This is a genomic window from Bradyrhizobium sp. USDA 326, assembly GCF_049739485.1.
Classification (GTDB): Bacteria; Pseudomonadota; Alphaproteobacteria; order Rhizobiales; family Xanthobacteraceae; genus Bradyrhizobium.
Window position 1 is genome coordinate 5359156 of sequence record NZ_JBMGQA010000001.1, and the last position, 56848, is coordinate 5416003.

The 56848-nt window shown below is 63.9% G+C and carries 51 protein-coding genes and 1 pseudogene (2 of these 52 running past the window's edge); 28 read left to right on the top strand and 24 right to left on the bottom strand.

Annotated features, from left to right (window positions below; all coding sequences use genetic code 11):
• From ABIG06_RS25140 to ABIG06_RS25155, 4 genes are all read left to right on the top strand, one after another.
• Positions 1–1002, top strand: partial view of an arylsulfatase gene (locus ABIG06_RS25140; RefSeq protein WP_370138986.1) — the final stretch only. Its footprint begins 1683 nt before the window's first position; only the last 1002 of its 2685 coding nucleotides appear in the window; its start codon lies beyond the left edge, outside the window; the stop codon is at positions 1000–1002.
• Between the two features lie 72 nt (positions 1003–1074).
• On the top strand, positions 1075–1353 hold the full coding sequence (locus ABIG06_RS25145; protein WP_370138987.1) for a hypothetical protein: 279 nt from the start codon (positions 1075–1077) through the stop codon (positions 1351–1353).
• A gap of 30 nt (positions 1354–1383) precedes the next feature.
• Positions 1384–1836, top strand: coding sequence for a DUF2721 domain-containing protein (locus ABIG06_RS25150; RefSeq protein ID WP_124161468.1), 453 nt, complete (start codon positions 1384–1386; stop codon positions 1834–1836).
• 38 nt (positions 1837–1874) lie between these two features.
• Entirely contained in the window at positions 1875–4280 is a 2406-nt protein-coding gene (locus tag ABIG06_RS25155; protein ID WP_424578404.1) for a tetratricopeptide repeat protein, read from the top strand.
• Positions 4281–4347: 67 nt separating this feature from the next.
• On the opposite strand, the gene ABIG06_RS25160 is transcribed toward ABIG06_RS25155, so the two are convergent.
• A complete protein-coding gene (locus ABIG06_RS25160) occupies positions 4348–5037 on the bottom strand; it encodes a hypothetical protein (RefSeq protein WP_370138989.1) in 690 nt (229 codons plus the stop codon).
• On the opposite strand from ABIG06_RS25160, the gene ABIG06_RS25165 reads away from it, so the two are divergent.
• Positions 4981–6120, top strand: coding sequence for an alpha/beta hydrolase family protein (locus ABIG06_RS25165; protein WP_424578405.1), 1140 nt, complete (start codon positions 4981–4983; stop codon positions 6118–6120). The genes ABIG06_RS25160 and ABIG06_RS25165 overlap by 57 nt on opposite strands.
• A gap of 475 nt (positions 6121–6595) precedes the next feature.
• Here the strand turns inward: ABIG06_RS25165 and ABIG06_RS25170 are convergent, their stop codons facing one another.
• The 5 genes from ABIG06_RS25170 to ABIG06_RS25190 form a co-directional block, all read right to left on the bottom strand.
• Entirely contained in the window at positions 6596–7666 is a 1071-nt protein-coding gene (locus ABIG06_RS25170; RefSeq protein WP_370138991.1) for a TolB family protein, read from the bottom strand.
• 272 nt (positions 7667–7938) lie between these two features.
• Entirely contained in the window at positions 7939–9009 is a 1071-nt protein-coding gene (locus ABIG06_RS25175) for a hypothetical protein (RefSeq protein ID WP_370138992.1), read from the bottom strand.
• Between the two features lie 564 nt (positions 9010–9573).
• On the bottom strand, positions 9574–10851 hold the full coding sequence (frc, locus tag ABIG06_RS25180; protein WP_124161462.1) for a formyl-CoA transferase: 1278 nt from the start codon (positions 10849–10851) through the stop codon (positions 9574–9576).
• A gap of 65 nt (positions 10852–10916) precedes the next feature.
• Positions 10917–12650 (bottom strand): oxalyl-CoA decarboxylase, encoded by a 1734-nt coding sequence (gene oxc / locus ABIG06_RS25185; RefSeq protein ID WP_370138993.1) that lies wholly within the window; start codon positions 12648–12650, stop codon positions 10917–10919.
• Positions 12651–12712: 62 nt separating this feature from the next.
• Entirely contained in the window at positions 12713–13408 is a 696-nt protein-coding gene (locus tag ABIG06_RS25190) for a GntR family transcriptional regulator (protein ID WP_162131044.1), read from the bottom strand.
• Between the two features lie 352 nt (positions 13409–13760).
• On the opposite strand from ABIG06_RS25190, the gene ABIG06_RS25195 reads away from it, so the two are divergent.
• From ABIG06_RS25195 to ABIG06_RS25245, 11 genes are all read left to right on the top strand, one after another.
• Positions 13761–15890, top strand: a complete 2130-nt coding sequence (locus ABIG06_RS25195; protein WP_370138994.1) for an acetate--CoA ligase family protein — start codon at positions 13761–13763, stop codon at positions 15888–15890.
• A 154-nt stretch (positions 15891–16044) separates the two neighbouring features.
• Positions 16045–16887, top strand: a complete 843-nt coding sequence (locus ABIG06_RS25200) for an IclR family transcriptional regulator (protein WP_370138995.1) — start codon at positions 16045–16047, stop codon at positions 16885–16887.
• A gap of 108 nt (positions 16888–16995) precedes the next feature.
• The gene (locus ABIG06_RS25205; RefSeq protein ID WP_370138996.1) at positions 16996–17964 is read left to right on the top strand and encodes a Bug family tripartite tricarboxylate transporter substrate binding protein; all 969 of its coding nucleotides are present in this window, start codon (positions 16996–16998) and stop codon (positions 17962–17964) included.
• The gene (locus ABIG06_RS25210) at positions 17961–18458 is read left to right on the top strand and encodes a tripartite tricarboxylate transporter TctB family protein (protein ID WP_370138997.1); all 498 of its coding nucleotides are present in this window, start codon (positions 17961–17963) and stop codon (positions 18456–18458) included. Before ABIG06_RS25205 ends, ABIG06_RS25210 begins: the two co-directional genes overlap by 4 nt.
• Positions 18458–19957 carry a tripartite tricarboxylate transporter permease gene (locus ABIG06_RS25215; RefSeq protein WP_124161456.1) on the top strand — a complete coding sequence of 500 codons (1500 nt, stop codon included), beginning with the start codon at positions 18458–18460 and terminating at the stop codon, positions 19955–19957. The genes ABIG06_RS25210 and ABIG06_RS25215 overlap by 1 nt, the downstream gene beginning before the upstream one ends.
• A gap of 52 nt (positions 19958–20009) precedes the next feature.
• Positions 20010–20810: an NYN domain-containing protein gene (locus tag ABIG06_RS25220; RefSeq protein WP_370138998.1), complete on the top strand. Its 801-nt coding sequence runs from the start codon at positions 20010–20012 to the stop codon at positions 20808–20810.
• A gap of 85 nt (positions 20811–20895) precedes the next feature.
• On the top strand, positions 20896–22698 hold the full coding sequence (locus tag ABIG06_RS25225; protein ID WP_370138999.1) for an adenine deaminase: 1803 nt from the start codon (positions 20896–20898) through the stop codon (positions 22696–22698).
• A 153-nt stretch (positions 22699–22851) separates the two neighbouring features.
• The gene (gene gcl / locus ABIG06_RS25230; protein WP_370139000.1) at positions 22852–24642 is read left to right on the top strand and encodes a glyoxylate carboligase; all 1791 of its coding nucleotides are present in this window, start codon (positions 22852–22854) and stop codon (positions 24640–24642) included.
• Positions 24643–24656: 14 nt separating this feature from the next.
• A complete protein-coding gene (hyi, locus tag ABIG06_RS25235; protein ID WP_370139001.1) occupies positions 24657–25442 on the top strand; it encodes a hydroxypyruvate isomerase in 786 nt (261 codons plus the stop codon).
• A gap of 220 nt (positions 25443–25662) precedes the next feature.
• Positions 25663–26550, top strand: coding sequence for a 2-hydroxy-3-oxopropionate reductase (locus ABIG06_RS25240; RefSeq protein WP_370139002.1), 888 nt, complete (start codon positions 25663–25665; stop codon positions 26548–26550).
• A 114-nt stretch (positions 26551–26664) separates the two neighbouring features.
• A complete protein-coding gene (locus tag ABIG06_RS25245) occupies positions 26665–27048 on the top strand; it encodes a DUF1236 domain-containing protein (RefSeq protein WP_124161450.1) in 384 nt (127 codons plus the stop codon).
• 41 nt (positions 27049–27089) lie between these two features.
• Here ABIG06_RS25245 and ABIG06_RS25250 read toward each other — a convergent pair whose 3' ends face one another.
• From ABIG06_RS25250 to ABIG06_RS25260, 3 genes are all read right to left on the bottom strand, one after another.
• On the bottom strand, positions 27090–27467 hold the full coding sequence (locus ABIG06_RS25250; protein ID WP_370139003.1) for a VanZ family protein: 378 nt from the start codon (positions 27465–27467) through the stop codon (positions 27090–27092).
• 76 nt (positions 27468–27543) lie between these two features.
• Positions 27544–28140: a thiamine pyrophosphate-dependent enzyme gene (locus tag ABIG06_RS25255; protein ID WP_370139004.1), complete on the bottom strand. Its 597-nt coding sequence runs from the start codon at positions 28138–28140 to the stop codon at positions 27544–27546.
• An 8-nt stretch (positions 28141–28148) separates the two neighbouring features.
• Positions 28149–28715 carry a decarboxylase gene (locus ABIG06_RS25260; protein ID WP_370139005.1) on the bottom strand — a complete coding sequence of 189 codons (567 nt, stop codon included), beginning with the start codon at positions 28713–28715 and terminating at the stop codon, positions 28149–28151.
• A gap of 244 nt (positions 28716–28959) precedes the next feature.
• On the opposite strand from ABIG06_RS25260, the gene ABIG06_RS25265 reads away from it, so the two are divergent.
• Both ABIG06_RS25265 and ABIG06_RS25270 read left to right on the top strand, forming a co-directional pair.
• A complete protein-coding gene (locus tag ABIG06_RS25265; protein ID WP_370139006.1) occupies positions 28960–30009 on the top strand; it encodes a hydroxyacid dehydrogenase in 1050 nt (349 codons plus the stop codon).
• Between the two features lie 115 nt (positions 30010–30124).
• Entirely contained in the window at positions 30125–30565 is a 441-nt protein-coding gene (locus ABIG06_RS25270) for a flagellar basal body rod protein FlgC (RefSeq protein ID WP_124161445.1), read from the top strand.
• 36 nt (positions 30566–30601) lie between these two features.
• On the opposite strand, the gene ABIG06_RS25275 is transcribed toward ABIG06_RS25270, so the two are convergent.
• Positions 30602–31543: an ornithine cyclodeaminase family protein gene (locus tag ABIG06_RS25275; RefSeq protein WP_124161444.1), complete on the bottom strand. Its 942-nt coding sequence runs from the start codon at positions 31541–31543 to the stop codon at positions 30602–30604.
• 164 nt (positions 31544–31707) lie between these two features.
• On the opposite strand from ABIG06_RS25275, the gene ABIG06_RS25280 reads away from it, so the two are divergent.
• Positions 31708–31920 (top strand): hypothetical protein, encoded by a 213-nt coding sequence (locus ABIG06_RS25280; RefSeq protein WP_124161443.1) that lies wholly within the window; start codon positions 31708–31710, stop codon positions 31918–31920.
• A gap of 3 nt (positions 31921–31923) precedes the next feature.
• Here the strand turns inward: ABIG06_RS25280 and ABIG06_RS25285 are convergent, their stop codons facing one another.
• From ABIG06_RS25285 to ABIG06_RS25310, 6 genes are all read right to left on the bottom strand, one after another.
• Positions 31924–32499 carry a GNAT family N-acetyltransferase gene (locus ABIG06_RS25285; RefSeq protein ID WP_370139007.1) on the bottom strand — a complete coding sequence of 192 codons (576 nt, stop codon included), beginning with the start codon at positions 32497–32499 and terminating at the stop codon, positions 31924–31926.
• Positions 32500–32505: 6 nt separating this feature from the next.
• On the bottom strand, positions 32506–34863 hold the full coding sequence (locus ABIG06_RS25290) for an Orn/Lys/Arg decarboxylase N-terminal domain-containing protein (RefSeq protein WP_370139008.1): 2358 nt from the start codon (positions 34861–34863) through the stop codon (positions 32506–32508).
• A gap of 99 nt (positions 34864–34962) precedes the next feature.
• Positions 34963–37161: a xanthine dehydrogenase family protein molybdopterin-binding subunit gene (locus ABIG06_RS25295; protein WP_370139009.1), complete on the bottom strand. Its 2199-nt coding sequence runs from the start codon at positions 37159–37161 to the stop codon at positions 34963–34965.
• A gap of 7 nt (positions 37162–37168) precedes the next feature.
• On the bottom strand, positions 37169–38185 hold the full coding sequence (locus tag ABIG06_RS25300) for an FAD binding domain-containing protein (RefSeq protein ID WP_370139010.1): 1017 nt from the start codon (positions 38183–38185) through the stop codon (positions 37169–37171).
• Positions 38182–38667, bottom strand: a complete 486-nt coding sequence (locus ABIG06_RS25305) for a (2Fe-2S)-binding protein (protein ID WP_370139011.1) — start codon at positions 38665–38667, stop codon at positions 38182–38184. The genes ABIG06_RS25300 and ABIG06_RS25305 overlap by 4 nt, the downstream gene beginning before the upstream one ends.
• Positions 38668–38807: 140 nt before the next feature.
• Positions 38808–39287 carry an Lrp/AsnC family transcriptional regulator gene (locus ABIG06_RS25310; protein ID WP_197965164.1) on the bottom strand — a complete coding sequence of 160 codons (480 nt, stop codon included), beginning with the start codon at positions 39285–39287 and terminating at the stop codon, positions 38808–38810.
• Positions 39288–39431: 144 nt separating this feature from the next.
• Here ABIG06_RS25310 and ald point away from each other — a divergent pair, with 144 nt between their 5' ends.
• Complete coding sequence (gene ald / locus ABIG06_RS25315) at positions 39432–40547, top strand: alanine dehydrogenase (protein ID WP_370140904.1); 1116 nt, start codon at positions 39432–39434, stop codon at positions 40545–40547.
• Between the two features lie 39 nt (positions 40548–40586).
• On the opposite strand, the gene ABIG06_RS25320 is transcribed toward ald, so the two are convergent.
• The 3 genes from ABIG06_RS25320 to ABIG06_RS25330 are packed head-to-tail and all read right to left on the bottom strand — an operon-like array spanning position 40587 to position 44625.
• Positions 40587–42497 (bottom strand): flavin-containing monooxygenase, encoded by a 1911-nt coding sequence (locus ABIG06_RS25320; RefSeq protein WP_370139012.1) that lies wholly within the window; start codon positions 42495–42497, stop codon positions 40587–40589.
• On the bottom strand, positions 42494–43135 hold the full coding sequence (locus tag ABIG06_RS25325) for a TetR/AcrR family transcriptional regulator (protein ID WP_370139013.1): 642 nt from the start codon (positions 43133–43135) through the stop codon (positions 42494–42496). The genes ABIG06_RS25320 and ABIG06_RS25325 overlap by 4 nt, the downstream gene beginning before the upstream one ends.
• A complete protein-coding gene (locus tag ABIG06_RS25330; RefSeq protein WP_370139014.1) occupies positions 43132–44625 on the bottom strand; it encodes an AMP-binding protein in 1494 nt (497 codons plus the stop codon). The genes ABIG06_RS25325 and ABIG06_RS25330 overlap by 4 nt, the downstream gene beginning before the upstream one ends.
• Positions 44626–44798: 173 nt before the next feature.
• Between ABIG06_RS25330 and ABIG06_RS25335 the strand changes: the two genes are divergently transcribed.
• From ABIG06_RS25335 to ABIG06_RS25365, 7 genes and pseudogenes are all read left to right on the top strand, one after another.
• Complete coding sequence (locus tag ABIG06_RS25335) at positions 44799–46058, top strand: ABC transporter substrate-binding protein (protein ID WP_370139015.1); 1260 nt, start codon at positions 44799–44801, stop codon at positions 46056–46058.
• 88 nt (positions 46059–46146) lie between these two features.
• The gene (locus tag ABIG06_RS25340; protein WP_370139016.1) at positions 46147–47049 is read left to right on the top strand and encodes a branched-chain amino acid ABC transporter permease; all 903 of its coding nucleotides are present in this window, start codon (positions 46147–46149) and stop codon (positions 47047–47049) included.
• Positions 47046–48065: a branched-chain amino acid ABC transporter permease gene (locus ABIG06_RS25345; protein WP_370139017.1), complete on the top strand. Its 1020-nt coding sequence runs from the start codon at positions 47046–47048 to the stop codon at positions 48063–48065. Before ABIG06_RS25340 ends, ABIG06_RS25345 begins: the two co-directional genes overlap by 4 nt.
• A 132-nt stretch (positions 48066–48197) precedes the next feature.
• Positions 48198–48951 (top strand): annotated as a pseudogene (locus tag ABIG06_RS25350) (ABC transporter ATP-binding protein).
• The gene (locus ABIG06_RS25355; RefSeq protein ID WP_424578406.1) at positions 48948–49661 is read left to right on the top strand and encodes an ABC transporter ATP-binding protein; all 714 of its coding nucleotides are present in this window, start codon (positions 48948–48950) and stop codon (positions 49659–49661) included. The pseudogene ABIG06_RS25350 and the gene ABIG06_RS25355 overlap by 4 nt, the downstream one beginning before the upstream one ends.
• 206 nt (positions 49662–49867) lie before the next feature.
• The gene (locus ABIG06_RS25360) at positions 49868–50047 is read left to right on the top strand and encodes a hypothetical protein (protein WP_370139019.1); all 180 of its coding nucleotides are present in this window, start codon (positions 49868–49870) and stop codon (positions 50045–50047) included.
• Between the two features lie 111 nt (positions 50048–50158).
• Complete coding sequence (locus ABIG06_RS25365) at positions 50159–51217, top strand: YeiH family protein (protein ID WP_370139020.1); 1059 nt, start codon at positions 50159–50161, stop codon at positions 51215–51217.
• Between the two features lie 232 nt (positions 51218–51449).
• On the opposite strand, the gene ABIG06_RS25370 is transcribed toward ABIG06_RS25365, so the two are convergent.
• From ABIG06_RS25370 to ABIG06_RS25390, 5 genes are all read right to left on the bottom strand, one after another.
• Complete coding sequence (locus ABIG06_RS25370; RefSeq protein WP_370139021.1) at positions 51450–52322, bottom strand: ABC transporter ATP-binding protein; 873 nt, start codon at positions 52320–52322, stop codon at positions 51450–51452.
• On the bottom strand, positions 52319–53227 hold the full coding sequence (locus ABIG06_RS25375) for an ABC transporter permease (protein WP_370139022.1): 909 nt from the start codon (positions 53225–53227) through the stop codon (positions 52319–52321). The genes ABIG06_RS25370 and ABIG06_RS25375 overlap by 4 nt, the downstream gene beginning before the upstream one ends.
• Positions 53224–54645, bottom strand: a complete 1422-nt coding sequence (locus ABIG06_RS25380; protein ID WP_370139023.1) for an ABC transporter substrate-binding protein — start codon at positions 54643–54645, stop codon at positions 53224–53226. Before ABIG06_RS25380 ends, ABIG06_RS25375 begins: the two co-directional genes overlap by 4 nt.
• A 181-nt stretch (positions 54646–54826) precedes the next feature.
• Entirely contained in the window at positions 54827–55600 is a 774-nt protein-coding gene (locus ABIG06_RS25385; protein ID WP_370139024.1) for a Crp/Fnr family transcriptional regulator, read from the bottom strand.
• Between the two features lie 182 nt (positions 55601–55782).
• Positions 55783–56088 (bottom strand): gamma-butyrobetaine hydroxylase-like domain-containing protein, encoded by a 306-nt coding sequence (locus ABIG06_RS25390; protein ID WP_370140905.1) that lies wholly within the window; start codon positions 56086–56088, stop codon positions 55783–55785.
• 201 nt (positions 56089–56289) lie between these two features.
• Between ABIG06_RS25390 and ABIG06_RS25395 the strand changes: the two genes are divergently transcribed.
• Positions 56290–56848: the 5' portion of a ferredoxin--NADP reductase gene (locus ABIG06_RS25395; RefSeq protein ID WP_370139025.1), read on the top strand. Its footprint extends 215 nt past the window's final position; the window shows 559 of its 774 coding nt (coding positions 1–559); its start codon is at positions 56290–56292; the stop codon falls past the right edge of the window.

A 56848-nucleotide genomic window follows, 5' to 3' on the forward strand; every position in this document is an offset into this window, starting at 1 on the left:
GGAGGCGTCAAGCTGCCAAGCCCGGCCGATTACCCCTGGGAGCTTTACGACCTGAACAACGACTGGACGCAGGCCGAGGACGTCGCCGCCAAATATCCTGACAAGCTGAAGGAGCTGCAGGCATTGTTCTGGAAGGAGGCGGAAAAGTATCAGGTGCTCCCACTGGACTCGTCCGTGGTAACGCGCGTCATCACGCCGCGCCCGAGCCTCAGCGCCGGCCGGACAAGCTTCGTCTGGACACGACCGCTCACCGGCACGCCAAACGGCGATGCGCCGAGCCTGCTCAATGCGTCCTACGTCTTCAAGGCGGACGTCGACATACCTCAGGGCGGTGCCGAGGGCACGCTGATCACCCAGGGCGGTCGTTTCGGCGGGTATGGGTTCTATGTCCTCAAGAACAAGCCCGTCTTTACCTGGAACCTCGTTGACCTCAAGCGCGTGCGCTGGGAGGGGACGGAGCTTACGCCCGGCAAGCACGTCATCGAGTTTGCCTTCAGGTATGACGGTCTCGGCGCAGCGACCATGCTGTTTGGCGACTACAGCGGCATCGGAAAGGGCGGCACCGGCACGCTGAAGGTCGACGGCAATGTGGTGGCGACCGAGAAGATGGAGCACACGCTTCCCTTCATCCTGCAATGGGACGAGGCGCTGGACATCGGTTCGGATACCGGCACACCGGTCGACGACAACGACTACCAGGCCCCGTTTGCCTTCACCGGGAAGATCAACAGGATCACCCTGGACATCGACCGACCCAAGCTGAGTCCGGATGATATCAAGCGGATGGAGGAAGCCGCGCGTGCGGCGGGTGACGGCCCGTCTGTGGAGGCCGGAAGAATGGCCTCGGCGGAACCCCAGGTCTCCAGCAATATCGGTCTCAATCTGGTCGAGAAGATCCAGTTGCGGATCGACAAGCGCGAGGGTTGCCGCAAGGACGCCGAGGCAAAGGGACTTGGTATGGTGGACCGGGTCAAGTTCGTTCAGGAATGTGTTCGCCGATAGTTCGGCGACCGACGGGAAGCCGCCAATCGGCTTCCCGTCGGCCAAATGCACGATGCGCAATCGGAGAAGCTCATGACCAACGGTCGTTGGATCTTCCTTTCAGCGCTTGCACTGATCGGCGCCCTGACTGTCGGCCGCGCTGCGGCGCAGGGCGCGGCGGAGACGGTGCAGGACATGCTCGCCGCACAGATCCGTACGCAGGGTTTTACGTGTGACAAGGCGCTTGGCGCGACGAAGGACACCGCGCGCTCAAGGGCCGATCATGCAGTCTGGGTGCTCCGATGCAGCAATGCGAGCTATCGGGTGAGCCGTGCGCCGGACATGGCCGCCAAGGTCGAACCACTGCCGTGACGAGGCGCGCCAGCATCGAACGGCGGTGACATGCAAAGCGTAACCGATCTGATCCCAATCACACCTTCGATCGACGAGCTTGGCCGTATCATTGCCAATGTCGCAGCTCCGGCATTCCTGCTAGGCGCGGTCGCTGCGTTTATCTCGGTCGTGATCTCTCGGGTTAACCGGGTGATCGACCGCTCGCAGTTCATCAACGGCATTCCCGCAGGCGATTCTGCAAGAGACTTCCTGAAAGCCGATCTGCCGCGGCTTCGGGAAAGGGCGCGGCTTCTGAACCGATCGCTGTTCTGCTCCGTCGTCGCAGCAATCCTTACGGCTCTCATCATCTTCGTTGCATTCGTCAGCGCGCTCCTACAGATCGCACACGAATACGGCGTGGCGATCCTGTTCATGGCGGCCATGCTGATGTTCAGCGCCGCACTCGTCGATCTGGCGCGCGAAACCAGGATTGCGCTTCATGACAACGACCTTCACGTGTAGGCCGAGTGGGCGGTGAACGGCTGGAGCGATAAGCAGACGTGGCACGTGGCTCGCGAAAGAACCGCAGGGAACACCAGCTCCGCAAGGCGCCGGCGCCTGAACCGGTGCAGTACGCGCCGCAGCCGCTGCAGGTCTCTCACAGCGCCACGAGGCGCTGGATCGTCGGCGCGAGCGCAGTCGTCGCCGCCATTGCCGTCGGACTGCAGTGGTTTGAACTATCGAAGGCTCCCGTCCAGACGTCAGCCCCTGCCGAATTGGCCTTCGTCGGGAGCGAATCCTGTGCCGGCTGTCATCCGGCAGAGACGAAGCTCTGGCAGATGTCGCAACACCGCGACGCCATGGATCATGCGACCGCGCAATCCGTGCGCGGCGATTTCAACAATGCGACTTTTGACTATGCCGGCACCCGGTCGCGCTTCTTCCGTAGGGAGGGCAAGTTCCTGGTCGAGACCGATGGGTCCGACGGCAAGCCCGCGACCTTCGAGGTGAAATACGCCTTCGGCATCGATCCGCTGCAGCAATATCTGATCGAATTCCCGGACGGCCGCGTCCAGGCTCTATCCATCGCCTGGGACACGCGGCCGAAAGAGCAGGGCGGTCAGCGCTGGTTCCATCTCTACCCGGAGAGCGCCATCACCAGCAGCGATTCCCTGCACTGGACCAAGCTGAATCAGAACTGGAATTTCATGTGTGCGGAGTGCCACTCGACCAACGTGCACAAGGGCTACAATGCCGACAAGGACAGGTTCGCCACCACCTTTTCGGAGATCGGCGTCGGTTGCGAGGCCTGCCACGGTGCGGGCTCGCGCCACGTCGCCTGGGCGCACGGCAAGCCGGCGGCGCGCGAGGCCGATAACGGCCTGCTGGTCCGCTTCGACGAGCGCACCGGCATCACATGGTCCGCCTCCGCCGGCACATTGACGCCGGCACGCAGCGCGCCGGCGCCGGCCCTGCGCAAGGAGGTCGAAACCTGCGGGCGCTGCCACGCGCGCCGCGGGCAGCTTTCGGAAGATTGGACACCGGGCCAACCGCTCTCCGACACCCACCGCGTATCGCTGCTCGACCGCCAGCGCTTTCATGCCGACGGCCAGATGCGCGACGACGAGGAGACCTACAATTACGCGCCGTTCAAGCAGAGCAGGATGTTCGCCAAGGGCGTGACCTGCAGCGATTGCCACGACCCGCACAGCGCAACGTTGAAGGCGCCCGCAGACGGGGTTTGTTCGCAGTGCCATGCGCCCGCCAAATATGAATCCGCGGCGCACCGGCACCACGCCAATGTCTCGCCGCCGCTGGGTTGCCCGTCCTGCCACATGCCCGAGCGACGCTACATGGTCGTCGATCGCCGCCACGACCACGGCTTCCGCATTCCGCGCCCTGACCTCTCGGTGCAGACGGGCGCACCGAATGCGTGCAACGACTGCCATCGCGACAAGCCGGCGGCCTGGGCCGCGGATCAGATCAAGGGCTGGTTCGGGGCGGAGCGGCGCGGCCACCAGACCTATGTGCGTGCGTTTCATGCTGCCTGGAGCGGAGCTGCCGACGCGCAAGCGCAGCTCGCCGCAATCGCCGAATCGGCCGGCGTTCCCGGTATCGTCCGCGCCAGCGCGCTGGCGGAGCTTCCCGAACCAATTCTTGATCTGGTCCGGCATGGGCTTTCCGATCCGGATCCGCTTGTGAGGCTCGGCGCGCTCGATCGGCTCGAAGGAGTGCCCGCCGATCAGCTCTGGCCGCTCGCCTCGCCGCGACTGGACGATGCCGTGCGTGGTGTGCGCATTCGCGCCGCCGAACTTCTGGCCGTGCTGCCTGCAGCGCGCCAGCCAGCGGTCGATCGCGCCAGGTTCACGCGGGCGGCTGCCGAATTCATCGCTGCGCAGAAGCTGAATGCGGATCGGCCGGATTCGCGAACGGCGCTCGGCAACTTCTTCCTGCGTCAGGCCAATCCTGGCGCGGCGGAGGCCGAATACCGCGCTGCACTCAGGCTCGATCCCTCGTTTGCGGCGGCCGCCGTCAACCTGTCCGACTTGTATCGGCAGCTCGGACTCGACAGTGACGGGGAGAAAGTCCTGCGTGAAGCGCTCTCCGCGTCGGCGCAGGACCCATCTCTCCACCACGCGCTTGGTCTGACACTCGTGCGCCTGAAGCGCAGCGAAGAGGCGCTCGACGAGCTGCACCGGGCTGCTTCGCTTGACCCCGGCCAAATACGGTACGCCTACGTCTATGCTGTAGGGCTGAACGGAATGGGTCGGCATGACGATGCGCTTTCTGTGCTGAACCAGAGCCTGCGCGAACATCCGAACAATCCGGAGCTGCTTTCGGCCGCTCTGAACGTCAGCAGGGAGAAGGGAGACATCGCGGCTGCGCTTGGTTATGCAGAGCGACTGGCGCTCCTTCGGCCTGACGATCCACGATTGACGAACCTCATCAGAGAGCTCAAGCGATAGCTGAGCCAGGAAGCGGCCCGCACGTGCTGGCGGTTTTCGCCAGGCCGGACGGCCCTGCTTCGATCGTTCAAATCGCCGCCATGTCCTGCGGCGTCATCGTGAACGCCAGCCCGTAGCGGCCGACCGTCGGATGATTCTGAGCGCCCGCGGCGCAGAGCACCCCGGTTGAGAGCTGGTCGCCAACCGCGCGTTCGACCACGTCGCAATCATAACCGGACAGCAGCACGATCCAGTCGGCGGCACCGTCCTTGCCGCGGATCTGTTGCTCGGTCGTGGGCGCGCTGGTGCGAGGCGTGTCGGTGAGCAGGAGGTGGGCGCCTGTCAGTCCCGGCTGCTGTGCCAATGCGGCGAACGTGTCCGAAAGGTGCGCCTGCAACTCCGCCTCCCGGCCGATGTCCGGCGACAGCCTGATGGTGGCAAGCGAAGTCGCAACGCCACCACCAAAGCTCGCCACGATCCGGCACTGGCTGCGGACCATGCCGAGATGATGCGGCATCATCTTCCTGGACCACGGCGTCGGCGCGTTGAGCCGGTCGAGATATCCCTTCGACGTGAGCACCTCATATTGCTCGAGCTCGTAGAGCACGAAGAAGCTTTCGGCATCCGTCGTGCTGCTCCAGCGCGATCCCCGCCGAAAGCCGGGAATGCTCATCCGTTCCGGAAAATGCTCGTGCGAGTGCCAATCGCCGAACTCCGCGCGATGCTCGGGGCGGACGCTCCACCACATCGCGACGGCGGCCTTGCCGAGCAGTGCCATGCTGACCTCCCTTTTCGGACACTTTGCCTCAACGCCAACGGCGGCGGCAAGGTGTGCCTGCTTGACGAGCTGAGCCACAATTCCGCTACCGTTTTCTCGTTCAACTCCTGCGGGAAATCAGGGGAACTTCCGTTGCGCAGCACGCTTTGGGCTTTCGCTATCGCGCTCTGCTGCCTTGGCCCGTCGGCCGAGGCTGCGGGCATTCAGCTGCTCGACGCCGATCCGTCGCTGTCGGGTGCGATCTGGTATCCATGCGCGGCGGAGCCGACCCATGTGGCACTTGGCCGTCTTTCTGTCGGGGCCGATTTCAACTTGCAAGGCTCCAAGGATTGTCCCGTTCCTGGCACGAAGCTGCCGTTGGTGATCTTCTCGCACGGCCGTGGCGGATGGTTCGGCCAACATCATGACACAGTGGAGGCGCTGGCCGATGCCGGCTTCATCGTTGCGGCGATCAATCACCCCGGCGACACATACGGTGACTCCTCGCGGCGCGACACGCTGTCTGTGTGGGGATCGCGTCCGGCGGACATTGTTCGGTTGCTTGATTTCATGCTGAACAATTGGAAGGACAGGGCGGCGATCGATCCCGCCAAGGTCGGCTTCTTCGGCTTCTCGCTCGGTGGCTCTACCGGGCTCGTGCTGATGGGTACCAAGATGGATTTCGCACGTGTCGCCAGCCTCTGCAGGGAGACGACCGGCGCCTGCGCACAGCTTCACAATGGCGAGACGCCGCCTGCCCCGATAGCGGATGCGCGTATCCGCACCGCTGTGATCGTCGACCCTCCGCCGACCGTCCTGACGCGGGAGAACCTCGCCGCCGTCAAGGTGCCTTTCCAATTCTGGCGGTCGCGGTTCGGCGGTCCTGGCGTCGGCGACGGTTCCGGCAACGCGCGCGTCGCCGACGGCCTGCCGGGCAAGCCCGATGTTCATGTCGTGCCGGCCGGCCATTATGCGTTCCTGGCTCCGTGCTCGCCGGAGCTGGCGGCGGCCGTCCCACGCATCTGCACCGACGCGCCCCGCAGGGTTCGACCGGGCCGGATTTCACGGCGAGTTCAATGCGGCGGTCGTGAAGTATTTCCGTGAGCAGTTGGCGACGGGAGATCGCTGAGGCTCGAACTACCGTGACAGTCCAGCTCTGTCACCGTAATCGGATCGGTTGCACTAGTCGCGGGGCGTCCGCTTGTGTCCCGAAGCTGACCTGAGGCTCGCCGCCCGGAGCCTATCAGGATGACCGCTCTGATAATCGCTGTCGATTCTTGCGCATGCCTACCAGCGCACCGACTATCGACCCAAAGCAGAGAGGGACAGCAAAGAAGGTCAGAGCCCAAAAGGAGAATAGTAGGGAATGAGCCACAAATCCTCCCCGATGACATCGCTCTGAAGCCAAAGTGGTTCTGTTCCTGTCAAGACCAACAGTGACCCGGCGAAGGCGACTTTCATCCAAGATGTGGAGCGTGGATCACGCAGGGCGAAATGCAGACTCCCGCAAGCGGCCACAGAGGCGGAGCACCAGCCACAGGACGACAATCGCTAGCACGGGTAAGCTCCTATAGCCGAGCTACGGATCGATATCCACTTCAACTGCCTCGGTGGTGGCAATCGAAGCATCGCCGATATCGGCGAGCGTCTTCATCGAGCGCTCACCTTGGCGACAGACTTGGATGAGTGTCCGATCTTTCAAGATGATGCTGGCATAGACGTCGTGATCGATGATGACCGGTCGAGAGGCCCCCAAACCCGGGGTCTCGATCAGCTGCTCGCTCTTGCTGTTCGTGTCGGCGATCACGAGGTCGTAGTGATAAGGGTTAGAACTGGTCCTCGTTCTGAGAAATGCGACCAGCAAACCGTCCATCGATGCCGCCGGATAATTGGCTATACCTGCTGACAGGAATAGCGGCTCCAACGTGCGGGACGGTGGATCTATCGTTGCCTTCTCGGGATCGTATGGAAGCCGGAAAATGCTGCTCTGTTGATTAGCACGCCAGTCGAGTTTCGGGATGACCGGCCGGTCACGCGGTGGTCCATAAGCCGAAAAATAGATCTCATTCTGTCCTACGGCCAACGAATCCAGCTCGTACAATCTGAAGTCTGTGAGTTGCCGAGGTCCCGTTGCGGGCTCAAATATCCAGATATCGTTGCGGCTCAACCTGGCACGCCCATCGCCTCCCTTCACGAACGGACTCGAAACATAGAGAATCCGGCCTCCGGAAAGCTGGATTGCGGAGTGGATCGACCCGGCGCTTCTAAGAACGACGTGGCAAGTGAATCTGCCGGTGTCACACGATACCAACGCGGTTCCGCTACGACCTGGAAGCTCTCGAGAGAGAAGTAGTCGCGCGCCATCCGGCGATAGATATGGGGACAGGAGGTGCGATCCTTTGCTCCTGAGCTTGGTCCGTTTCCCGGAATCGAAATCAACCAGGAGGAGCTCCATATTTTCTGCCTTGCTGGATCTCACCAAAATGGCAGCGTTCTTGACGGAGGCCGCGAGAGAGAAGCCCCGATTCCACTTGTCGAGATCGAAGCCCTGCGTGTGGGCTGGGCTGGGCGGCAGTACGACAGCAAGCGAAAGCAGAAAAGAACCAATCGCTTGCTTGAGGCTGGACCGAACTGCGACAATCACGATCATCCGGCAAATGTGATGCCCGCGGGTTAAGAAAGGGACACCCGCTATAGTTGAATTGCAGCATTTCCCCATAGCAGTCACTTGGCTCCGACGCCATCTAATGGAAACAACGGTCGATGGCGGCTTCTGGCCCGAATGCGAAGTTCGGGCTGCCGGCTCCTTGAGGCACACCGGACGTACCTGGCCGACCCTTCAACCGGCGCTCGTGACCCGAAGCGGACACTTCGAAATTAAGGCAGACCGAAACGGCCGAGACGGGAAGCACTGCGGCTCAGCTAGGGAAGTCCTTTTGTCATCGTAAAGGGATTGAACCCACGTTCCGCGAGGGCAGCCCACGAAGCTGCGCCAAGATGTGACAATCGGAAATAGTTTCGCGGCTTGGTCGGGTCGGTGTCCAACACGAACCCCGTCGGTAACGCGCGGACAGTCGTGGCGTAGAGCCCACCATCGGGCGACCTCTGGGATTCGATGACAGCGATCAACGATTCTGCTCTCTCGGTCTTGCCGAGCAATTTCATCAAGAGAGCCATTTGGCCCGTACCTTCGGTCCACACACCGTCCCGGTCTTCACCGTAAGAAAAGCCTCCGCCGACACTCATTCGCTGTTCGGCGGTCGTCATTGCCGATGCAAATTTGCCGGCCGCTCCGTGAAGCGCTGTTAGCGGCCAGATCTGGGCATCCAGAGCCAAAATCGGATTATGCGTGACACCATCTTCAGCGGTCCCTGCGGCGAAACAGGCGCACGCCGGATTCCACATCGTATTTACAAAGTACTCGGCATCCGTTGCCTTATCGCGCCAACGCGAGTCGCCTGTACGGATCGCAAGCAGGCCAAACGCCGCGGCGAGGTCAGTATTATGTTCAGTCGATTTCCACGTCCGCACTTCCGGCATCGGTTCGTGCCCAAACGTACCACCCGTGAAACCGCCAGTACCGCGCGTATCGGCCCATTGCGCGACCCAAGCGCCAAGCCGCGCTGCACCATCGCGGAACGGGGAGCCGGTGTTCACATCATCAATCGACAGCAACGCCAACATGGCCCATGCCATGTTACCGACATCGCTGCCCACCTGATATCGATCCTCTAACCATATGTTCCGAGTATTGTCCCACCAACCCGGAAGTTTGGCGGAGTCACTCGCCACCACACCCGCGGCGTATGCGTTCCGGAGCCGCCCGTCGTGCCAGGTGCGGTCGTTATCGATGGCCCACAGAATCGCCGAGCCAATTCGAGACGCTTTGTCTCGCTCGCCGCAACTGATCAATGCGATGGCGGCTACAGCGTTGTCATAGAGGTAGGCGGCACCATGGAGAGGCCCCGATTCGACGGTCGGATAGCTGGGCAAAAACAACGGCCCTGGCGGTGCCTTATCGATTAGACTAGCGAGGTACCCGCACGCAGACGCTTCTGGTGTTGCTAAAGCCCGTAGTGGAGTGGCGGCCAAGATGATTATGAAAGTCGTTACGATCCATACGGAGGCTTCTATTCGGGCCACTTGGCTGTTCTCCAGGGTGGACGATGATTCTGTATACCCATCGGTGATGTCTAGAAGTGGCCCATAGCTGACGTCCTTGCGCCTCGCGCTGACGTCCGATTATCGCCCTTGGACTCCAGACCTCTGCAGCCCCTTCCGCGAACGGGGTGTGGTCAGGGAGCCCCTCCGATGTGCAGCAGCGAACGCCCGATGTGCACTCCCGGCACGACATCCACGATGGCATAATACCCCTGTTTTGCCCGACGGGTCAGGATTTTTTCGTCGAAACAGAAATATCGTTGCGGACCAACGGGATGGCTACTGTGCATGGGGTTGTTTTCCAGTTTTGATTTTGAGCGCGCGGCTGCGCGCCTTCCCAAGCAAAAAGGGCCGCCCCTTCGGGCGGCCCTTTCGTCTCGTTCAATGTTGGCCCGGTTACTCCGCGGCCTGCTTCTGCGGCGGGTCGAGCGCGCCGGACTTGTGGATCTCGGCGACCTGGTGATCCGAGAAGCCGAGCACCGAGCGCAGGATCTCGTCGGTGTGCTCGCCGAGCAGCGGGGAGCGCTGCACGTCGCTCGGGGAATCCGACAGCTTGATCGGGTTGCCGACCGAGACGTACTTGCCGCGGGTGGGGTGGTCGACCTCGACCACGGTGCCGGTCGCGCGCAGCGACTGGTCCTCGGCGATCTCCTTCATCGACAGGATCGGGCCGCAGGGGATGTCGTCCTTGTTGAGGATCTCCATCGCCTCGAACTTGGTCTTGGTCATCGTCCACTGCTCGATGCGGGCGAAGATCTCGTTCAGGCGAGGCAGGCGCGCCGCCGGCTTGGCGTAGTTCGGATCGGTCTTCCACGAGGGTTCGCCGATCACATCGCAGATCTTCTCCCAGACGGGAGCCTGGGTGATGAAGTAGATGTAGGCGTTGGGATCGGTCTCCCAGCCCTTGCACTTCAGGATGCGGCCGGGCTGGCCGCCGCCGGAATCGTTGCCGGCGCGCGGCACGGCATCGCCGAACGGCACGCCTTCACCGAACTGGCTGTATTCCTTGAGCGGGCCGTGGGCGAGGCGCTGCTGGTCGCGCAGCTTGACGCGGCAGAGGTTGAGCACGCCGTCCTGCATCGCGGCGGTGACACGCTGGCCTTTGCCGGTGTGGGTGCGCTGGTAGAGCGCGGTGACGATGCCGAGCGCCAGATGCAGGCCGGTGCCGGAATCGCCGATCTGCGCGCCGGTGACGAGCGGCACGCCGTCGCGAAAGCCGGTGGTGGAGGCGGCGCCGCCGGTGCACTGCGCGACGTTCTCGTAGACCTTGCAGTCTTCGTACGGTCCGGGGCCGAAACCCTTGATCGAGGCGACGATCATCTTCGGGTTGATCGCTTGAATCTTCTCCCAGGGGAAGCCCATGCGGTCGAGCACGCCGGGGCCGAAATTCTCGACCAGCACGTCGCACTGCTTGATCAGCTCGGTGAGGACCTCCTTGCCTTTGGGGTTCTTGGTGTCGAGCGTGATCGAGCGCTTGTTGTGGTTGAGCATGGTGAAATACAGGCTGTCCACGTTCGGGATATCCTGCAGCTGGCCGCGGGTGATGTCACCCACGCCCGGACGCTCCACCTTGATCACGTCGGCGCCGAACCAGGCCAGCAGCTGCGTGCAGGTCGGTCCGGACTGGACGTGAGTGAAGTCGAGAATGCGAACGCCCGTGAGCGCTTTGGTCATCGTGTTGCTCCGTACTCTTTGTCTGCCCCTGCACCCGGCAGGGAGTATTGGGTTGAGGGGTGGACTTACTTCTTCTTCTGCAAAACGCTCTGCGGATTGAGATTGCCGATGCGGCCGCTCTCCGAGCCTGCAGCCGGATCGATCACCGCGTTGATGAGCGTCGGCTTGCCGGACTTCATCGCCTCGTTCACGGCGCGCTTGAGCTCGTCGGGCGAGGTCGCGTTGACGCCGATGCCGCCGAAGGCTTCCATCATCTTGTCGTAGCGCGCGCCCTTGACGAACACCGTCGTCGCCGGGTCGGCGTTGGCGTTGTTCACGTCCGTGCCGCGATAGATGCCGTCATTGTTGAAGATGACGACGCAGATCGGAAGGTTGTAGCGGCAGATGGTCTCGATCTCCATGCCGGAGAAGCCGAAGGCCGAGTCGCCTTCCACCGCGAGCACGGGATGGCCGGTCTCGAGCGCGGCTGCGATCGCCTGACCCATGCCGATGCCCATCACGCCCCAGGTGCCGACGTCGAGACGCTTGCGCGGGCGGTACATGTCGATGACGCCGCGGGCGAGGTCGAGCGTGTTGGCGCCCTCGTTGACGAGGATCGCCTCGGGGTGCTCCTTGATGACGTTCTTCAGCACGCCGAGCGCGCCGTGATAGTCCATCGGCGATTTGTTGTTCATGAGCTTCGGCGCCATCTTGGCGACGTTCTCTTCGCGCTTGGTCGAGACGGCCTTGGTCCAGTCGGCGGGCGGGGCGGTCCAGCCCGAGGCAAGCGCCTGGTTGAAGGCGGAGACGACCGAGCCGATGTCGCCGACGACGGGCGCGACGATCTCGACGTTGGAGTCCATCTCCTTCGGCTCGATGTCGACCTGGATGAACTTCTTCGGCGCCTCGCCCCAGCTCTTGCCCTTGCCGTGCGACAGCAGCCAGTTCAGCCGCGCGCCGATCAGCATGACGACGTCAGACTCCTTCAGCACGGTCGAGCGGGCCGCGCCGGCGCACTGCGGATGAGTGTCGGGGAGGAGGCCCTTGGCCATGCTCATGGGCAGGAACGGAACGCCGCTCTTCTCGACGAAGGTCTTGATCTCCTCGTCGGCCTGCGCGTAGGCCGCGCCCTTGCCGAGAATGATGAGCGGACGCTTGGCGCTCTTGAGCACGTCGAGCGCGCGCTTCACCGAAGCGGGCGAGGGGATCTGCGCGGGCGCGGCATCAATCACCTTGACCAGGGACTTCCGGCCGGCCTCGGCGTTCATGACTTGGCCGAACAGCTTTGCCGGCAGGTCGAGGTAGACGCCGCCCGGACGGCCCGAGACCGCCGCGCGGATGGCGCGGGCGAAACCGATGCCGATGTCCTGGGCATGCAGCACGCGATAGGCCGCCTTGCACAGCGGCTTGGCGATCGCGAGCTGATCCATCTCCTCGTAGTCGCCCTGCTGGAGGTCGACGATCTCGCGCTCGGAGGAGCCGGAGACCAGGATCATCGGGTAGCAGTTGGTGGTGGCATGCGCGAGCGCGGTGAGACCGTTGAGGAAGCCGGGCGCCGACACCGTGAGGCAGACGCCGGGCTTCCTGGTGAGATAGCCGGCGATGCCTGCGGCGTAACCGGCGTTCTGCTCGTGGCGGAACGAGATCACGCGAATGCCGGCGGCCTGCGCCATGCGGCCCAAATCCGTGATCGGGATGCCCGGCACATTATAGATGGTGTTGATGCCGTTCAGCTTGAGCGCGTCGATGACGAGATGAAAGCCATCCGTCAGTTCCTGCTCGGTGCCCGGTGCTTCGGACTTGGTCGCGGTATTCAGCATGGGCCTTGTCTCCCTGGTCTCAAGGTGCGGGGCGAATTGTTCGCCCTTCTGGTGAAGGTTCACTAGGTAAAGAGTTCCTGGCCGTGCGCTTCGACGTAAGCTGCAAGGCCGAGGGTGTGATCGCGGGCGCGCTTCTCGGCGAGCTCGGTGTCGCGCGCTTCCAGCGCTTCGATGATGCCGAGATGCTCGGGCAGCGATGTCGCGGTGCGATCCTTGCGTCCGATGGTCAGCTGGCGATAGCCGCGCACGTGCAGCAGGAGGTCGTTGGTGAGATCGACCAGCACGGGCGATTCCGACAGCGAGATCAGCGCCTGGTGGAAGGCGATGTTGGCGCGCGAATATTCCTCGACGTGATCCTCGGGCAGGCGGTCCTTGCTGAAATCCTTGAAGAAGTCGCGCAGCGCCGTGATATCCTTCTTGCGTGCGGTGGTGGTGATGAGGCGCGCGGCCATGCTCTCCAGCGCCGCCCAGGCGCGGATCATGTCGACGATCTCGCTCTTGGTCCTTCGCACCACCATGATGCCGCGGCGCGGCACCGTCTTCACAAAACCGTCCTGCTCGAGCATCGCGATGGCTTCGCGGATCGGCGTGCGGCTGACGCCGAGCCGTTCGGACAGCGCGCGCTCGTCGAGCATCACCGGCTCGGGCGTCGAGTAGATGTCCATCTTGAGGATGGCTTCCTTCAAGGCGTCATACGCCTTGTTCTTGAAGCTGCTCTCCGGGGCAATACGAACGATTGCGATGTCTGCCTCGGCCATGTTCGGCAACGCCTTGGTTGGTTTGCGTAGTGACACGACGAATCTCCTCCAGTGGGGAGTCGTCTTTTACAGGAATATTAATGGGAAAGTTTTTGGCATACCACATGCCAGAATGTCAAGCTGGCGATTTTTTGCGGCGTTCTAAGACATCCACCAGCTTGACAAGTTGGCTTCTGGCATACCAAATGCCATCGCCAGCCATTTTTGATCCAAGCCGGCGGAGTAACCTTTAGGCTTATGCCACTCCGTTCCGCCGCATGGAACAGAGCGCGGCGAATGGCAAGCATCACGGGCAGCCGCAAACCACGCGCGCGCTTTGAAAAGAACGAACTCAGGTCAAGGGAGAAGCCAGATGTCCAATTCCAAAGATGCCGTCCGCAAGGTGCTCGACCAGGTCAAGGCGGACAACCGCACCAGCCTGACGGCGCCGGAAGGCAAGCTGGTCTGCGACGCCTACGGCATTCCGGTGCCGAAGGAGGGCGTAGCAAAGTCGGCGGGCGAGGCCGGCAAGATGGCTTCGTCCATGGGCTTCCCGGTCGTGATGAAGATCGTCTCGCCGGACATTCTCCACAAGACCGAAGCCGGCGGCGTCATCGTCGGCCTCAAGACGACCGAAGAGGCCGAGAAGGCCTACGAGACCATTCTTTCCAACGCCAAGAAATATAAGTCCGATGCCAAGATCGAGGGCGTCCAGGTGCAGCAGATGCTGGCGGGCGGCACCGAAGTCATCGTCGGCTCGATCACCGACGGCTCGTTCGGCAAGCTGGTCGCCTTCGGCCTCGGCGGCGTGCTGGTCGAGGTGCTCAAGGACATCACCTTCCGCCTCGCGCCCGCGACGAAGGAGGACGCGCTCTCGATGCTCGACGGCATCCAGGCGCATGAGATTTTGAAGGGCGTGCGCGGCGGCGAGCCGGTGAACCGCAACGCCCTCGCCGAAATCATCGTCAAGGTCTCGCAGCTCGTCACCGATTTCCCCGAGATCGTCGAGCTCGACCTCAACCCGGTGTTCGCGACGCCGAAGGACGCGACCGCCGCGGATGTGCGCATCGTCGTCGACTTCGCCTACAAGCCGAAGCCCAAGCCGCGTCCGACCGAAGAGATCGTCGCGGCCATGAACCGCATCATGCAGCCGAAGGCGGTCGCCGTGGTCGGCGCCTCCGCCGAGGACGGCAAGATCGGCAACTCCGTGATGAAGAACCTCATCAATGGCGGCTACAAGGGCGAGATCTATCCGATCCATCCCAAGGCCGCCGAGATCCTCGGCTATAAGGCCTACAAGAGCGTGAAGGATGTGCCCGGCGTGATCGATGTCGCGGTGTTCGCGATCCCCGCCAAGTTCGTGGCTGCGGCGCTCACCGAGTGCGGCGAGAAGAAGATCCCGGGCGCGGTGCTGATCCCGTCGGGCTTCGCCGAAGCCGGCGCGCCGGAGCTGCAGGCCGAGATCGTCGAGGTCGGCAAGAAGTACGACATCCGCCTGATGGGACCGAACATCTACGGCTTCTACTATACCCCCGCCAATCTCTGCGCGACCTTCTGTACGGCTTACGACGTCAAGGGCCACGCGGCGCTGTCGTCGCAGTCGGGCGGCATCGGCATGGCCATCATCGGCTTCTCGCGCTCAGCGAAGATGGGCGTCTCGGCGATCGTCGGTCTCGGCAACAAGTCCGATATCGACGAGGACGATCTGCTTGCCTTCTTCGAGCAGGATCCGAACACCAATCTGATCGCGCAGCACTGCGAAGACCTCAAGGACGGCCGCGCCTTTGCGGAAGCAGCAAAACGCGTCTCCAAGAAGAAACCCGTGGTGGTGCTCAAGGCCGGCCGCACCTCGGCCGGTGCCAAGGCTGCATCCTCGCACACTGGTGCGCTCGCCGGTAACGATCGCATCTATGAGGACGTGTTCAAGCAGTCCGGCGTGATCCGCGCTCGCTCCTTGCGCCAGCTGCTCGAATTCGCCCGTGGCGTGCCGGTGCTGCCGACGCCGAAGGGCGAGAACGTGCTGATCATCACCGGCGCCGGCGGCTCGGGCGTGCTGCTCTCGGACAGCTGCGTCGACAACGGCCTGTCGCTGATGTCGATGCCGCCGGATCTCGATGCGGCCTTCCGCAAGTTCATCCCGCCGTTTGGGGCGGCCGGAAATCCTGTGGATATCACCGGCGGCGAGCCGCCGATCACCTACGTCAACACGGTGAAGCTCGGCCTATCCGACGAGCGCATCCACGCGCTGATCCTCGGCTACTGGCACACCATCGTCACCCCGCCGATGGTGTTCGCCCGCAACATGGTTGAGGTGAAGAAGGAGATGGAGGCCAAGGGCTTCGTGAAGCCCATGGTCGCCTCGCTCGCCGGCGACGTCGAGGTCGAGGAAGCCGCCGAATATCTCTACCAGAACGGAATCCCGGCCTACGCCTACTCGACCGAGCTGCCGGTCGAAGTCCTCGGCGCCAAGTATAAGTGGGCGCGCGGGGCAGGGCTGCTCTGAGGCCTTGACGCCGCTTCGGCATCCGAAGCGGCGCCTTGTAGGGTAGGTCGTTCCGGGGCGATGCGCAGCATCCAACTATGGTGCGCAATTGCACACCTGAGGTCTGGTCCTTCGGACCATCCCGGAATGACGAATTCCAAAGCGGCAGGTCGCGATGAGCAAGAACGTGATCCGACGCAAATCGCTTGAGCCCAAGTCGGTCGCGGAAGCCGATCACGAGGGCCGCGACGGTGGCGTGCAGTCCGTTGACCGCGCGCTGTCGATCATCGAGACGCTGGCGGAGGACGACGAAGGCTATCGCCTCAGCGATCTCGCGATCCGCACCGGCCTGTCGGCGTCCACCGTGCACCGACTGCTCGCAACGCTCGAGAGCCGTCGTTTCGTGCAGTTCGACCGTGCCGAATCCAAATGGCATGTCGGCGTGCGCAGCTTCACCGTCGGCGCCAGCTTCGCGCGGCGGCGCAATTTCTCCGCGCAGGCGATCCCTTATTTGCGCAAGCTGCGCGATCTCACCCGCGAGACGGCCAATCTCGCCGTCGTCGACGACGAGTTCATCATCGTGCTGACCCGCATGGAAAGCCGCGAGATCATGCGCTCGCTGACCAAGGTCGGCGGCCGCGTTCCCATGGTGACTTCCGGCGTCGGCAAGGCCGTGCTCGCGACCTATTCGGACGAGGACGTTGGCGCTGTCATCCGCCATCACGGCATGCCTCGCCTGACCGAGAAGTCGATCGTTCGGCCGAGCGACCTGTTCAAGGAACTCGAAAAGATCCGCAAGCAGGGCTACGCCCTCGACGATGAAGAGGCCTGCATGGGCCTGCGTTGCGTTGCGGCGGTCGTCTACAACGACTGCGCCGAGCCGCTCGCGGCGATTTCAGTCTCCGGCATGACCGGTCGGCTGACCGATCGGCGGTTGCCGGAGATCGGGCAAATCGTCCGGGCTGTCGCTGCCGAACTGACGGCCGCGCTCGGCGGGGTGATTCCGTCGCCCCACTGACCAAAAAAGCCTTGGGGGGATGTCACTGGACAGCCTCGGTCGTTTTGGCTGATATGCGACCAAACGACACAATGCGGCAAACGTCCGCATGAGCCTGGAGATGCCCCCATGTTCCGATTTCCCGTGCGCCTTGTCGGCGCGGCCGTCGCGCTGACCCTGGCGGCAGCCAATCCGGCCCTCGCCCAGCAGCTCGAGCTGAAGCTGATGGCCCCGGCAGCGCCCGGCGGGGGCTGGGACCAGACTGCCCGCTCGATGCAGCAGGCGCTGGTGGCTTCGGGCGTCGCGCGCAGCGTGCAGGTCAGCAACGTTCCCGGTGCCGGCGGCAGCGTCGGCATCGCGCAGTTCGTCAATGGCGCCAAAGGCGACGGCAACCAGATGATGGTCAACGGCTTCGTCATGGTGGGCGCGCTCGCCATGAACAAGTCGCCGGTGACGCTGGAGCAGGTGACGCCGATTGCCCGCCTCACCGAGGAGATCCAGGTGATCGTGGTTCCCGCGAATTCGCCGATCAAGACCGCGCAGGACCTGGCCGCCGCGGTGAAGGCCGATATCGCGAAGGTCACCTTTGCCGGCGGTTCGGCCGGCGGCGTCGACCATGTGATGGCGGCCTTGTTCGCCGGCGCCGTCGGTGCCGACGCCAAAAAAATCAACTACATCCCGTTCTCCGGCGGCGGCGAGTCGCTCGCCGCAATCCTCGGCGGCAAGGTAACCGCGGGCATTTCGGGCCTCAGCGAATATGAAGGGCAGATCAAGTCCGGCAAGCTGCGCGCGATCGGCGTGACCTCGGAGAAGCGCATCGCGGGCAGCGACATCCCGACATTCAAAGAGCAGGGCATCGACCTCGTGATCGCCAATTGGCGTTCGGTGGTCGCGCCTCCCGGTATCACGCCGGAGCAGAAAAAGACGCTGAGCGAAGCGGTCGAGAAGATGGTGAAGTCGGACGCCTGGAAGGAGATCCTCAAGCAGAAGGGCTGGGAGGACGCCTATCTCGGTGGTGACGCCTTCGCCGACTTCCTGAAGAAGGAAACCGTGCGGGTCACCGACGTGTTGAAATCGGTCGGCCTCGTCAAGTCATGATCCAAGATCGCGCGTCTGGCGATCCCGCCCAGCCGCCGCGGCGCGTCGATCGTGCCGGCCTCGTCATCGCCGCATGGCTCGCCGGTCTCGCCGCCGTGCTGGTCTGGGATGCGCGCGGCTTGCCAGCGACCGCGATGTACGGCATGGGGCCGGAGGCGATGCCGGTCGTGATCGCTTGCGGCCTCGCGCTGCTCGCGATCGGCAATTTCATCGACGCGCTGCGCGGCAATTTGCCGGCGCGCGAGAGCGCCGATCCCGTGCCGGTGGTCCTGATCCTCATCGGCCTTGCGCTGCTGATCGCCATCATCGGCTTCGGCGGCGGCTTCATCCTGGCGACCTCTGCCCTGTTCGTGACGACGTCGGCGGCGTTCGGGCGCCGCGCCATCCTCGTCGACGCCATCATCGCACTGGTGATGTCGACCCTGATCTATCTAGCCTTCGACCGGCTGCTAACCCTGAGCCTTCCGGCCGGACCCCTGGAGCGACTGCTGTGATGGACACTTTCGCCGCGCTGGCCCACGGCATGGCGGTCGCCGTCCAGCCGATGAACCTGCTTTATGCGCTGATCGGCGTGTTCCTCGGCACGGCCGTCGGGGTGCTGCCCGGCATCGGCCCGGCGCTGACGGTCGCGCTGCTGCTGCCGGTGACCTACAAGCTCGATCCCGGCGGCTCGCTGATCATGTTCGCCGGCATCTATTATGGCGGCATGTACGGGGGCTCGACCACTGCGATCCTGATCAACACGCCCGGCGAGAGCGCCTCGATGGCGACTGCGCTCGAAGGCAACAAGATGGCCAAGGCCGGCCGTGGCGGGCCGGCGCTTGCGACCTCCGCGATCGGCTCTTTTGTCGCCGGCACCATCGCCACCATCGGACTCGCCTTCCTTGCGCCGTGGCTGGTCGATTTCGCCGTGCGCTTTGGCCCTGAGGATTACTTCGCGCTGATGTGCGTTGCCTTCGTCACGGTGTCGGCGACCTTCGGAGATTCGCCGGTTCGTGGCCTGACCAGCCTGTTCATCGGCCTGACGCTGGGCCTCGTCGGCATCGACAAGCTGACCGGCCAGGCGCGGCTTGCGTTCGGCATCCCCGAGCTGCTCGACGGCGTCGAGGTGACGACGCTCGCGGTCGGCTTGTTCGCGGTCGGCGAGGCACTGTATGTCGCATCGCGCCGCCACCATACCGAGGAGAAGCTCGAGCCGGTGCGCGGCTCGCTGTGGATGACGAAAGAAGACTGGAAGCGATCGTGGAAACCGTGGCTGCGCGGCACCATGTTCGGCTTTCCAATCGGCGCGCTTCCGGCGGGCGGCGCCGAGATCCCGACCTTTCTGTCCTATTCGACCGAGAAACGCCTGACCAAACACCCCGAAGAATTCGGCAAGGGCGCGATCGAAGGTGTGGCGGGACCGGAAGCGGCCAACAATGCCTCTGCGGCCGGCACGCTGGTGCCGCTGCTCACGCTCGGGCTGCCGACCTCGGCGACCGCCGCGATGATGCTGGCCGGCTTCCAGCAATACGGCCTCAACCCCGGGCCGCTGCTGTTCGCCGAACGGCCCGACCTTGTCTGGGGCCTGATCGCCAGCCTGTTCATTGCCAATTGCATGCTGCTGGTGCTCAACCTGCCGCTGGTCGGACTGTGGGTGCGCCTTCTCGCGATTCCGCAGCCCTGGCTCTATGCCGGCATCCTCGTCTTCGCGACCATGGGCACCATCGCCGCCAAGCCGTCGGTCGTGGAATTATCGATGCTGGCCGGCTTCGGCGTGCTCGGCTTTTTGATGCGCAGGTTCGATTTTCCGATCGCCCCCGTGGTCGTCGGCCTGATCCTCGGCCCGATCGCGGAAAGCCAGTTGCGCCGCGCACTCGCGATCAGCCTCGGCGATCCCATGACGCTGGTCCAAAGCCCGATCTCGGCGACGCTGCTGGCGGTGGCGTTGATCGCGCTGCTGGCGCCCTTCGTGATGAAGGGTCTCGGGCGGTTCAAGGCGAACGAGGATTAGCCGCTAAGACGCACGCATGTTCTAATGCTGCGTCCATTCCGTGGAGAATGCCATGCCGTCCGAACTTCGCTCGCCTCGTCTGGCCGTCCTGATCGACGCCGACAATGCCTCGGCCAAGATCGCGGATGGACTTTTCGAGGAGATTGCCAAGATCGGCGAGGCCAGCGTCCGACGCATCTACGGCGACTTCTCCAATGCGCGTTCCAGAGGCTGGGCCGACATTCTGTCGAAGCACGCCATCATCCCGCAGCAACAATTCGCTTATACGGCGGGAAAGAATGCGTCCGACATAACCCTGGTCATCGACGCGATGGACCTGCTTCACAGCGGCCGGTTCGACGGCTTCTGCCTGGTGTCTTCCGACAGCGACTTCACCCGTCTCGCCGCCCGCATCCGGGAGCAGGGAGTCGATGTCTTCGGGTTCGGTGAGCAGAAGACTCCGGAAAGCTTCAGGCAGGCCTGCCGGAGATTCGTCTATACCGAGAACCTGCTTGCCGGCACGGCGACCGCCCCGGACGCCGCCGCGAGGTCGGCGCCGCTTCAGCCCCCTGACGCAGCCATCCCCATGATCAAGAAAGTCATTGCCCAGATGGAAAGTGAAGACGGATGGGTTTCTCTCGGGGAAGTCGGAAAAGGGCTCACCAACCTCGCCCCCGATTTCGATTCGAGAACCTACGGCTCCCGCAAGCTGAGCGATCTCGTGCGAAAGACAAATTCCTTCGAAATAGATGAATCCAACGGCCGGGCAATGCGCATACGGGTCAAGCCCACTGCCGCACCATCGCCAAGACGGCGGAGCCCGCGCAGACCTGCAAGGTCGGGGACGGCAGGCGGTTCGGCGCCTGGGGCCTGAGCAGGGCGTGCTGCTATATTTGCGCTTGCCCCGCTCCGCGCGGGGCGTAACTATCGCTTGGCCGTAACGCAGCGCGAGGGTCATCATGACAAAACTTACCCGCTTCGCCGTCGCACCGCTGCATGCGATGACCCGGTGCCTCGCCGACGTCGCTTCGGCGCGTGTCGCGCCGGATCTCGTCGTCACGGGAGCCCGGGTGCTCTCGACCTATTCGGAGCGCATCCATCCAGGCCGCGAGGTCTGGATAACTGGCGGGCGTATTGCCGCGGTGAAGCCAGCCGGCACGGCGAAGAAGGTCTGGAGCGGCGTGCCGCTCTATGATGCGGCCGGCGGCATCATCGCGCCGGGGCTGGTCGATCCGCACATCCACATCGAATCCTCGATGGTGACGGCCTGTGCCTACGCGGAAGCTGCGCTGCTCAACGGAACCACCACGATCTTCTGCGACAGCCACGAGATCGGCAACGTCATGGACGTCGCCGGCGTCGAGGCGATGCTGGAGGACGCGCGCGAGGCGCCGCTCTCGATCTTCCTGACGGTGCCGAGCACGGTGCCGGCAACATCCGCGGAGCTGGAAACCGCTGGCGGCGACCTCACGCCGGACAAGATCGCGGGCCTGTTCGATCGCTGGCCGGAGGCGGTGGCGCTCGGCGAGAAGATGGATTTCGTGCCGGTCACGATGGGCGACGAGCGCAGCCATGCCATTCTCGCCGCGGCTCTGAAGCGTGGCCGTCCGGTGTCCGGTCATGTCTATGGCCGCGAGTTCGTCGCCGCCTATGCGGCGAGCGGCATCACCGATACCCACGAGGCCATCGACCGCGACATCGCCGATGACCTGCTCGATGCCGGCGTCTGGGTGTTTTTGCGAGGCGGCCCACCGACGACGCCCTGGCATTCGCTGCCGCAGGCGATCCGGACGATTACCGAACTCGGGGCCTCGCACAAGCGCACGGCCGTCTGCACGGACGACCGTGACGCCGACGATCTCCTGCTGTTCGGTCTCGACTGGGTGGTGAGGGAGGCCGTGAAGGCAGGGATGTCGCCCGAGCAGGCCTGGTCGATGGGATCGCTGCATGGCGCGACGCGCTTCGGCATGGAAGGCGACATCGGCGGGCTCGGCGGCGGCCGCCGCGCCGACCTCGTGCTGATGGACGATCAGCTCAAGCCGCAATGCACCTGGTATGGTGGCGAGCTCGTGGTCGAGCACGGCAAGGTCACCCCGCGTCTCGATCAGGCGCTGTCGAAGCGATATCAATATCCCAAGGCAGCCTATGCGACCGTCAAGCTGCCGCAGACGATGAAGCTGACGCCCGAATTGCCCGCCAAGGCATGCACCGTCAACGCCATCAAGACCGCGCTGCCCGGTATCACGCTGATCCACGAGAAAGTGGCGATCGAACCCGCAAGAGACTGGTCGTCGCTGTTCGCGCGCTATGGCCTGTGCTTCGTCGCGGTGGTCGAGCGTCATGGCAAATCCGCCGGCAACGTTGCCCATGGCCTTCTGAAGGATTTCGGCCTGAAGCGCGGCGCGGTCGCCTCCAGCGTCGGTCACGACAGCCACAACATCATCGTCGCGGGCACCAACGAGGACGACATGCAGGTCGCCATCGCTGCGATCAAAGAGCGGCAAGGCGGCGTCTGCGTCGTGGCCGACGGCAGGGTGAAGGCGCTGGTTCCGCTGCCGATCGCAGGACTCCTGTCCGACAAGCGCGTCGCCGAAGTGGCGGAAGAGGTGAAGGTGCTGAAGAAAGAATGGGCCGAGGCCGGCTGCACCATCCCCTACATGGGCTTCAATTTGATTCCGCTATCGGTCATTCCGGAAATTCGCATCACCGATAAGGGCCTCGTGCTGGTGCCGCAGATGGAGCTGGCGCCGCTGTTCGAGTGACGCGGCTTTCACGCATATCTCGATCTAACTGATTGAGAGCGCCGTGATTTTTTTGCGGTTGCCGCATCGTGGAAAATAAAACCGATCTCGTTGAGATCGTATCTTGCTCGCCTGATGATCGCGCTCGCTGACGCAACTGAAGCGAGGTCCGATATGGCGAAGATGCGAGCTGTCGATGCGGCCGTGCGAATCCTGGAGAAGGAGGGCATCTCGACCGCCTTTGGTGTTCCCGGTGCTGCGATCAATCCGCTCTATTCGGCGCTGAAGAAGCGCGGCTCGATCCGCCACATCCTGGCGCGCCATGTCGAGGGCGCTTCGCACATGGCCGAGGGCTATACGCGCGCGAAGGCCGGCAACATCGGGGTTTGCATTGGAACCTCTGGGCCGGCCGGCACCGACATGATCACCGGGCTTTATTCTGCGATCGCCGATTCCATCCCGATCCTCTGCATCACGGGTCAGGCGCCACGGGCGCGGCTCTACAAAGAGGATTTCCAGGCCGTCGACATCGAGTCGATCGCCAAACCCGTGACGAAGTGGGCGGTCACCGTGCGCGAGCCGGCGCTGGTGCCACGCGTGTTCAGCCAGGCCTTTCATGTGATGCGCTCGGGCCGGCCGGGTCCGGTGCTGATCGACATGCCGCTCGACGTGCAACTCGCCGAGATCGAGTTCGACGACGAGACCTATGAGCCGCTGCCGCTCTACAAGCCCACTGCCACGCGCAAGCAGATCGAGAAGGCGCTGGAGATGCTCAACGCAGCCGAGCGGCCGCTGATCGTCGCCGGCGGCGGCATCATCAATGCCGATGCCTCGGATCTGCTGGTCGAGTTTGCCGAGATTGCCAACGTGCCCGTTGTCCCGACGCTGATGGGGTGGGGCGCGATCCCGGACGACCACGTACTGATGGCCGGCATGGTCGGGCTTCAGACCAGCCACCGCTACGGCAACGCCACGCTGCTGGAATCCGATTTCGTGCTCGGCATCGGCAATCGCTGGGCCAACCGCCACACCGGCTCGGTTGAGACCTACACCAAGGGCCGTACCTTCGTGCATGTCGACATCGAGCCGACGCAGATCGGGCGCGTGTTCAATCCCGATCTCGGCATCGTCTCGGACGCGAAGGCCGCGCTCGAGCTGTTCGTCACCATCGCCAGGGAGTGGCGGCGGTCAGGCAGGCTTCGCGAGCGCCAGGCGTGGCCCGCCGCCTGCCGCGACCGCAAGAGGACGATGCTGCGCAAGAGCCATTTCGACAACGTTCCGATCAAGCCGCAGCGCGTCTACGAGGAGATGACCAAGGCCTTTGGCCGGGACACCTGCTACGTCACCGTGATCGGCCTTTCGCAGATCGCCGGCGCGCAATTCCTCGGCGTTTACAAGCCGCGCAACTGGATCAATGCCGGGCAGGCGGGACCGCTCGGCTGGACCTTGCCCGCAGCGCTCGGCGTGCGCGCCGCGTGCCCGGATCGCGACATCATCGCGCTCTCCGGCGACTACGACTTCCAGTTCCTGATCGAGGAGCTCGCGGTCGGCGCGCAGTTCAATCTGCCCTACATCCACGTCGTCGTGAACAATTCCTATCTCGGCCTGATCCGCCAGGCCCAGCGCGGCTTCGAGATGGACTATCAAGTCCAGCTCTCCTTCGAGAACATCAACGCGCCCGAAATCGGTGTCTACGGCGTCGACCACGTTGCGGTCGCCGAAGGGCTCGGCTGCAAGGCGATCCGCGTCACCGATCCAAAGGACGCGCAGGCCGCGTTCGTGACCGCGCGCGAATTGATGGCCAGGCATCGCGTGCCCGTGGTGGTCGAGTTCATCCTCGAACGCGTCACCAACATCGCGATGGGCACCGAGATCGACAACATCGTCGAGTTCGAGGAGGTGCTGGACCTGCCGCTCGACGAGGTTGAGCGGGCGCGCCCGGGCGTGCTGCAGCCGGCGGAATAGGGGAGGACGATATCATGCCGAAGTTTGCCGCCAACCTCACCATGCTCTTCAACGAGATGCCGTTCCTCGACCGCTTCACTGCTGCGAAAGCAGCGGGCTTTGCCGGGGTCGAATATCTCTTTCCCTATGATTTCGACAAGGCGCAGCTGCGCGAGCGGCTCGAGGCGCATGGCCTGACGCAGGTGCTGCACAATCTCCCCGCAGGCAACTGGGCGGCGGGCGAGCGCGGCATCGCCATCCTGCCCGATCGCACCGCCGAATTTCGCGACGGCGTGTTCCAGGCCATCGACTATGCCAAGGCGCTCGATTGCGAGCAGCTCAACTGCCTCGTCGGCATCGCACCTGCCGGTGCCGATCCGCGCGAGCTCCAGGAAACGCTTGTGGGAAATCTGCGCTTCGCCGCCTCGACGCTGGCACGGGAGAACATCAAGCTGCTGGTCGAGCCGATCAACACGCTGGACATTCCGGGCTTCTACCTCAACGGTACGGAGCAGGCGGTGCAGCTCATCTCCGAGGTCCGGTCGAGCAACCTGTTCATCCAGTACGACATCTATCACATGCAGATCATGGAAGGCGATCTCGCCCGCACCATCCAGGAATATCTGCCTGAGATCGCCCACGTCCAGCTCGCCGACAATCCCGGCCGTCATGAGCCCGGCACCGGCGAGATCAACTATCCCTTCCTGTTCCGCCATCTCGACGCGATCGGCTATCGCGGCTGGATCGGCTGCGAATACAAGCCGCGCACAACGACGCTGGAAGGCCTCTCCTGGCACGCGGCGCAGACTTTTGAGACCTGAGATTTAGGGCCAGATGCGGCCCCGCGACGACGGTGCGCTCCCTCTCCCGCTTGCGGGAGCGGGTTGGGGGAAGGGTGTCTCCGCGATGAGATCCTTGCGGAAGAAATCCCAACGTGGAGAGAACCCTCACCCGCGCTCCGCGCCGACCGCTCCCGCGAGCGGGAGAGGTGCACTGAATGCGCGTATGAATTTTGCTACCCCAACTGTGAGAAATCAAACTATGACCAATATCGGCTTCATCGGACTTGGCACCATGGGACGGCCGATGGCCGGCCATCTCCTGGCCGCGGGCCATCGCGTTTTCCTGCATGACGTTGGGCCCGTGGCGCCGGAACTGATCGCGGCCGGCGGCATTCCCTGCATCACCGGCAAGCAGGTCGCGGAGCAGGCGGACGCCGTCATTATCATGGTGCCTGACACACCGCATGTCGAAGCCGTGCTGTTCGGCAAGGACGGCGTCGCGAGCGGCATCTCCAAGGGCAAGATCGTGGTCGACATGAGCTCGATCTCGCCGCTGGCGACGAAAGAGTTTGCGAAGAAGATCGAGGCGCTCGGCGCCGATTATCTCGACGCGCCGGTATCGGGCAGGGAGGTCGGAGCGAAAGCTGCGAGCCTCACCATCATGGTCGGCGGGCCGGAGCGGGCTTTTGGCACCATGAAGCCGGTCTTCGACAAGATGGGCAAGAATGTCACGCATGTCGGTGCCAATGGCGACGGGCAGACGACGAAGGTCGCCAACCAGATCATCGTCGCACTGACGATCGAGGCCGTCAGCGAAGCGCTTCTGTTCGCATCCAAGGCCGGCGCGGACCCAGCGCTGGTGCGCAAGGCGCTGATGGGCGGCTTCGCCTCCTCGCGCATCCTCGACGTCCACGGCGAGCGCATGGTGAAGCGTAATTTCGATCCCGGCTTCCGCATCGAGCTGCATCAGAAGGATCTCAACCTCGCGCTCGAAGGTGCGCGTGCGCTCGGGCTCTCGCTGCCGAGCACGGCGGTGGCACAGCAATTGTTCTCGTCCTGCACCGCGCATGGCGGCAAGGCGTGGGATCATTCGGCGATGGTGCGAGCGCTGGAACTAATGGCGGGGCACGAGATCGCCGCAGCCTGATGTGTTACGGCGTAACAGTCTCTGGATCTGGGCGCTTCTTTGGCCGTACGGAACCGGAACAATGCTCCAGCCCCGCGGTTGAAGGCGCAGGACAATCACTGGAGACATAAGCACATGAAAACCCGTCTTGCGATTACGTTCGCTGCCGTCTCGCTGCTGGCGTCGAGCGCGGCCTTCGCCCAGTCAACAACGGCCCAGGGCGCCGCCGATGGCGCGCGCGCTGGCGGCGACATTGGTGGCCCGATCGGCGCGATGGTCGGCGGCACCGTTGGTGCGGCCGTCGGCGCCGGTCTCGAAATTCCGAATGCCGTGCTGGGCGGGATCCCGCGTGACGATTCCGTGGTGATTCACGAGCGTGTCGTGGTTGGCGAGCCGCTTCCCCCGACCGTGGTGTTGCGGCCCGTGCCGAACTACACCGAGTATCGCTATGCGGTCGTGAACGATCGCCGCGTGATCGTTGAGCCGCGCACCCGCCGCGTCGTCAAGATCATCGACTGATCGGCCGCAACCCTGTGCGCCGAATGGGGCCCTGCGGAATGTCACTCCGCGGGGCCCTCGCTTGTCAGGGCAGCGCTGGCACGAAAGCGCGCGAGCAGCCAATCGGTCGCGGCGGCGAGCGCAAAGCCCAGGCAGGCGGTGGCGGCATCGACCAGAAAATCCTCCACCCGCGCATGGCGGCCGGGTGCCCAAAATTGCAGCAGCTCGAGCACGCCAATCAGCACGACCGCGGCGGCTGCGATCAGCAGACGTCGTCGCCGATAGGCGAGGCCGAACGCCAGTCCCACCAGGACGAAGGCGAGCGCATGTTCGCCGTCCTGGCTTAGGTCGGAATGGGGCCGCAGGCCGGGGGGACCCAGGGTTGCGAAAGTGACGGCGGCCGCGAGCAGCCAGGCAACGCTACGAATGAAAAAGGACATCCGGACCGCTTAGCACGGATTTGGCGGGGTTGTCGCGAGGTCGGTATCAGATCGCCGTGTAGTTAATGACAAAATGTCATAACGGCTCGCGCACGCCGAGGCCGTGCATGAAGCGCTCCCGAATCTGCACGGGGTCGCGGCGGGTGGTGCCCACGCCCGGCTTGTCGTCGATCCGGACGGCGATCAGGCGCGGCTCGGCTCCGGCCATCGCATCGTCGACCAGCCGCTCGAAATCCTCCTCGTCCGCGGCCCAGGCGCTGTTGGCGAGGCCGGAGCCGATGGCGATGGCGACGATGTCGGCGACATCAGCTGCCGGTGTCGGCTGCGCGCCGGTAATTTGATAGACGCCGTTGTCCATGACGATCATCGTCAGGTTCTGCGGCTTCAGGGCTGCAATGGTCGACAGCGCGCCGAGCTGCATCAGTAGCGAGCCATCGCCTTCGAGTGCGAAGACGCGGCGACCGGGCTGCGCCAGCGCCACGCCGAGCGCGATCGGAAAGGCGAGCCCCATGCTGCCCAGCATGTAGAAATTCTGCGGGCGGTGGCCGGCGGCCCAGAGATCGAAATTGGTGTTGCCGATGCCGCCGATGACGGCTTCCTCGTGCTTGAGTTTTGCGACGAGGCGCGAGGTGACGTCGAAGCGGTTCATGACCTTGGTGTTGCGCGTGTTCATGGTGGCGCTCACTTGTCGAACACCTTGCCGCCCGTGAGCAGCGGGTTGAGGATCAGCGCCACCGGCGCCTGCGTGGTGACGGCCTGCTTGATCGAGCGGTCCGTGATGAATTCGAGCTCGTCCAGGCGAGTGATGGTGTGGTGCTCCAGCGCCAGTGAATCGAGCACCGGGCGCATGGTGCGGCAGACCAGCGACTGGCCGTAGTTGAACTCGCCGAGCGTGCCGCGCTCGGACACGAACATGATCAGCGGGATCTGGTAGGGCACCGCGAGCGAGGCCAGCACGTTGGACAGCGTGGCAAAGCCGGAGGTCTGCATCAGCACCGCGCCGCGTCGTCCGCCCATCCAGGCGCCCGAGACGATGCCGACCGCCTCCTCCTCGCGGGCGGTGGCAAAGGTGGTGAAGAAGGGGTCGGCGTGCAGGTTCTTGATCAGCGGTGTCAGAACGCGGTCGGGCACGTAAGGGACGAGGCTGATCTCGTTCCGCTTCAACGTTTGCAGGACAATGCCGTGCCAGCTCCTCTCGCTGGAGCCTTGAGCCGCCTGGGGCGAGGTCTGTTGTTCCGCAATCGCCATTGCGTTCTCCCTTCAGCCGCGCATGCTTCTTGGTTCTGGCCGTTGCGGCGGTCCGCCGAACTTGACGCAGGCAGAGGGATTGTCAACATGTCCGCGCCGGCACCGTGATCTGCGCCAGACGGCCTGCCGTGGCCGGCACCGCCATGTCATAAAAGCGGCAACGAAAAAGCGGGAGGAGGCACCGGAGGCAGCGCGTCGCGTCGACCTTGCCGAGCTCCCTCGCGAACGAGCCGGAAGGGTCCTGATGTCCGTCAACAACAAGCGCGTCTTCTACGTCAAATACCTGGCCAATCCGATCTATATCGACATTCTGAAGGCGCGGCCCGACGTCCGGCTCGATCGCATCGAGAACGAGAGCCCCGAAGACTTCTATGCACCGATCCTGAGCGCGGCCCATGTCTACCAGATCGGTGCGGCCCGCGACGAGCTGGCGCCGCATTTCCACGTCGATGCCGCCTTTCTGAAGCGGACGCCGGAATTGCTGCTGGTCTCCAGCAATGGCGCCGGCTTCGACCCCGTCGACGTCGAGGCCTGCACGGAGGCGGGGGTGCTGGTCGTCAACCAGTCCGGCGGCAACGCCCATTCGGTTGCCGAGCATGCGCTGGCGATGATGCTGACCCTGTCCAAGCGCATCATCCAGTCGGATCGCCGCCTGCGTCGCGAGCGCGACGTCAACCGCAACGAACTCGTCGGCAACGAGGTCGAGGGCAAGACCGTCGGCATCGTCGGCCTCGGCAATGTCGGCCGACGCATTGCCGCCCTGTGCAAGGGCCTGCTTGGCATGACGGTGCTGGCCTACGACCCGTATTTGTCGGCCGAGGTGATGGCGGAGCGGGGCGGGGAGAAGGTCGAGCTCGACGAACTCCTGCGCCGCGCCGATTTCGTCTCGATCTCCTGCCCCCTGAACAAGGGCAGCCGCAACATGATCAGCGTGCGTGAATTCGCGTTGATGCAGCCGCATGCCTATTTTATCACCACGGCGCGCGGTTTCATCCACGACGAGGACGCGTTGCTTCAGGCACTGCGCGACAAGCGCATTGCGGGTGCCGGCCTCGACGTCTGGTCCAAGGAGCCGCCGCCGCCGGAGCATCCGCTGCTCCAGTTCGATAACGTGCTGGCGAGCCCGCACACGGCGGGCGTCACCATCGAGGCGCGGCAGAACATGGGCCGCATCGCCGCCGAACAGGTGCTGGATGTGCTGGACGGCAAGCGCCCGCCGCGCATCATCAATCCCGAGGTCTGGCCGCACTATGCCGAACGCTTCACACAGGCTTTTGGCGTGAAGCCGGGGTAGGGCGCGCGAAGGCTATTGCGCGCCAGCCATTGGTTACCGCGAGGGAAATACAGAGGGGCGCATCTTATCGATGGCGTGAAGGAACGCGTATGACCTGTCCTGTAGATCAGGGAGCATGAGCATACTTTCGATTGCGACATCCGGACTTTCTGCGGCGAGTCTGCGCGTGAACGTGGCCGCGAGCAATATCGCCAACATCAGAACGACCGGCCCGCTACCCGCGTCAGGCGGATCGAGCGCATCGGCCGGTGCGGGCATTGCTCCAACGTTTCCTGCAGCCTACGTGCCGTTGCGAGTAGATCAGGTCTCCCAGTCGAGTGGTTCGACGCCGGGCGGTACGGTTGCGACCGTATCGACGGTGTCGCCGAGCTATGCCGCGCAATCCGACCCGAGCGCTCCCTTCGCAAACCAGGACGGCCTCGTCGCAGCGCCGAATGTCGATCTTGCTAGCGAATTCGCTCAGCTGGTGACCGCAAAGTACAGCTTCGTTGCCAATGCGAAGGTCATTCAGGCCTACGCCGAGACGGAAGACACGCTCCTCGACATCAAGGCGTGAGGGCTGACGTCGGCCGTGTCTCGTCAGCCTGGGCCACTACCCCAGCTTTGCGCCAAGCTGCTGGAACACGGCCTCACAGGTCATGAGGTCGAGATGGCCGCCGCCCGCGTTCTTGAAGAACGTGATGTCGGACGGTGACGTTCGCCCCAGCACAAGGCCGCCGGCGAGGTCGTAGAGGTCGCCGAGGACGTCCGCCTCGCTGATCACGCCGCTTGCGATCGGCTGCAGGATGTCGCCGACCCCATGGAAGGCGGATTCCCGTCGGTCCACGAAGATGCGGGAGCGCTTGGCCGCCTCGTCATCGGCCTCCCGGGTTTGCGGCGTGTAGCCGCCGACGAGGTCCAGATGCGTGCCCGGCCGCAGATTGCGGCCCTTGATCAGCGGCTGATGCGCGCGGGTGCAGGTGGTGATGACATCGGCCTCGCGCGTCGCAGCGTCGAGATCCGTGATTGCTTCCGCCTTGACGCCGACCTTCGCCAAGTGCTGAGCGAGATCCACGCCCCGGTCCGGGCTGCGATTCCAGATCAGCACGCGCTCCAGTGACGGCCGCACGGTGCGATGACCCCGGATCAGCCATTCGGACATCTCGCCGGCCCCGACGCAGAGCAGCGTCTCGGGATTGGGCGGGGCGAGCAGTTTCGTGGCCAGCGCGGAGTCGGCTGCGGTGCGCCAATGCGTGATCTCGGTGCCGTCCATCGCCGCCAGCGGCCGCCCATTGGTGCCGTCGAACAGCACGCACACGGCCTGCACCGCGGGCATCCTGCCTTCGGCCAGATTGGCCGGAAAGCTGGTGAACATCTTGCTGGCCATGTATCGGCCGGGATCGACGGCGCTGCGGATGACGTATTGCCCCCTCTCGTCTCCAAGGAAGGCGTCCAGCACCTCCATCTTCGGCCGGCGATGCGCCTCTTCGAGCGCCGCAATCAGGATCGGAAAGGTCAGAACTTTCGTGACTTCGGTATCGGAGACAAAGTGCAAGGCTAATTCCCTATTGGCGACCGGCATTTGCCCATAAACCCGCGCGGCAGGTTCCGCAACGAATCTTCCGTCGGGTCTCGACAAGCCTTGATCCGCGTCAAAATCTCCTTCCTCTGTCCGGCGTAAATGGGATTAGAGTACCGCCGGGGCAGTTGGGAGGTCCCATGTCAACCTATGTCGTCAAGTTCATGAAGGACGTGCTCGGCGAGTACGGCCGACAGAGCGAGGTCTGCCAGGGTACGCTCGAGATCGACGCCGCCGACGAGGACGAGGCCAAGGAGCGGGCGAAAGCAAGATTTTGCAAGGACCAGGCATTGCATGACTGGTCGCTGCATGCCGACCGCATCCATGTGAGACCGGCTGACTTTCCGTCGTAAGACCTACCGGCCCGGCGCCATGATGGGCGGAGGTGTTGTCGTCCCTGCGCCGAGCGATCGTTGCACCATCACGGTGTCGGACCAGCGGCCGTGGCGATAGGCGACGCCGTGGAGCAGGCCGGCGCGCGCGAAGCCGAATTTTTCGTGCAGCACGAGCGAGGGCGCGTTGTCGGCATCGATATAGCCGATCATCTGGCGGAAGCCGGCCGCCGCGCAGGCGTCGATCAATTCCTGGAGCAATAGCCGTCCAACCCCGCGGCCGAGATGCGCGTGGTGGACGTAGATCGAGTGCTTGGCCGTGTATCGATAGGCCGGGCGCTTGCGGAACAGCACGGCATAGGCATAGCCGACGACCTCGCCGCGATAGGTCGCCACAAGATGCGGCAGGCGGGTCTGCTTCAGGTTCTTGCGCCGGTCGCGCAGATCGTCCGGCTCCGGCGCGCCGGTGCCCTCGACATCGCGCGGCACACCGTTGCGGACGTGATGGCGGTAGATCGCCAACATCGCCTCGACATCGCTTTCGCGTGACGGCCTGACCAGGACGGGTTCATCACTCGCGCGCGCGGCTGTCTCGTTCATCGGCACCTACTCGGCAACGACGTATGTGTAGAGCCCGATGCGCCCGTGAGCATCGACCTCCTTGTAGACGCCCTGGATTTCGACGTCGAAGCCCGGGAAGGTGTTGAAGCAGGTCTCGAACATCTTGAGATAATCGATCATGGGTTTGGCCCGCTCCGTCAGCCGCTCGCCGGGCACGATGGTAGCGATGCCGGGCGGATAGACCACGAAGGGCGTGGTGGCGATGCGGCCGGCGATCGCCTCGATCGGCAGGTAGTCGACATCGTTGCGGAACAAATAGCGCGCGGCATCGCGGGGCGACATCGCAATCTCGGGCATGTGCTCGGGCATGAACTGCCTCGCCTGGAGTGCGCTGACGTCGGCGGCGCGGAAGAAGCGGTGCATCTCGCCGCAGAGATCGCGCAGGCGCACGCCTTCGTAGCGCGCCCGCCGCCGCTGATGGAATTCCGGAATCGCGTCGGCCAGCAGCGCATTGTCGTCATGCAGCCTCTTGAACGCGACGAGGCCGGAGATCAGCGTGCCGGCCTTGCTCGCCTCGACGCCGGGGGTGAGCAGGAAGAGCAGGGAGTTGAGGTCGTTCTTCTCCGGGACGATGCGGTTCTCGCGCAGGTGCTGCGCGACGACCGGTGCGGGGATGCCGTGCTCGGCATAGGCGCCGGTCGCACGATCGAATCCAGGTGTGAGCAAGGTCAGCTTGTTCGGATCGGTCATGGCAAAACCTTCCGCGAGATCGGGAAAGCCGTGCCAGTTGGTGTCCGGAGAGAGCTGCCACAGCGCGGGATTGGTGGCGAGCTCGTCGGTGGAGAGCGTCTCCCAGGCGACGTTGTGGACGGCGCCGGGGCGGCTGACATCGGGAATGGCGACCCGATCGGGAACGAAGGGCTCGAAGAACCAGCGCCGCTCCGGATTTTGCTCCTTCTCCTCGAACTCCCGGCGCATCGCCCGGATCTTCTTGCGCAGCTCGATGCCGAGCCGGATCGTGTCGTCCCACAGCACTTCGCCGGAGCGACCCTTCATCATCTGCGCACCGACGTCGAGCGAGGCGAACAGCGGATAGAAGGGGGACGTCGATGCGTGCTGCATGAAGCTTTCGTTGAAGCGGCGGTGCTCGACGCGCCGCTTCTGGCCGCGGATGTGACGATCCTTGATGTGGATCTGCGAGGCCTGCGAGAAGCTCGCCAGCTGCTTGTGAGTCGACTGCGTTGCGATGATGCCGGGGGCCTCGGGAGGGAGATTGGCCAGGCCCATGGCGAAGCGGCCGGCATAGAGCGGATGGAACTTCATGAAGCCGGCCCAGGCCTCGTCGAACAGGATGTATTCGCAGAGATGGCCGATGCGCTTCAGGATCATCTCGGCGCTGTGGATCGAGCCGTCATAGGTGCACTGCTCGACCACGGCGACGCGGAACGGACGCTCCTTGCGCCAGGCGTCGCGGTCCCCGACCAGCGGATGGTTGCGGATGGCCTCGCGCAGGGCCTTCTCATCGAGCCTGTCCCAGCGCATCGGGCCGATCAGGCCCCAGGCATTGCGGACGGTCGGGACGTAGACGGGGACGCCGCCACTGATCATCAGAGCGCCGTGATGGGCGGCCTTGTGGTTGTTGCGGTCGAACAGCACGAGGTCACCGTCGGTGACGAGGGCGCCGAGCGCGACCTTGTTCGACGTCGAGGTGCCGTTGAGCACGAAATAGGTTTTTTCGGCGCCGAAGATCTGGGCCGCTTCCTTTTGCGCCTTCAGCGCCGGACCTTCATGGGTGAGCAGGTCGCCGAGATCGAGCACGGAATTATCGAGGTCGTCGCGGAATACGGATTCGCCAAGATGCTCGACGAACACGCGCCCGATCGGGCTGCGGTTGTAGAACACGCCGCCATTGTGGCCCGGACAGGTCCAGAGCTGGTTTCCTTCCTCGGCATAGTCGACCAGCGCGCCGAAGAACGGCGTCTTCAGCGTCTCGGCATATTGCTTGAGACGGCTGATCAGGTTCTTGGCGATGAAGGGCGGCGTCTCCTCGGACAGGAAGACATAGCCGTCGATGAAATCGAGCACCTCGACCGGCAGATCCTCGAACCGCTTGCGACGGATCAGGAGGATGATCGGGAAGTCGAGGCCGCGGCGGCGCATCAGATTGATCAGCGCCGAGGTCTTGCCCTCCAGCCCCTTTTTGCCCCAGTCCACCACCATGCAGCCGATCGCGGCGTCGGTCTGCACTGCCATCTCGGCATCCTCCAGCTTGCGCGCCCGGACCACCTCGAAGCCGGAGCGTTGGATCTCCTCGATGATCTGGTTGAAGCGGACGCCTTCGAGATCGTCGGCGTCGAACACGGGGGCGGCGAACAGGAAGTTGAAGCGCTTGAAATAGTCCATGTCGGATCCCGAATGTGGCGGAGACACAGCTCTCGGCACATTCGATGACAGCTGGATGACAGGAGCCGAGAACGCGGGGCGGTTCGAGTACCTGCGGCTTCAGTCCAGCAGCTTGTCCAACGTGATCGGGAAGCGGCGGATGCGCTTGCCGGTGGCATGATAGACGGCGTTCGCAATCGCCGCAGGCACGCCGACGATGCCGATTTCGCCGAGACCCTTGATATCCATCCTGTTGATCCGGCTGTCGGGCTCATCAACGAAAATGACGTCTATGTCGTGAATGTCGGCGTTCACGGGAATGTGGTACTCGGCGATGTTCGCATTCATGATGCGGCCGAAGCGGTGATCCATCACTGTCTCCTCGTGCAGCGCCATTCCGATCCCCCAGACCACGCTGCCCATGATCTGACTGCGGCCCGTCTTGGTGTTCAGGATGCGCCCTGCCGCGACTGCACTCACGACCCGCGTGACGCGGATGACACCCAGCTCTTCATCGACCTTCACCTCTGCGAAAACCGCCGAATGCGTGTTGCGCGCATGCGATTTGTCCTCCGCGAACTGGTTGAGCTTCTCCTTTTCGATCCGCTCGAGCTTGCTGTGGCGCATGACATCCGCAATCGAGACGGCAGCCCCGTTCTTGCCCTCGCTGGCGATCATCCCGTCGACCAGGAGCACGTCGGCGGCGTCGTTAGCAAGCGGCGAGCCCGGCATGGCCTTTGCAAGACGTGCGAGCTCCTGGCGAATGTCTTCGGCCGCTCCCAGCACGGCATGCGCGCTGGACGCCGCCATCCAGGAGCCGCCCTCGACGGGGGCTTGCGGCAAGGTCGAATCGGCGAGCCTGACGCTGATGTTCTCGATCGGCAGCCCGAGACCATCGGCCGCGACTTGCGCCACAATGGTGTACGTGCCGGTGCCGATATCGGACGCGGCGCAGGAGACCTCGGCATGGCCGTTGGCCGTCAGGACGATGCGGACGGCGACCGGCATCTGCAGCGCCTCCCACACCCCTGTCGCCATGCCCCAGCCGACCAGTTCCTTGCCGTCGCGCACGGAGCGCGGCGCGGGATTGCGCCGGGCCCAGCCGAAGGCTTCCGCGCCGCGCGCGTAGCATTCGCGCAACTGCTTGCTGGTGTAGGGGAGGCCTTCGCTCTGATCGCGATCCGAGTAGCACTTCAGGCGCAGTTCGACCGGATCGAGCTTCAGCGCGACGGCCAGTTCGTCCATGGCGCACTCGAGCGCGCAGACGCCCGAAGCCGCGCCCGGCGCGCGCATGTCGCAGGGCGTCGAGACGTCGAGGTCGATCAGCTTGTGGGAAGAGTGGCTGTTCGGGCTCTTGTAAAGCTGCTCGGCCCAGCCGGTGTCATTGCGTGAAAAATCCTCGTAGCGTGAGGTAACGGCAATGGCTTCGTGGCTGACGGCATCAAGCGTGCCGTCGGGCCCTGCCCCGAGCGCGACATGCTCGATGGTCATCGGGCGATAGCCCAGCCCATACATCTGCCGCCGTGTCAGCACGACGCGGACGGAGCGCTTGAGTGCGAGGGCGGCCAGCGTCGCCAGCACAACCTGGTATTGCGGTCGCAGGCCGGAGCCGAATGCGCCGCCGACATAGGGCGAAAGCACGCGGATCTCCTCCGGCTTCTTGTCGAACACACCGCAGAGGAAGTTTTGAACGTTCTGGACGCCTTGGGTCTTGTCGTAGACCGTGAGCTTGCCGTCGCCCTCCCAGACCGTCGTCGTCGCATAGAGCTCCATCGGATTGTGATGCTCGGTCGGAACGAGGTAATCCGCCTCGTGCCGCAGGGTGGCGGCCGCAAGTGCTGCTTTGGCGTTGCCGCGGGGCTTGTGCGGCCTGTCCATCTCACGGGCACTGCCGCGCCCGGCCTCGAGATCGGTTGCGAAGCCATCCTGCTCGTAGTCGATCCGCACCAGCGTTGCGGCGAACTTCGCGGTCTCCCATTCTTCGGCAACAACGAGAGCAATCGGCTGCCCGTTGAACTTGATCAAGTCGTCATATAGCGGCCGGAACGGCGAACCCTCCGGGGCCACCTCGTCCTTCCAAGCCTCGTCCTTGTCGGCGAGGGAAGGACGATTGGCGTGCGTGAGCACGTCGAGCACTCCGGCCACCTTCAGCGCCTCGCTGGTGTCGAGCCGCACGATACGACCGCGCGGTATGGTGGCCTCCACCACGAAACCATGGACCAGGCCCTCAGCGCTGAACTCGCCGGCATATTTCGCGGCTCCAGTGACCTTGCCCCGGCCGTCGACGCGCGACGTTGGTGTTCCGACATAGGCGTTCATCGGGCCCTCATGCGATCTTCTTGCGAGCTTGGGATTGCGGTGTGGCGCTTGTGGCCTGGATCAGCGCCCGCACGACCGCTCGGCGCGCGAGCTCGATCTTGAATCCGTTGTGCGAGCGAGCGGTTGCTCCCTGCAGCAGCAGGTCGGCGGCGCGCCCGAAATGATCAGGTGTTGCCGCCTGGCCGCGCAATGCCGCTTCGGCTTCGGGGGTTCGCCACGGCTTGTGAGCCACGCCTCCAAGCGCAAGGCGGGCTTCGCTGATCGCGTTACCCTCCAGCTCGACCGCGGCTGCGACCGAGACCAGGGCGAAGGCGTAGGACAGCCGGTCGCGGATCTTCAGATAGCTGTAGTTCCGCGCAAAACGCTGCGGCGGCAGCTCGATTGCGGTGATGATCTCGCCGCTGCCGAGATTCGTATCGAGGTGAGGCTTGTCGTCAGGAAGCCGATGGAAATCCGTCAGCGCGATGGTACGCTTGCCGGTGCGGCCTGCAATGTGGACGAGCGCACCGAGTGCCGCCAGCGCCACGCTCATGTCGGAGGGATTGGTCGCGATGCAGGACGTGCTGGTGCCGAGGATTGCATGGTTCCGGTTGAGGCCATCGAGGGCCGAGCAGCCCATACCGGGACTTCGCTTGTTGCAAGGCGTGGTCGTGTCGTAGAAATAGGCGCAGCGCGTTCGTTGCATCAGGTTGCCGCCGACCGATGCCATGTTGCGCAGTTGGGCGGAGGCGCCGGCCAGAATGGCGCTGGCAAGCAGAGGATAGCGCTGCTCGATCAGCGGATGGTAGGCGAGGTCGGAATTGGGCACCAAGGCGCCGATGCGCAGGCCGCCGTCGGCAGTCTCCTCGATGTCGCGGAGCGGCAGGCGGGAAATGTCGATCAGCCGGGAGGGCCGTTCGACGTTCTCCTTCATCAGGTCGATCAGGTTGGTGCCGCCGGCGATCAACTTCGCGCCGGGATCGGCGTCGAGCAGGCGGAGGGCGTCGGCGACTTCGCTCGCGCGGGAATACTGGAAGTTGTTCATGACCGGCTCATTGCCTGCTCGATCGCAGCCACGATGTTGGGATAGGCGCCGCAGCGGCAGAGATTTCCGCTCATCAGCTCCCGGATTTCGTCGGCATCCCGCGCACGACCTTCGGCCAGCAGGCCGGCCGCCGAGCAAATCTGACCCGGCGTGCAATAGCCGCACTGAAAGGCGTCATGGTCGATGAAGGCCTGTTGCAAGGGATGCAGCGCGCCGTCCTTGGCAAGGCCTTCGATCGTCGTGATCTCGGCGCCATCCTTCATGACGGCGAGGGTCAGGCAGGAATTGACCCGTCTTCCGTCGACCAGCACGGTACAGGCGCCGCATTGGCCGTGATCGCAGCCTTTCTTGGTGCCGGTCAATTCCAGGCGGTCTCGCAGCGCATCCAGAAGCGTGGTCCACGGCGTGAGCTCGAGCGCGCGCCCTTCGCCATTGACGACGAGGTTGATCGGAATGCGTTCGGGGATCGTAATGTCGGCCATCTTCTATTTCCCTGCGGAAGGGGCCGAGCTGGGCAGATTGGGAAGTGACGCGAGAATGCGTTGCCGCCGCTGGCCGATAGCGCCCAACGGATGACGGCTTGCTTGGTTCCCGACCGATTCTTTCGGTCGGACAGATGAGGTCAGCGCTTCGTCTCGCCGAACACTACGGTCGGCACCGCGCGGTTGACGATCTCGCGCAGCGCGAAGCTCGATTGCACCCGCGCGACGCGGGGCAGGCGGGACAGCTCGGTACGGTGGATGCGCTCGAAATCCTGGATGTCGCGGGCGAGCACGATCAGGATGTAGTCGTCGGTGCCCGACATCAGGAAGCAGCGCACGACCGAGGGGCATTTCACCACCTCCGCCTCGAAAGCCTTCAGCGCATCGTCGCTCTGGCTCTCCAATGCGATGCGAACCAGCACAGTGGTGGTGAGGCCGAACTGGGCGAGGTCGAGCGCGGCCTGGTAGGCTTGGATGTAGCCGTCATCCTCCAGCGCCTTCTGCCGCCGCGCCAGCGCCGTGCTCGACAGGCCGATCTTGTTGGCAAGCTCGGTGTGGCTGGCTCGCGCATTGGTCGTGAGTTCCGCGAGGATCGCGAGGTCTTTCCGGTCGAGGGCCAAGGTTTGGTTTCCAGCGTGAAAGGGCACTTTTGCGCCGGAAACCGGCGCGCGCGTGCCGAACCTAGCGGATATTTGCCCGAAACCAAACGGGCGCCGTCGCTACGATGAATGAGCGGAATCAGTGCGTTGGCAAAGGAGCTCGGGATGCGCGTCGGTGTGCCCAAGGAGATCAAGGTGCAGGAATATCGCGTCGGGCTCACCCCGGGCGCCGTCCGCGAGTATGTCGCCGCCGGGCACCAGGTGACGGTCGAGACCGGCGCCGGCAGTGGCATCGGCGCGTCCGACGAGGTGTATCGGCGGGCAGGGGCGTCCATTGCCGAGACCGCCCGCGAGATCTTTGCCAAGTCCGAGATGATCGTGAAGGTCAAGGAGCCGCAGAAGAGCGAATGGACTCAGCTCCGCGAAAGCCAGATCCTGTTCACTTATCTTCATCTTGCGCCGGATCCGGAGCAGGCCAAGGGCCTGATCGACTCCGGCTGCACGGCGATCGCCTATGAAACCGTCACGGACGCGAGCGGTCACCTCCCGCTGCTCGCGCCGATGAGCGAAGTCGCCGGCCGCCTCGCCATCGAGGCCGCCGGCGCCGCGCTCAAGCGCTCCGCCGGCGGCCGCGGCTTGCTCCTGGGCGGCGTGCCGGGCGTGCAGCCGGCGCGCGTCGTCGTGCTCGGTGGCGGGGTGGTCGGAACCCAGGCTGCGCGCATGGCGGCCGGCCTCGGTGCGGAAGTCACCGTGATCGACCGCTCGATTCCGCGCTTGCGCCAACTGGACGATCTCTTTGCCGGACGCGTGCGCACGCGGTTCTCGACCATCGAGTCGGTCGAGGACGAGGTGTTCGCCGCCGACGTCGTGATCGGTGCAGTGCTGGTGCCGGGCGCCAGTGCGCCCAAGCTCGTCACGCGCCCCATGCTGAAATCGATGCGGCCAGGGGCCGTGCTGGTGGACGTCGCGATCGACCAGGGCGGTTGCTTCGAGACCTCTCATCCGACCACGCACGCCGAGCCAACCTACGAGGTCGACGGCGTCGTGCATTATTGCGTCGCCAACATGCCGGGCGCGGTGCCGGTGACCTCAAGTCAGGCCCTGAACAATGCGACGCTGCCGTTCGGACTGATGCTCGCGAACAAGGGGTTTGCGGCGGTGCTGGAGAACCCGCATTTGCGTAACGGCCTGAACGTGCATCGCGGCCGGATCACGAACAAGGCGGTGGCAGAGAGCCTCGGAATGGAGTTCGCCCCGGTGGAGAGCGGGCTTGCGGCTTAAGGGCCTTCCGTCATTCACAGTCAGTGCTGACAGATTGCTTCACACCTTCGTCAGCCTGTACTGCCGCAGATCCGGATCATGCGTCATGCGCCAGTAATCGACGAAGCGCCACGGCATCGCCGAGAACACGCGGCCACTGCTGTTGCGGTAGTAGGTGCTCATGCCCGGATGGGTCCAGATCATCGCCTCGTGCTCGGCATCGACCTTGCGGACGTACTCGTCGAGCACGTCCTGGCGGACATCGATCGTTGCGATGTCCCGTTCGATCATGTCGACGAGACATGCCGAGATGTAGCGGCTCTGGCATTCCGACTGGAAGATGACGCTGCCGCCATGGGCCGGTCCTGAGTTCGGGCCGAGCATGCAGAAGAAGTTTGGAAAGCCCGGCACGGTGAGGCCAAGGAACGCGGTCGGATTGTCGTTGGCCCAGGCTTGACGCAAATCCTTGCCGTCGCGTCCGCAAATGTTGAGACGCGCGGCCATCTCCGTGACCTTGAAGCCGGTTGCCACCACGATGATGTCGGCGGGCCGGTGTCTGCCGTCTGCGGTGACAATGCCGCCTTGATCGAAATGATCGACCGCGTCGGTGACGAGCTCGACGTTGTCTCGCCTCAAAGTCTTGAACCAGTTGTTGTCGAGCAGGATGCGCTTGCCATAGGGCGGATAGGCCGGCACGCATTTCTCGATCAGGTCGGGGCGTCCCTGCAGCTCCGACAGGATGAAGTCCGTCAGCTCCTGGCGGTGCCGGTCGTTGCCCTTGTTGACGGCGCGCTCGGGATGCGGCCAGGCCGGGTCCTTGCGCAGGAAGGGCAGGAGGCCATCGCCGTATCGCCAGAACATGTTGAAGCGATACCACTGCACATAGAACGGCAGATGCGCCAGCAGCCAGCGCGCGCCCTCGCTGATCGGGTCGGCATAGCCCTTCACAGGCCGAGCCCATTGCGCGCTGCGCTGGTAGACCGTGACCGAGGCTGCGCGGCCGGCGATCGCGGGCACGAGCTGCATCGAAGTGGCACCGGTGCCGATCACGGCGACGTGCTTGCCCTCGACGTCGATGTCATCGGACCACAATGCCGAATGCAGGATCATTCCCTTGAAGCTGTCCTCGCCTTTGAAGCGGGCGCGTGAGGGATCGTTGAGCTGGCCGATGGCCGAGACAAGCGCCGTCGATTCGAAGGTCTCTTCGCCATTCTTCGTTTTGAGCGTGGAGATCCAGCGCCGCCTGCCTTCGTCCCAGCGCGACGAGGTCAGCTCGGTGTTGACGCGCAGATGCTTGCGGATGCCGTATTCGTCGGCGACCTTCAGCAAATAACCGAGCAGCTCCTCGCGCTGGCAGAAGTAGCGCGTCCAGGCATTGCGCGATCCGAACGAATACGAATAGGAGTGGTTCGGCGTATCGACGCCGCAGCCGGGATAGCGGTTGATCCACCAGGTGCCGCCGAGTTCTTCGTTCTTCTCGACGATGGTGTAGGGGATGCCGAGATGGCCGAGCGCCACGCCGAGCGCGATGGCACAGACGCCGGCGCCGACGATCAGCACGTGCTGGTCCGCAAGCTTTTTGTCGGAAGGGCGCGTCGTCCAGCGTGCCTCGCGCGTCACAAAGCCCATCTCCTCGCGCATCAGGGGCGCATATTCCGGCGCGACGTTCTCGCCGAGGCAGGCGCGCATCATCCTCAGCAGCAATTCCTCGCCGGGGTCGGTGATCACGGGCTTCGGTGTGCCGTCGGCGAAGAGCTTGACCACGGCGGCGCGGATCTCGTCCTGGATGTCGCGCGGCACTCCGGCCTCGGGATCGGGGATGAGGCGAATATCCCGCTTCGGCAGATAGGGCGGTTCGAGCCACTTCTCGTCGCCGCTCATGTGCACCAGCACCATCAGCAGGCAGCGGATATCGCCCTCGGCGATGGCCGAGGCGAGGTAGAGCGGCTTGTGCGGAGATTCGATGTTCATGGCGTGTCCTGATCTCCGAAGGCAGTGAAGAGGCCGCGCGTCATCAGCTTGCGATAGGCGGAGACGACGTGGTCGGGCACGGCGGTGACGCCGTTTTCCGAATAGGAATAGCGGCGGCTGAGATAGCCGCGCGCACCCATCAGCATGTGGACGATCGCCTCGAATTCCTCATCGCTGAAATCCTCGATCGCGCCTGCAAGACGAGCCCGGCGCAGGATGCGGACATAGGCGACCGAAATGTTGTCGAGATGCTTCTGATAGCCAACTGGCGCAAAGAACTCGGCCTCGTTGAGGATGCGCAAGAATTCCGGCACCTCGCGGATGAAGTCGAAGAAGGCGGAGAACCGCGCGATCTCCTGCCGTGCCGCATCCGCGGTGCCGGTGCGACCGCGGATGAACTCGACCATGTCGAGGCCGATCTTGGGCAGGAGCTGGTCGAGCAATTCCTGGCGGTTCTCGAAATGATTGTAGAAGGTGCCCTGCGCGACGCCGGCCTGTTCGGTGATGCGGGCGACCGAGGCTTCGGCATAGCCGTATCTGCCCACGACCTTGGTGGCGGCCTCGAAGATTTTCTGCTTGGTCCAGGCGTTGCGCTCGATTCGGTTGAGCTTTGTCACCTTGGCGTTCACTTGCGTCATTCAGACGTCTCCAGCTCGGCGCGTAGCACGCGCTTGAGGATCTTGCCGCTTGGATTGCGCGGCAGGCTGTCGCGGACGATGAGCTGTTTCGGCACCTTGAAGCTCGCCAGCCGCGCACGGCAATGTTCGGTGAGGGCAGGGAGGTCGAGGCTGGCGCCGTCAGCCAGCACGACGATGGCGACCGGCCGCTCGCCCCAGCGCGCATCGCGCAGGCCGATCACGGCGACCTCGCGCACCTCGGGCAGATCGTAGATGACGCGCTCGACCTCGGAGGAGGCAATGTTCTCGCCGCCGGAGATGATCATGTCCTTCTTGCGGTCGGTCAGGTACAGAAAGCCCTCGTCGTCGAGATAGCCGACGTCACCGCTGCGGAACCAATCGCCGAAGAAGGCCGAAGCCGTCTTCTCCGGATCCTTCCAATAGCCGCGCGTGATCTTGGGCCCGCGCAGGCAGATCTCGCCGTTGACGTTCGGCGGCAGTACCTTGCCGTCCTCGTCGCGGATCTCGATATCGACATGGGCAATGGCGCGGCCGGTGGAGCCGATCTTCTCGATCTCGCGGCCGGCTTCCATAAAGGTGTCGCCGCCGACGGTCTCGGTGAGGCCATAGGCGTCGATGTAGCGCGCGTTGCGGAAGTATTCGGAGAAGGCGCGGATGCGCGCTTCCGGCGTCTTCTCGCCGCCGCCGATCGCCCATGTCAGGCTGGAGACGTCGTAACGGTCACGCGTCGGGCAGGTGAGCATCGCCGTGGTCATGACAGGCGCGAACCAGGCCGCGTTGAGCTTGTCTTCCGCGATCGCCGCGAGCGCCGTCTCCGGCTCGAAATTGCGTTCGATGCGGATGAAGCCGCCATGCCAGAGCACGGCGATGCCCGGCAGATCGAGCGCGCCGACGTGATAGAGCGGGCCGACGACGAGAAGCCGCGTCTCGGCACCGAGGCCGAGCGCGATCGTCTGGTCGGCGGACTTCCAGTAGAAATTGTCGTAAGAGAGCATCACGCCCTTGGGCCGATCGGTCGTGCCCGAGGTGTACATCAGCCGCATCAAGTCAGATGGCTGGCGCGGATGCAACGGCGCGGGTGCAGCGTCGCTCGCGAGACGCATGACGCTGTGCTGCGCGGCTTCATCGAGCACGACAATCTTCGCGCCCGCGGCATTCGCCGCCAGTTCCTCATCGACGATCAGCAGGCCCGCTCCGGCATTGCCGACGATGTAGCCGACCTCATCGCGCGAGAGGCGGAAGTTGATCGGCAGGAAGACTGCGCCGAGATGACTGGTGGCAAACACCAGCTCCAGGAACGCCGCGCTGTTCTTCATCAAGACGGCGACGACATCGCCAGGGCCGATGCCCTGCGCGGCGAGCCAACCGGCGACCTTGCGGACGCGTGCATCAAGGGCCGCGTAGGAGATCTCCTCGCCGCGATATTTCAGCGCGGGTCGCTCCGGCGTGCGTCGGGCATGAAAGGCGATGAAGCTCGACAGATTGATCATTTGCGCTGGTTTCGGGCCAGTTGCCGGCCTCGTTTCCTGCCTTGATGAATTCTGACTCGTAATTCATCTTTGGCTTGACGTCACCCCCCTACCTCTGAAATCCTTCCAGCCACGGAGACGAGACGATCTCCGACAGGGATCAGGAAACGCCGACCCGAAAGAGGGAGGGGAAAATGACGAGGACCCGCACGCCGGGCATCAGCCGCCGTTCAACACTGGCGCTGATGGGCGCCGGTGCGATGAGTGTTGCCGCGCCCTGGGTGGCGCGTGCGCAAGCCAAGACCATCAAGATCGGAATGCCGACGATCCTGTCGGGGCGCGTCGCGCAGCTCGGCACGTCCTCGCGCAATGCGGTGATGCTCGAAGTCGAGAAGGTCAACGCCGCCGGCGGGCTTGCCGGCCGGCAGATCGAGATGGTGATCCGCGACTCCAAGGGCCAGCCACAGGAAGCCGCCCGCGTCGCGCGCGAGCTCGTCAACACCGATGGCTGCGAGCTGCTGCTCGACGGCGAGGCGTCGTCCGGATCGTTCGCAGTGCACGAAGTCGCGCGCGATCTCGGCGTGCTCTGCATCCACACCTGCTCGGAAGCGTCCTCGCTCACCGCCGATCCCAAGCAGCACATTCCGAACGCGTTCCGCTGCGTGCGCCAGGGAATCCACGATTCCATCGTCGGCGGCAGCTACGCCGCCTCGATCGCCAAGGCCAAGGGCCTGAAGAAATGGGCGACGTGCTCGCCGGACTACGCCTACGGCCGCGACACCACAGGTGAGTTTACCCTCTACCTGAAGCGTTTCGCGCCCGATGTGGAGATCATCAGCGAGTCCTGGCCAAAGCTGTTCCAGCCCGACTACACCGAGGTGGTGACGAAGATACTCCAGGCGAAGCCGCAGGCGCTGTACTCCTGCCTATGGGGCGGTGATCTCACCTCTTACATCGACCAGGCCAACATCTACGCGATGTTCAGCCAGATGGAGGTGTTCGCGGTCAACATGGCCGACTACACCGCGCTCACCGTCGTGAAGAACCTGCCCAAGGGCATCCACTCCGGCAACCGCTACATCAAGACCTTCCCGACCACGCCGGAGAACGCCGCCTGGGGCGATGCCTACAGGGCCAAGTACAACGAGTATCCGACCAACTGGTCGTGGCAGAACGCGACTGCGGTGATGTTCCTGGCCGAGGCCGCGAAGAAATCGAACTCCGCCGACGGCAAGAAGATCGCCGAGGCCCTGAAGGGCCTCACCATCAAGTGCCCCTTCGGCGCCGACGGCACGGTGACCATGCGCGGCGACGATCACACCCTCGTCGGCTACGCCATCGGCTGGGGCACGACGATCCCACAGGAGCCGTACGTGCCCGACGTCAAGGCCGGCGACTGGAAGACCATCTTCGAGTTGGAAGCCGAGTGGAAGAAGAGCAAGGGCTACACCTGATCACGCGCGCGGCGGGGATGGGCAACCCACTCCCGCCGTCGTTTCGTTTTCCGCGCCGTGTCGGGCGCGTCGCAATGAAAGTGCTCCCGTGGACATCGATGCGCTTGCCGGCTGTCTCTCCAGCTCCGCGTGCCTGGTGACGCAAACCACCAGCGGCCTCATCATCGGCATGCTGCTGTTCCTGGTCGCGGTCGGACTGACCCTGATCTTCGGCGTGCTCAAGGTGGTCAATTTCAGCCACGGCGCCTTCTACATGTTCGGCGCCTATTTCGCGATGACGGCCTATCAGCTCACCGGCAGCTTTGCGCTGGCGATGCTGGCGGGTGCGGCCGGTACCGCCATTCTCGGCCTGGTCTTCGAGCGCGTCTTCATGAGCCGTGTCTATGGCGCCGACGTCTTGATGCAGGTCCTCGTCTGCTACGCCTTCGTGCTGATCTTCGACGATGTCGTGCGCATGACCTGGGGACCGGAATTCAAGGCGATGGGCATGCCGGCGGCCTTCCAGGTGATGCCGCTGTTCATCGCCGGCGGCGTGGTGCCGCCTTACTATCTGCTGCTGATCGGTGTCGCGCTTCTCGCTGCCATCGTGCTCGGCATCGGCCTGTCGCGCAGCCGCATCGGCAAGGTGATCCGCGCAGCCGCACATAACCCCGGCATGGTGTCCGCGCTCGGGATCAACACCGGCCTGATCTATGGCGGCGTGTTTGCGCTTGGCGGCATGCTGGCGGGCCTTGCCGGGGCGCTGGCCGCGCCGGTGCGCTCACTCACGCCCGGCATGGGGTTTTCGGTGCTGATCGAGTCCTTCATCGTCACGGTGATCGGCGGCATGGGCTCGATCCTGGGGGCGCTGATCGGGGCGTTGCTGCTCGGGCTGATCCGTTCCTTCGGCTCGCTCGGGTTTCCCCTGTTCACGGAAGGTCTGATGTATCTGTTCATGGTGATCGTGCTGGTCTCAAAGCCCACGGGCCTGTTCGGCAAGGAGGCGGCATGACCGAACTCGAGGCCGGACGCGCGCAAGCGCTGGTGCCGGTGCGCAGCGGTGCCGTGCTGCAGCGCTACCGCGACGTGCTGATCGCGCTGATCGCCTTTGCCGTGCTGGCGAGCACGCCATTGTTCACCGGCAGCAAGGCGCTGCTCGATTTCGTCATCCGCTGCTCCGCCTATGGTCTGTTCGCGACCTCGCTTAACCTCCTGGTCGGCTACACCGGCCTGACTTCGTTCGGGCACGGCATGTTCTTCGGCCTTGGTGCCTACAGCTTCGGCCTGATCATGCAGAAGCTCGGCGTGCCGATTCCGGCGGCTTTCGTCGCGACATTGGCCATCACGGCGGTCTTTGCGGCAATCATCGGTGCGATCTGCGTGCGGCTGAAGGAGATTTACTTCGCCTTCGTCACGCTCGCGTTCCAGATGCTGATCCACTCGACCATCCTGTCCTGGGCCTCGTTCACCGGCGGCGATCAGGGCCTGCGCGGCGGCATCCCGCGGCCCGTCTTTCTCGGCATCGATCTGTCCAATCATGTCCATCTCTATGTCACGAGCTGCGCGCTGCTCATCGTTGGCCTGCTCGCGATGCGCCAGATCGCACAATCGCCGTTCGGCTACACGCTGCGCATGATCCGCGACAACGCCGCGCGCGCGAGCTTTCTCGGCATCGACGTCTGGCGCGCCAAGCTCACGGTGTTCGTGCTGGCCGCGCTGTTCGCGTCGATGGGCGGCATGGTGATGGCGCTGTTCGTGTCTGGCGCCTATCCGGAGTTCGCCTATTGGACGATCTCGGGGGAGGGTATCTTCATCAACATGCTCGGCGGCGTCTCCACTTTTCTTGGTCCGATGGTCGGCACCGTGCTGCTGCTGCTGCTCAACGATACTGTCACGCGGTTCACCGAATACCACGGCATCGTGCTTGGGGTCGTCATCCTGTTTTTCGCGCTCGGTTTGCGCAAGGGCCTCCTGGATTTCGTCGCCGAATGGTACGCGCATCGGCGCGAGACGGGCGAGGAGCGCTAGCGATGTGCGATGGACCTATCGGGCAGTCATTCCGGGGCGCACGAAGTGCGAACCCGGAATCTCGAGATTCCGGGTCTGGTCCTGACGGACCATCCCGGAATGACGGTGCCGGACAACGGCGCGAGGCGCACCATGCTTGAGATCCGCAACCTCGCAAAATCCTTCGGCGGCGTGAAGGCGACCAACGACGTCTCGCTCGATTTTCCCGACGGCTCGCTCTGCCGTGATCGGGCCGAACGGCGCAGGCAAGAGCACGTTCTTCAATCTGATCACTGGTGCCTTGAAGCCGGATTCCGGCCAGGTTCTGCTCGACGGCATCGATCTCGCCGGCCGCTCGCCGCCGGAGATCGTGCGCCACGGTATCGGCCGCGCTTTCCAGGTCGCCAGCATTTTCAAGTCGCTGACGGTGCAGGAAACCATGCTCGCGGCCGTCAGCGCCGACCAGCGCACCTCCGCGGTGTTGCACAAGCGCTTTCCTCTGCCCGAGACGCGCGACCGCGCCGAGCACGTGATGGAGCTCCTGGGGTTGGCGAGCAAACGCCATCGCACGGCCGCGATCCTGTCGCACGGTGATCAGAAGCTGCTCGACATCGCCTTGGCGCTCGTGCTCGAACCGAAGGTGCTGCTGCTGGACGAGCCGACCGCCGGGATGGGACCGGAGGAGCGCTGGCGCATGATCGACAAGGTGCGCGAGCTCTGGGAGACCCAGAAGATCACGGTCGTCTTCATCGAGCACGACATGGACATCGTGTTCAAGATCGCGCCCAAGATCGTCGTGCTGTGCTACGGTCGAATCCTCGCGACCGGCACACCCGACAAGATCCGCAACGACAGCGCCGTGATCGACGCCTATCTCGGCACCGAGCATGCGGGAGCCGCCGCATGAGCACCGCCGTCATCGAAGTCGCTGATCTCGACGTCTATTACGGCACCAGCCAGATCCTGTTCGGCGTTGGTCTCTCTGTGCGGCAAGGCGAGACGATGGCGCTGCTCGGCCGCAACGGCGCCGGCAAGTCGACGACGATGAAGGCGATCATGGGACTGGCGCCGCCGCGACGGGGCAGGGTGAGCCTGCGCGGAACGGTGATATCCGGCCTCAAGCCGCACACCATCGCGCGCGCCGGCCTCGGCTTCGTGGCGGAGGACCGCCAGATCTTTCCGGAGCACACGGTCGAAGACAATCTCGTCATCGGGAGAAAGAAGGGGCCGGACGGCCAGGACGAATGGCCGATGAAGCGCATCTACGACGTCTTTCCGCTCCTGGAACCGCTGCGTCATCGCATTGCCGGGCGCCTCTCGGGCGGCGAGCAGCAGATGCTGGCGATCGCGCGCACACTGATGGGCAATCCGGCGCTGCTGCTGCTGGACGAGCCGAGCGAGGGCCTCGCGCCGATCATCGTACAGCGGATCGGCGAACTGTTGCGACAACTCCGGCAGCTCGGATCGACCGTGCTGATCGCCGAGCAGAACATGCATTTCTGCCTGGGGCTGGCGAGTCACGCCACCGTCATCGACAAGGGCCAGATCGTCTACGCCGCCGGAATTGACGAGTTGAAGGCCAACGAGGCGATCCGCCGCCGCTACCTGGCCCTGTAAGTTGGGTGCCGGTGTCCAAACAGGCCGGAAGAAGAAAACTATTGTCCTGAGCTTGTCGGACGGAAGGAGTTTTCCTTCGAGAGGACAAAAACGCCAATCGCTTCCATTGCCGTTTGGGGCCGAAACGACGACATTCCCCATCAGAATTTGATGGATTGGCCAGAGCTATGGAACGTACCGGATTTGAACCCTTCGGCGAGCAATTGGTGTCCGCGACGGACACCCAGCCGCGGTCGCGCACGTCGAAGCTTTTGCTGCGCGCGGGCACCGGGCTGTTCTGGTCGCTGGTTGCGGGGATCGTGCTTGCCCGCGCCGCCTTCTTCGAGCCCGGCGTCTATGACGGCTTCAGCCGCGTCGCTTCCCTCGCCAAGAGCCTGATCTTCTGAGGCTGGTTGTCCGGGCTGAGGATAGAACCTCCCTCGGGGCCTGATATGTCGAAAACTTATTTCCCTCCGGGGCCGCGCTGCGTATAAATCCTTCTCCTCAGGGAGAAATTTGTGTCGCAGAATCAAGCATCCAGCCCGGCCGACGCCAAGCCGGCCACAGCCGCAAGCCGCATTGCGGCGCTGATTCCCGGCATTCTCCTTTGCGTTCTGATCGCCGGCGTCTCCGCCCTGCTGGAGCGCGCCGAACTGGGTATGTTCGAGCATCCCTATGTCGAAGCACTCGTCATGGCGATCCTGCTCGGAATGGCGCTCCGCAGCTTCTGGAAGCCGGCGCCCCGGTGGCAGACCGGGATCGCCTTCAGCGCGAAACAGCTGCTCGAGGTCGCGGTCATGCTGCTGGGAGCCTCGATCAGCTTTGCCGCGATCGCCGCCTCGGGCATCGCGCTCCTCGTCTCGATCGCGGCCGTCGTCGTGATCGCGCTATGTGCCTCCTTCGGCCTCAGCCGTCTGTTGGGTCTGTCGACACGCCTGTCGATCCTGATCGCCTGCGGCAACTCGATTTGCGGCAATTCGGCGATCGCTGCCGTGGCGCCCATTATCGGCGCCAACAACGAGGAGATCGCATCCTCGATCTCCTTCACCGCCATCCTCGGCGTGATGATGGTGCTCGGACTGCCGCTCCTGATCCCGCTGCTGCAATTGTCGGCCACGCAATACGGCATCCTCGCGGGCCTCACGGTCTATGCGGTGCCGCAGGTGCTGGCCGCAACCGTGCCGGCCGGTCTCGTCTCGACCCAGATCGGCACGCTCGTCAAGCTGATGCGCGTCCTGATGCTCGGGCCCGTCGTTGTCGGCCTTTCCCTCATTGCCTCGCGCTGGCAGAGCGATGCCAAGAAGACCAATGTCGGCTTTTTCCGCCTGGTTCCGTGGTTCATCCTCGGTTTTCTCGCGCTGGCGACCTTGCGCTCGCTCGAGATCGTGCCGGCGATGGTGGTCGGTCCCGTGACGAAGATCACCGGTTTTCTCACCGTGGTGTCGATGGCCGCACTCGGCCTAGGCGTCGACGTCCGCGTGCTCGCCAATGTCGGAGGCAGGGTGACGGCAGCCGTCACGCTCTCGCTGCTGCTACTGCTCGGCATCAGCCTCGCGCTGGTGCATTGGTTTAAGTGATTGGAACAAGATAGTCCTACGGTGGGCAAAGGCGCGAATGCGTCGTGCCCGCCGTGCATCCACATTCGTGGTGAGGATGGTGGGCACGCGTCGCTTCGCCTGCCCTGCGAAATCAAGTGTGTCGGCGGCGCCTAAAGCGCGATGAGATTAGGGTGAATCGTCATCGCGCTTTAGTTTATTGTTTGAGCATGATCTTTCCGGAAAACCGCTGCACACTTTTCCGGATCATGCTCTAGATCACATCCGCGAGCGAATGGCCGTGCAACTCGATGTTCAGGCCCTGCATGCCCGTGTCGTTGATCTCGCCGCCCATCGCCTTCAGGCTCTCCTCGCGGATCAGCGACATCAGCCCGCGGCGAAGCGCCAGGAACTCCGACGACATCATCATCGATTGCTGCCGCGGCCGCTCCAGCGGGATCGGGATCTCCGCCTTGATCGAGCCGGGCCGCGCGGTCATACAGTAGACGCGGTCGGAGAGGAAGATCGCCTCGTCGATATCGTGGGTGACGAACAGCACCGAGATCTTCAGCCGCTGCCACATGTTGGTGAGGATCTGCTGCATGATGACGCGGGTCTGCGCGTCGAGCGCACCGAAGGGCTCATCCAGCAGCAGGACCTTCGGTCCCGTGGCGAGCGCGCGGACGATGCCGACGCGCTGCTTCATGCCGCCGGACAGCTTTTCCGGATAGTGCTTCTCGAACGCCTCGAGCCCCGCGAGCCCCAGCAGCGTGCGCGCGGCGCGTTCGCGCTGCGAGCGTGGCATGCCGCGCATCTTCAGGCCGAACTCGACGTTCTCCCGCACCGTCTTCCAGGGGAACAGCGAATACTGCTGGAACACCATGCCGCGCTCGGCGCTGGGGCCATTGACGCGCTCGCCATCGACGGTGACGATGCCCGTTGTCGGCTTGAGGAAGCCTGCGACCGCGTTGAGCAGCGTCGATTTTCCGCAGCCGGAGGGGCCGACGATCGAAACGAACTCGCCGGGCCTCACTTGGATCTGCGTATCCGTGACGGCCTGAACGGGTCCCTCGATCGTCTCGTAGGCGAGGGAGAAGTTCCTGACCTCGATGTGGCCCTTCGACGTGTTCGCAAGCACCTCACTCATGTCGACCTCCACGGCATCACCAACTGTCCCGCGCCCCTGATAAGCAGGCTCGATCCGAGACCGAGCACGCCGATTGCGATCATGCCGAGCGCGATGTCGGCATACTGGACCAGCGAATAGGCTTCCCAGGTGAAATAGCCGATGCCGTATTGACCGGAGATCATCTCGGCGGCGATCAGCGACACCCATGCGACGCCCATGCCGACGGTAAGGCCGGTGAAAATGTGCGGCAGGGAGGCCGGAAAATACACCTCGCGGAAGATCGACCGCTCGCGCGCACCGAGACATTGCGCGGCGCGAACCAGAACGGGATCGACCAGCGACATGCCGTGCAGCGTGTTGACCAGGATCGGGAAGAACGAGCCGAGGAAGGTGATGAAGACGATGCTCTGCTCGTTGGTCGGCCACAGCATGATGGCCATCGGCACCCAGGCGATTGCCGGGATCGGCCGCAGCACTTCGGCGACCGGGAAGATCACCTCGTGCAGCAGCTTGAATCGCCCCATGATCAGGCCGAGCGGCACGCCGACGATGGCTGCGAGTGAGAAGCCGATGAAGATGCGCCGGCAGCTCAGCAGGATATGCATCAGGAATTTGGGGTCGTGGATCGCCGTGGTGAAGCTCGCATAGACCGCGAGCGGCGAGGGCACGTTGGTGAAGCGCACGAAGAACACGACGCGATAGGTCGTGAGCAGATGCCAGACCAGGAGGAAGGCGATCAGCGAGGCGATGCCGATCGCGGTGGCGCGCAGCCGGCCCTGGTTGAGCCGGTACCAGCGCAGCGCGATCGTACCGAAGGAGGCGGGGGTTGCGAGCGGTGTGGCGGCGGGCCCGCGGCCCGCCTCTGCAATGGCTGTTGCCGGCATGCTATCCTCGGGATGTCTGACGAGGGCGGGACTGCTCACGTCTTGCCTCCGCCGACTACCGCTTTTACCGCGTCGTCGAAGCCGAGCACCTTGCCGCTGATCTTGGCCGCGTATGCTTCGGCGTCCTTCTTCAGCAGGAACGGCGCGACATCGCCATTGCCGACCGCGAAGAAGGCCTGGTCGGCGAACAGCTTGATACCCCGGGTCGTATCGAAGACGTAAGCGACGTTGATCTTCTTGCCTTTGGCCTTGTAGTCGGCATAGGCGCCGAGCGTGCAACTGGCTGACGAGAAGGGCATGATGCCGGCATCGTCGACCCAGACCTCGCCGGCCTTGCGCGGGTCGGTGATCGGCTTCTTGCAGAAGGCATCCTCGCCGGAGACCTCATAGTTCCTGGTGCTCGCAAGCTGCGTGTCATAGTCGAGCGTCATCTCGGCATAGGCCTTGCGGACGTAGCTGTCGTCGACCCACTTCCTGGGATCGAATTCCTTCATGCGACCGAGGTTCTGCAGCACCTTGACGTCGGCGGTTGCGGCATCGATCAGCGCCGGCTTGATCGAGGGATCGGTGGTCATGTTGCCGCCGGGGCCGAGGAAGATGTAGACGACTTCCTTGTTGATGCCGGTCCACTGCTGGATCTTTTCTGCGGCAAGCTTCGGATCCTCGCGCAGCCACTGGTTGGCGGCGATCAGCGCCTTGAAGTAGGCGACGACGACCTCGGGATACTTCTCGGCGAAGTCGGTGCGGACGACGATGCCGTGGAAAGTCGGCAGGTTCGTCTCGACGCCGTCAAAGATCTTTCGCGCGAAGCCGCGGAACGGCAGCAGCTCGGCGAAGGGCACGAAGTCGGCGTGCGCGTCGATCTTTTTCTCCTGGAGGTTGGTCGAGCCGACCTCGGGGCTCTGGCTGACGAGCTGGAAGAAGTCGGATGCATAGCCACGGTCCTGCATCGCCTTCAGAACCATGCCGTGCGCAGCGGAGCCGAAGGGGACGCTGACGAGCTTGCCCTTGAGATCGGCGAGATCGTAGTAGGGCGAGTCCTTGTGGACGACGAGGCCATTGCCGGAGCCGGACAAGCTATAGGCGGCAATGCCGATCAGCCGGCTCTTGCTCTCCGGATTGCTCTCGAAGGTGAAGCCGTTCACGATCAGCGGATAGTCGCCCATCATGCCGATCTGGAGCTTGTTCGCCATCATCGCATTGGTGACGGGTGGACCGGAGGTGAAATTCTGCCACTCCAGCTCGAACTTGATGTTGGCGTATTTTCCGTCCTTCGGCAGGTATTTTTCCAGGAGACGCAATTGGCGGATGACGACGCCGGCGGTCACCGTGTTGGTCGTGGTGTCCTGCGTTCCGATGCCGAGCGTGACGGTTTCCGCCGAGGCCGGTTGCGTGACGAATAGCGCCAGCGACGTCACCGACATCGCGATCGAGAGCGTGGGAAGATGGCGGACCATTCTCATCCTCATTCGGTTGGATGTGCTGTGGTTGCCATGATTGGGTGAGGGCGCAGGCAGGGCAAATCCGGAGTGGCTGTCGCAGTCGATTAGTTGCCGGGAAACTCTGATTGCATACTCCTTGGGCAGTCCTGCACTATAAAGCCGCTTGCCTGTGCACCGGGCTTGGCCGCAAATTCGTCTAGTCAGCTGCGTGACCGCGCATCTCCTCCAGTACGTCGGTCCGGCAGATCACGATCTGCGACCGCTTGGTCAGCACGATTCCCTTCTCCTGCATGCGCTTCAAGCTGATCGTGACCCATTGCCTTGTGGCGCCAACCATGTGGGCGATGTCAGCGTGGGTGAAGGCTGCGGCGATCACCGTGCCGTCGGCGTCGTCGACGCCATAGAGCTCCACGAGGTGCAGCAACAGGTGCGCAAGCCGCTGCGTGATCGAGCGCGTTCCCAGCATCTGCGCCAGCGCCGAATAGCACTTGCCCTTGAAGGTGAGGCCTTCAATGAGACCGATCGCGAGGTTCGGGATTTCTGCGGCAAGTGATCGTAACTCCTTCCCGGGCAGATGCACCACGCTGCAATTGCTGGACGCGACGCCGGACCATTGATGCACGGTGCCTTCGAATACTTCGGGCCCGCCGACGAAATTGCCGACATGCCAATAAGCGAGCGTGATCTCGCGTCCGAGCGGCGAGGTGTAGAACACCCGGATGCGGCCGCTCTCGATCAGCCAGATGCCGTCATGCCTGCCGCCCTGGCTGAACAGCGTCTGGCCGCGGTTGAGCACCTTGCGGCGGCCCTGCTTGAGCACCAGCTCCCGCTCGCGCGGAGAGAGCTTGTCCATCAGTGGCGGCGGCCCGCCGATCCATTGCTGGTTTTCGGTGAGCAGCAGCGAGGAGCTGCCGGCGGATCGGACTGCCGGGGGAATGGGCCCACGAACCACATTGGCGGCCTGCAACATCGTCTGCCTCCGGAACGTTCAAATCGTTCTAAAGAGGAGCAATGTCCGTGCCAGATGGGGAGCGATTCACTTTCTGCGTCATTCCGGGATGGCGCAAAGCGCGCAGGCCCGGAATCCATAACCACGAGCCGGGGCTACGGATTCCGGGCTCGCCCTCCGGGCGCCCCGGAATGACGACTAAGTTATGGGGGCAAACTCCCGGCCAGGCTGAGCAGATAGGACTTCGGGTAAATGCCGCGGTTATGCCCATCCGAGAACGAGATGTTCAGCCCGTAACCGAGGTCGCCGATCTCGGTTATGGCAATGCCGGGAAATGCTTCAGGAAAGCGGCCATCGAAGCGTGCGCGGGTGCAGTGGGCGCATTTGCAGGAGAGGCGGAGTGTTTCGGCAGAAACGCTGAGCGCGTCGTCCTGTGGGGTGCGGACCAGCAGCGCGGCGAGATCGGCGCTGGCTTCATAGTCGGCGACAGCAGGTGCCAGCAAGGTCATGGTCATGACGAACCTCCGACTTCTATCTACGTCGGTGCGGGCGCATACGAATAGCAACTAATTGCCGGCGCAGGCCGGATCGCGTGCCTTCTTCAGTCATCGCTCGCGAAATGTGAAACTAATCGACCGGGAATTCCACTTCCGCATTGCCGGACTCGCTGCTCTTGGAAACCTTCTGCGCCATCGATCGAAGGAGAGAGCATGAGTGCATTTCAGAAGGAAACGGTTCTGTCGGTCAGGCACTGGACCGAGTCCCTGTTCAGCTTCACCGCGACGCGCGATCCCGGTTTTCGTTTCCAGAACGGTCAGTTCGCGATGATCGGCCTGGAGGTCGAAGGCAAGCCCTTGATGCGGGCCTACAGCATGGCCAGCGCCAACCACGAGGAGGCGCTCGAATTCTTCTCGATCAAGGTTCAGGACGGCCCGCTGACCTCGCGCCTGCAGAAGATCAGGGAAGGCGATATCATCCTGGTCGGCCGCAAGGCGACGGGGACGCTGATCACCGGCAATCTCATTCCGGGAAAGCGCCTGCTGCTGCTCTCGACCGGAACGGGCCTTGCGCCCTTCGCCAGCCTGATCAAGGACCCCGACGTCTACGAGAACTACGAGACCATCGTGCTCGCCCATGGCTGCCGCCAGGTCTCCGAGCTTGCCTATGGCGAGCACGTCGTCGATGGTCTGCGCAATCACGAATTCTTCGGGCCGTTGATCCGTGACAAGCTCGTCTACTACCCGACCGTCACCCGCGAGCCGTTCCGGA

Bases quoted from the DNA above. Each gene is read 5' to 3' on its own strand.
- ABIG06_RS25145 (WP_370138987.1), top strand. From the start codon at position 1,075: ATGACCAACGGTCGTTGGATCTTCCTTTCAGCGCTTGCACTGATCGGC.
- ABIG06_RS25150 (WP_124161468.1), top strand. From the start codon at position 1,384: ATGCAAAGCGTAACCGATCTGATCCCAATCACACCTTCGATCGACGAG.
- ABIG06_RS25165 (WP_424578405.1), top strand. From the start codon at position 4,981: ATGCTCGGGGCGGACGCTCCACCACATCGCGACGGCGGCCTTGCCGAG.
- ABIG06_RS25160 (WP_370138989.1), bottom strand. From the start codon at position 5,037: ATGGCACTGCTCGGCAAGGCCGCCGTCGCGATGTGGTGGAGCGTCCGC.
- ABIG06_RS25170 (WP_370138991.1), bottom strand. From the start codon at position 7,666: ATGATCGTGATTGTCGCAGTTCGGTCCAGCCTCAAGCAAGCGATTGGT.
- frc (WP_124161462.1), bottom strand. From the start codon at position 10,851: ATGACCAAAGCGCTCACGGGCGTTCGCATTCTCGACTTCACTCACGTC.
- oxc (WP_370138993.1), bottom strand. From the start codon at position 12,650: ATGCTGAATACCGCGACCAAGTCCGAAGCACCGGGCACCGAGCAGGAA.
- ABIG06_RS25190 (WP_162131044.1), bottom strand. From the start codon at position 13,408: ATGGCCGAGGCAGACATCGCAATCGTTCGTATTGCCCCGGAGAGCAGC.
- ABIG06_RS25195 (WP_370138994.1), top strand. From the start codon at position 13,761: ATGTCCAATTCCAAAGATGCCGTCCGCAAGGTGCTCGACCAGGTCAAG.
- ABIG06_RS25200 (WP_370138995.1), top strand. From the start codon at position 16,045: ATGAGCAAGAACGTGATCCGACGCAAATCGCTTGAGCCCAAGTCGGTC.
- ABIG06_RS25205 (WP_370138996.1), top strand. From the start codon at position 16,996: ATGTTCCGATTTCCCGTGCGCCTTGTCGGCGCGGCCGTCGCGCTGACC.
- ABIG06_RS25210 (WP_370138997.1), top strand. From the start codon at position 17,961: ATGATCCAAGATCGCGCGTCTGGCGATCCCGCCCAGCCGCCGCGGCGC.
- ABIG06_RS25215 (WP_124161456.1), top strand. From the start codon at position 18,458: ATGGACACTTTCGCCGCGCTGGCCCACGGCATGGCGGTCGCCGTCCAG.
- ABIG06_RS25220 (WP_370138998.1), top strand. From the start codon at position 20,010: ATGCCGTCCGAACTTCGCTCGCCTCGTCTGGCCGTCCTGATCGACGCC.
- ABIG06_RS25225 (WP_370138999.1), top strand. From the start codon at position 20,896: ATGACAAAACTTACCCGCTTCGCCGTCGCACCGCTGCATGCGATGACC.
- gcl (WP_370139000.1), top strand. From the start codon at position 22,852: ATGGCGAAGATGCGAGCTGTCGATGCGGCCGTGCGAATCCTGGAGAAG.
- hyi (WP_370139001.1), top strand. From the start codon at position 24,657: ATGCCGAAGTTTGCCGCCAACCTCACCATGCTCTTCAACGAGATGCCG.
- ABIG06_RS25240 (WP_370139002.1), top strand. From the start codon at position 25,663: ATGACCAATATCGGCTTCATCGGACTTGGCACCATGGGACGGCCGATG.
- ABIG06_RS25245 (WP_124161450.1), top strand. From the start codon at position 26,665: ATGAAAACCCGTCTTGCGATTACGTTCGCTGCCGTCTCGCTGCTGGCG.
- ABIG06_RS25250 (WP_370139003.1), bottom strand. From the start codon at position 27,467: ATGTCCTTTTTCATTCGTAGCGTTGCCTGGCTGCTCGCGGCCGCCGTC.
- ABIG06_RS25255 (WP_370139004.1), bottom strand. From the start codon at position 28,140: ATGAACACGCGCAACACCAAGGTCATGAACCGCTTCGACGTCACCTCG.
- ABIG06_RS25260 (WP_370139005.1), bottom strand. From the start codon at position 28,715: ATGGCGATTGCGGAACAACAGACCTCGCCCCAGGCGGCTCAAGGCTCC.
- ABIG06_RS25265 (WP_370139006.1), top strand. From the start codon at position 28,960: ATGTCCGTCAACAACAAGCGCGTCTTCTACGTCAAATACCTGGCCAAT.
- ABIG06_RS25270 (WP_124161445.1), top strand. From the start codon at position 30,125: ATGAGCATACTTTCGATTGCGACATCCGGACTTTCTGCGGCGAGTCTG.
- ABIG06_RS25280 (WP_124161443.1), top strand. From the start codon at position 31,708: ATGTCAACCTATGTCGTCAAGTTCATGAAGGACGTGCTCGGCGAGTAC.
- ABIG06_RS25285 (WP_370139007.1), bottom strand. From the start codon at position 32,499: ATGAACGAGACAGCCGCGCGCGCGAGTGATGAACCCGTCCTGGTCAGG.
- ABIG06_RS25290 (WP_370139008.1), bottom strand. From the start codon at position 34,863: ATGGACTATTTCAAGCGCTTCAACTTCCTGTTCGCCGCCCCCGTGTTC.
- ABIG06_RS25295 (WP_370139009.1), bottom strand. From the start codon at position 37,161: ATGAACGCCTATGTCGGAACACCAACGTCGCGCGTCGACGGCCGGGGC.
- ABIG06_RS25300 (WP_370139010.1), bottom strand. From the start codon at position 38,185: ATGAACAACTTCCAGTATTCCCGCGCGAGCGAAGTCGCCGACGCCCTC.
- ABIG06_RS25305 (WP_370139011.1), bottom strand. From the start codon at position 38,667: ATGGCCGACATTACGATCCCCGAACGCATTCCGATCAACCTCGTCGTC.
- ald (WP_370140904.1), top strand. From the start codon at position 39,432: ATGCGCGTCGGTGTGCCCAAGGAGATCAAGGTGCAGGAATATCGCGTC.
- ABIG06_RS25320 (WP_370139012.1), bottom strand. From the start codon at position 42,497: ATGAACATCGAATCTCCGCACAAGCCGCTCTACCTCGCCTCGGCCATC.
- ABIG06_RS25325 (WP_370139013.1), bottom strand. From the start codon at position 43,135: ATGACGCAAGTGAACGCCAAGGTGACAAAGCTCAACCGAATCGAGCGC.
- ABIG06_RS25330 (WP_370139014.1), bottom strand. From the start codon at position 44,625: ATGATCAATCTGTCGAGCTTCATCGCCTTTCATGCCCGACGCACGCCG.
- ABIG06_RS25335 (WP_370139015.1), top strand. From the start codon at position 44,799: ATGACGAGGACCCGCACGCCGGGCATCAGCCGCCGTTCAACACTGGCG.
- ABIG06_RS25345 (WP_370139017.1), top strand. From the start codon at position 47,046: ATGACCGAACTCGAGGCCGGACGCGCGCAAGCGCTGGTGCCGGTGCGC.
- ABIG06_RS25355 (WP_424578406.1), top strand. From the start codon at position 48,948: ATGAGCACCGCCGTCATCGAAGTCGCTGATCTCGACGTCTATTACGGC.
- ABIG06_RS25370 (WP_370139021.1), bottom strand. From the start codon at position 52,322: ATGAGTGAGGTGCTTGCGAACACGTCGAAGGGCCACATCGAGGTCAGG.
- ABIG06_RS25380 (WP_370139023.1), bottom strand. From the start codon at position 54,645: ATGGTCCGCCATCTTCCCACGCTCTCGATCGCGATGTCGGTGACGTCG.
- ABIG06_RS25385 (WP_370139024.1), bottom strand. From the start codon at position 55,600: ATGTTGCAGGCCGCCAATGTGGTTCGTGGGCCCATTCCCCCGGCAGTC.
- ABIG06_RS25390 (WP_370140905.1), bottom strand. From the start codon at position 56,088: ATGACCTTGCTGGCACCTGCTGTCGCCGACTATGAAGCCAGCGCCGAT.